Raw genomic sequence first — 56,981 nt, 5'->3', positions numbered from 1 at the left:
TTTTAAAATCTTTTGTAACCATTTTAACACCTCTCATTTTATTTAATTTTGAGCCACAAAGGTCAAAAAAACCTCGAATTGTGACTTCCTGATAGTATTATGCATCTATTGTGCCAAAATTATCCAAAACACCATTTAACGCTTATTTTTTGGATAGAATTAAAATTTTTATTATTATGCTTTGAAATGTTATAATAAAACCGGATATGAAAGCTGGAGGGAGAGAGAGTATAGGGATTTTAATTGTGTACTCAGGATGATTTTGTAATCAGGAAATATATTTTAGGGAATGTTATTCAAAATTTGTTATATAACGACAGCGACTGTCCCCCTCTGACAAAAAAAGTAATAATTGCATATTAATTTGACCAGGTAGACTTCTTTGATTAATTTATTATGGTTCAGTAAGGATTCTTTGTTCAGTTTATTGAAAAACAATATTTTACTATATCCAGTGGAGCATGAGGGATGAAAAAATCTAATTTATACTTATTTTTTACGGTATTGTTAACATTTTGTTTATTTTGTGCATGCAGCAAAGGTGGTAGTAATTCAAGCGATCTGCCACTTATTGTTACGAATGATCCCAGTACAACTAATCCTGAAAATACAAATATAGATGCAGGTAATCATGGAGATTCAGATTTGGATACAACTGAACCTGAAGATACTAACACTGAAGCTTTAAACCCTGATTCTATAGATTCTGATACAACAGCACCAGTTGCGGTTTTTTCACCGGGGAACGGCTTAACTATTGGCCCTGATCAGGAGATTATAATTTCATTTAATGAAACGATAGATATGGATTCTCTTGTATTAGATGGAACATTTGTTCCCGAGTGTGATGGAGGTGTATGGAGTAATTCAACCGTACCGAATGATACATTAACGATCTATCCTGACTTTGGATGGACAACAGGAACTGACAAAACTCTGACCATAGATTGCAAAGACACTTCGGGCAATAATCTGTCAACTCTGAGTTTAATTTATGATGTAGATGCGGATATTCCATCATTTGACGCACTACCAGTTAACAGCTCAACTATAAGCGATAATCAGGTTTTAGTGATTACATTCAGCGAATCAATGGATACAGCTACTCTAAGCTATGTTGGATCAATGGCTGTGGAGAGTAATGGAGGTGTTTGGTCTACATCAACATATGACAACGACACCCTAACAGTAAGACCAGCTTTGGCTTCAACTTGGACCGGAGGTGAACAAACATTAGAAATAGACTGTGATGATGTATATGGCAACAGCCTTCCAACAATAAATCTCAGTTACACAGTTGATATTACTCCTCCTACATATTCGGAAACTCCTGTAATCGGATCAACCATAGATGTTAACCAGATAATTGAGATAGTCTTCAATGAATCCATAGATAGGTCAAGTCTCGGTCTCGAAGGCGATCTCTCAGGTGAGAGTGATGGAGGTTACTGGTCAACCACAGCCGTTGAAGATGATACGCTCACAATAAGTCCCAATACTCTATGGACTGGCGGCGCAGCTAGAACCCTGACAATTGACTGTGATGATCTTTTCGGCAACAGCCTTTCTACTGTACCTCTTACATATGATGTGGATGCCAAAGGACCATCTGCGACGACCTTTCCAGCAAAGAAGGATCTTACTTTGACTGATCCTGTAATCTTTACCTTTGACGAAGCTATTGATATTTCTTCAGTTGTTCTGAGCGGACAAATGGCTGACGACTGCGATGGCGGAGTATGGTCAACAACTACTTTTACATATGATACACTAACTCTCTATCCCATAACAGAGTGGGATACAACAGCCCCATTGAGGATGAATATAGATTGTACGGACATGTATGGCAATACCGCTGTTCCACAGATCAAGGGCATGTGGCAGATTAAATAATGTTATACTCATTCTAAATAGGTTTGCGGAAATTTTATCCAAAATTAGCCAACTTTTCACCATAACTCCTCAAAATCAGAAGACTGACAGAAATTTAATAATTTCGCAAACTCAAGTCAACTGAGTATAAATTTGTTTTTCAAAACAGTATCTTTTCTGTTACTTTCATTAACCTTGCTTTACTGTTAGATTTTTCCAGCATCTTGCCTGCAATATAAAAGATATCATTTGCTTTTCAAAATTAAAATGCATCTTGATGCTATAGTATCACCTGAATGTTTTATAAATACTTTATGTCTAAAAATAAATGATTGCAATTGAGAAAGTATTTTTTTAGTTTTGAGCATGCTGTAAAATTCCTTGAATTGCTGGATAATGAATATATGTGGATTTCACAAAACCAATTGATTCATCCATGAGATTGATAGCTTTTATACTCGGATAATAATTTTCAAAGACAATAATGTTCAACCATATAATTGATAAGGGGCAATAATAGATGAGGTTATCAAAATACATACTTCCGACTCTTAAGGAAGACCCCTCCGATGCGGTCGTAATAAGTCACAGGCTTATGATAAGGGCTGGTTTAATACGGAAGGAATCTGCCGGGATGTATATATATCTCCCACTTGGGCTACGCGTGTTACATAAAATAATTCAAATAATAAGAGAGGAGATGAACAGGTCCGGAGCTTTAGAGTTCTTGATGCCGGAATTAACGAACGCAGACTTATGGAAAGAGTCTGGCCGATGGAGTGTCATGGGCCCTGAGATGATAAGGATTAAAGACAGAAACGAGATGGAGTATGCCATGGCACCAACTCATGAAGAGGCTTTTACTAGCGTTGTTCGTTCCTTGATTTCATCATACCGTGATCTTCCATTAACTGTGTATCAAATAAATACAAAATTCCGAGATGAAATAAGGCCTAGATTCGGAGTGATGAGGAGTAAAGAATTTATCATGAAGGATGCTTATTCCTTTGATATGACTGAAAACAGGCTTGAGGCGTCCTATCAGGCGATGAGGAAAACCTATCGAAATATATTTAAAAGATGCGGTCTCTCAACCATCCCAGTTGAGGCGGATACAGGCTCAATGGGTGGCAGCGATTCCGAAGAATTTATGGTCGCATCGGATATAGGGGAGGAGGTGATCATCATATGTAATTCCTGTGGATATCAGGCCAATCAAGAGAGGGCGGAATACATGAGGGCTGACAATAATACAGGGGATATAAATCCTGAGGAATTACAGATTGTAGACACACCTAATGTGAAGACGATCGATCAACTGGTTTCTTTCTTCAGTTGTTCCCCTGATAGATTTCTAAAGAGCATTATATATGTTGCAGATGATGAGCCAGTAATGGCGGTTGTACCAGGCAGTAGGGAAGTGAATGAGCTTAAGCTTAAAAATTATATTGGCGCAACTGAACTCAGCATTGCGCCGGACCCTATAGTAGAAGCAGTAACATCCGCGCCTGTTGGCTTTGCCGGTCCTGTTAATGATTTTAATCTGAGAACTATCTTTGATATATCCATTAAGAATATAGGAAATGCTATCACTGGCGCGAATCAAAGGGATAAGCATTATATAGGAGTAAATCATGGCAGAGATTTTGAGATAAAGGATGAGGGGGATATCACTATTGCTGATGAGGGAGATAAATGCCCTAAATGCAAGAAGCCTATGATATCTAAAAAGGGCATAGAGGTTGGGCATATCTTTAAGCTTGGATATAAATATACTGAATCTATGAATGTTACAGTGCTAGATGAAGAGGGGAGGGCTTTACACCCAATAATGGGTTGTTATGGCATTGGAGTCAACAGGACAATGGCAGCAATAATTGATCAACATCACGATGATAAGGGTATTATGTGGCCAATATCAGTGGCACCCTTTCACCTTCATCTTATAGGAATCTTCAAGAATGACGAAGAGAAACAAATGGTTGATGAAATTTATTCTAATATTGATGATTTAGGTATTGATGTATTATATGATGACAGAAAGGTATCTCCTGGTTATAAATTTGCTGACGCGGACCTCGTAGGCATTCCTGTCAGAGTGACAATTGGAAAAGGCTACTTCAAAAATGGTGAAATTGAAGTGAAAGCGAGGAACTCCAATGATGTAAAAAGGCTTGTAAAGAATGAATTCATAGGCTTTTTGGAAGACCTCAAGAAGATTATTGAAGATGGGGATGTATCTATGCAAGAAATGCTTGAAAAGATGCTATAAACAATATATGATTCATAATATATAAGCACATCAAAATCTCAATAAACGACATGAATGTAAAAAGCTGGATGATTTATGACAGAATGAGAGCAACCTCCATTCCGCTCCCTTGAAGAAGAATTCAACTAGACGAAATCAATGGAAAGGTTAAACCCTATTTTATGTAAAATATCATTCTTATGTTCTTGCAGTCAAATTTTAATTGACGTCACGTAGTCGATTTAATATCTATAGTGATAAATACGGGGCGTGGCTCAGCCCGGTTAGAGCGCGTGGTTTGGGACCATGAGGTCGGAGGTTCAAATCCTCTCGCCCCGATTTTTGCGCCAGTAGCTCAATTGGATAGAGCAACGGCCTTCTAAGCCGTAGGTCAGAGGTTCGAGTCCTCTCTGGCGTGTATTCTAAATATATGATTGAGTAAAGGAGATATTTGACTAATTCACTATCTCCTTTTTTCATTAATCATATATTAAGGCCCTTAGCATAGATTCAAATTATATTGAATGCTTAAATATGCTTTTTGTGTTACGTCATTCGACAACAGAATAAGTAGAATAAAATTATGTTGACATGGGAATAAATTTGCCTTTTAATGACATCCATAAAATGATGGATCTTATGCTTATGATTCATTAAATTTATATATGGTGGGAGTAGCTCAATGGCAGAGCCCTGGATTGTGGTTCCAGTGGTTGCGGGTTCGAGCCCCGTCTTCCACCTATGCGCCTGTAGCTCAGTTGGATAGAGCGTCGGACTTCGAATCCGTGCGTCGCAGGTTCGAATCCTGCCGGGCGTGAATAATAGCATAAGCAACTATAGTCTCATATAGGTTTCCCAAATTAAAAGTATAAATCTTATACATAAGCAGCAAAACCCTGCTCTCTGATACCCCAATAAATTAATAATGATTTAAACTATATAATCTGCGTTAATACATTATTGCTTGCATGAAGTAAAATTCTGCACTACTCAGCATAATCCCTTTCTAGGAATATTTTCTCAGGATTATTCAGATGGCTATGCTTATAAATAGTAATAAAAAACAATATGGCACCTTATATCTTGGTTAGGAATGAAATCAAATGCCTATATAATAGCAACAAGGCAACCCCAAAGGATGATGAATATTGTATTATTCTTGAATTATTTCTATTTTTTCAAATTATTACATGCTTTTGTGTTGTAACCAAAAAATAATTATAATTTCAGGATAATGGCTTGACTTTTAGGGATGAATATTTATCGATATTCACAATAAAAATCCGATAAGTGACTATTATTTTAATATTATCAAACAAACGCTAATGTCGTTGGTGAGAATACACCCGATCCTCACTAACTGTAGAAATAAATAATTTGAAGGAGAATAAAAATGGGACCACTAGATGGAATTAAAATAATCGAGGTTGCTGGCATTGGGCCTGGACCATTCTGCGGTATGATGTTGGCAGATATGGGAGCAGAAATTATTCGTATCGATCGTATTAGTGGGGGATTGGGCAGCGGTATACCCAATGATGTACTTAATCGTAACAGACGCTCTATAGCTACTAACCTAAAATCTCCAGAAGGCATAGATATCGTGCTAAAGCTTTGTGAAAAGGCTGATGCCCTTTTTGAGGGTTTTCGACCTGGTGTTGCTGAATCACTTGGTATTGGCCCTGATGATTGTATGAAGCGTAATCCTAAATTGGTTTATGGTCGCATGACTGGATGGGGACAGGATGGTCCAATGGCTAAAGCTGCAGGACATGATATTAACTATATATCTTTAACAGGCGCATTGCATGCTATCGGACGCAAAGGCGAGCCCCCGGTTCCACCTTTAAATTTAGTTGGCGATTTTGGTGGCGGCGGCATGTTACTTGCATTTGGAATAGTATGCGCCCTATTGGAAGCGAACAAATCAGGGAAAGGGCAGGTGGTAGATGCCGCGATGGTTGATGGCGCAGCAGCTCTCATGGCAATGTTCTTTACATTCAAGAATATGGGCATTTTCGTTGAAGAGCGGGGGAGCAATATGCTCGATGGCGGTGCCCATTTTTATGATACATATGAGACAAAGGATGGCAAATACATCTCCATTGGTTCAATAGAACCGCAGTTCTATCAACTCTTAATCGAAAAGGCCAATCTGGACCCAGAAAAATTTGCTCCCCAAATGGATACAACAAAATGGCCAGAACTTAAAGCAGAACTAATTAGAGTCTTCAAGAACAAAACCCGGGATGAGTGGTGTGAATTAATGGAGGGCACAGATGTCTGCTTTGCACCAGTGCTCTCTCTTTCTGAGGCATTAAACCATCCTCATAACAAAGCCCGAAAGACACATGTTGAGGTAGACGGTATTATGCAGCAGGCACCAGCTCCTCGATTTAGTCGCACGGTTCCTGAAATCCGTTGTAATTCCCGTAATGTGGGTCAGGATACAATAGAAATATTAACTGAATGCGGATATACACAAAACGAAATTACAGAACTAAAGGAGAAAGGCACAGTATCAACGTAACTAACAAGATAAATGCCTTAACCCTAACTTCTTAATTGCACATTAGAAGGGATGTTTGTCATCCTGCCTAAAGAGTCTCCCATGGGAATAGCGTTACAATATTCAGAATCCCAAATCATGTAAAATGAGTGACTCCTATTTACATGACATATTTTTTCATGGTGTCTCGAAAAACATCGACCTGTTGTGCGCCAATGATTCGCTCTCTCTCTTCAATTATAAATGTTGGAATAGAGGTAACACCATTTTCAATAGCCTCTTGTCTTACCTCATCAATTCTTGCTCTATATTTCCTCTCACTCAATGCGTCTATGAGGCTATCCACGTTTAATCCCGCATCATGAGCTATCTCTTTAATCACTTCAATATGGCCAATATCCCTTCCATTAGTAAAAAATGAACGAAAAACCAACTCATGGAATTCATCAAACCGATTGTTCTCACGGGCAAATTCGCTTGCTATCAAAACCATTTTCGAATTTGGAAGAATGCTCATCTCGGTAAATGATAAACCAAAGGGCGCGCCTCTTAAACGAAGATTTTGAAGCATTTCTACTAATCTACTCCTAGGGAAAAGGCTAGAAATTAGCACACCACCTCTGGGTGTTTCCGGGTGAATCTCATAACCAAGCCATTCAACTTTGACATCGAATTCCTTCGTTAGCTCATCGACAAGCCCCTTGCCTATATAGCAGAAGGGTCAAATGTAATCAAAGAATACTCGAATGCTTATGCTCATCTATTCCTCCCTTCAGGTCATTGATTTATATTGCCTAATATATAGTTACGCACCAATAATGATTTCTATACTGAATTATAGACAAATCGTTTTTTTGTCAACCGTTAACCGAAAACAAAAAGACATGAAGTGATTGGATAAGCGGGATTATTTTCTAAAATACAATGTGGAGTTATCGAGTAACGTTGCTAACGTCTCAAAGGTTTCAGAATCTGCCGAGAGGTCTTGAGCCTTATTGGCATATTCCTGACTTAATTCACTTATTAAAGACATGGAATTCACAATCTCATCTGATGCAGTCTTCTGTTCCTCTGTTGCATACATGATCTCGTCCGATTTATCCTTAACATTATTCATCTCTTCATTCACAGCGTTGTTGGTATCAACCTGCTTTTCAATATATTCGGATATATTGTTCATCATTAGGCTAATGGAATTAAATCCTTCGATAATTTCGCTAATAACGTCAACGGTCCCTTTAATGCTCGACATCCCCTTTTGTATCTCTTCACTATTTATTATGATTAGTGAATCAATCTCTTTTAAACTCGAGGCGGTCTGATCTGCAAGCTTCGATATCTCATCAGCAACAACAGCAAATCCTCTTCCAGCCTCACCAGCTCGAGCCGCTTCAATATTCGCATTTAGCGAGAGTAGATTGATCTGTTCAGATATTTCATCAATTATTTCAATTACATTCATCATCCTTTTGGAACTGCCTTCAATCTTGATCATGCTCTGATTCATAATATTGAGGGATTCTTTGCCATTTATCGCTTTTGAAGAAAAATTATTGGTTCTCTTTTTTATTTCATCTATCTGCTCTCCTGACTCATTGATAATCAGAGACAATTCATCCACCCTGGTAATCATCGTCTCAAGGCTTTTATGCTGATCCAATGTTCCTTTAGCAATATTATCGAATCCGGCAGTTAACTCCTCTATCGCGGCCATAACCTCCTCTACTGTGGAGGCTTGATTATTTGCATTTGCCAGAAAGGTCGAAGTAGTTTTGGACAGATCGCTGGAAGAAGAGAACAACATAGTTGTCATATTCGTGATCATGCCTATTACTTTATTGGTCTTTGTCATAAGCATATTAAATAATGCTCCCGCATCATCCATCTCACTTTTAATAATAGATTTATATATTTTACACATTCTACAGGAGGCATAAGTTCCCTCTTTAATAAATCTGCATATCCCTTCCTGTTCTTTCTCTTCACTGAGTGTGCCAATCTCAAAGAAACATAAACCCTCTCTATTGTCATATTCAACATACTCTTCACTTTTAGAATGACGTGTCTTATTATAAACCTCGATCTTATTATGCGGAGATGATAGGGAATACCTGGTTGTTAAATCTCCTGAGGCGCCCTTTTTAAAGGTATTAATAAATTCTATAAAGGTACGCTTAATGCTATCGGATAAGAAATATGCTATGACAAGTGTCGATAAAATAAGTATTACAGACAGAATTGAATAAAGTATAATAGTATTATAAACCGTGCTAAATGCCTCTCCTGTTTCTATCTCGAGCAACAACATCCATTTAAAATAACTGAACCACTTCCATACGCCTATTACCTCCTCTCCCTTATGATTTATGTATATATCATAACCGGCCCTAACTGTTCTGAAGCATTCCCGGACACTATCCACAAGCTGACCACTTTGAGGATTAATTATTCTATAGCCCTCTGATGTAGATTTATTAGCTAAATAATAATCGGAAAAATCTCCTCTGTTGTATCCAAATTCATATTCTCCGGATGAACATAATATCCTCCCTCCGGAATCTATAAGATAAGCCTCGCCTCCTTCCCCTACATCAATTCTGGAAAAGGAATCATCAAGTATATTCATATTTATATGCGCTATAATATAACCTACAATTTGACTCTTCTCATCACCCCCCTTATATATTGGATAACTTATTGGTTGAGACATCATTGCTCCCTTCTCATCCCTTATCACAATTGCATCATAGATATGCACATCATTAGTCCCCTTGATCTCGGTCAATATGCTATCACTGATTGGCTTATTCTTATCTGAATAGTAAAATATATCCCAATTGCTATCTACTAGCTCAATCGTCTCGAGTTCCTGTCGTTCATTCATTATAGACTTCAGGAAATATTTCATCTCATCAAAACTATCCTGTTCAATCTCATTATTATAAGAATCATGAGTAACCTTTATTATTCTTTTGTTTCGAGCTATTCTTTCAATGGCTTCAATGTTGTTTTCAGTTAAATATTCAATATATTCAAATTCCTTTGTTATTATCTCCTTAAAGTGATTTATTATAAATTCATAAATATTATTTCTGGTATAGAAAAAATTAATGCACAAATATACAGTTAAAATTAACAGGGAAAGACCAATAAGAGTAGAAGTAACCCGTTTCCTTATACTCATCTCATTAAAAAATGAGAATAGCTTTTTCATAGATCATCTCCTTATGATTGCATAGAATAGTCTGAGAATAAGGCTATTCATTCTTTATATGACACCTTCCACAGGCCTTTGGGCCTGATGTTTCTCTGTGGCAATCATGACATTGTTGATGAAACGCGTCCTTGAGGTTCACTATCTCTCGCTGATCCTTCTTTAAATGACAGGTTGCGCATTTCTTATTAGTCGCCTTATGGTGACAATCAACACATTCAGTATTGTACTTCTCAATATGTTCAAGGTGATTGAACATGATCTCCGATTTTCTATGCCCTGTTTTCGGGAGTATGATAATTTTCATATCCTTAAGTTTTTTTTTCGGTTTTGAGGAATCATTCTGATCCGCAAAAGAAATGGTCATTGTTATGTAAATGAGCAAATATAATAAATATATAATTGTCCTTAAAAGCATTTTCTATACTCCTTAATATTTTGGAGTCTATTTCTTTAAGTTAACATATCAATGCCGGATATAATCAAATTCAGCATACCTTGAAGCGTTTGAGGGCGCGATCTCCTTCAATAACATGGATTGCGCATGCCAAGCAGGGATCAAAGGATCTAACAACTCTAGCCGCCTCAATAGGATTGTGTTTATCAGATATTTTAGTTCCGGATAGAGCCTGTTCCACAACCCCCAAGTTGCCATCATCATCCCTTGGACCGATATTCCACGTTGTTGGCACCACACACTGATAGTTATCTATTTTATAATCTTTGATAACCATCCAATGTCCCAAAGCGCCTCTAGGCGCTTCAGTAAGCCCCATGCCTTCGCCCTTATCGGGAATCCTGTATTGCGTTCTGGATGGAGAGCCGATCTTAACCTCTTCAATCCAGTTCCTTGCCTGTTGACATAGAATTTTGCATTCCAATACCCGCGCGGCGTGACGGCCTATAACAGAGAACAGCGATGTTATGTCCGCGCTAAAAATTCTTAAAAGTGAATCCACCTCTCCCTTAACAACACTACTGCCCGAAAGATAGCTGACAACGATCCTGGCAAGCGGTCCCACCTCATAGGGCATTCCATTATATCGAGGCGCCTTTACCCATGAATATGCGTCTTCCTTATCTCTATGCGCGACTGTTTCACCCCTTGACGGATGAAGTCCACTCATAGATTTGTAACGAGAATGCTGTACATATTCTTTAATCTTAGCAGGATCAAACCTTCTTAGCCTCGTCTTCTGAGCCACACCCCTATGAAACAGGAACTCTTCATTCAGGTCATCACCAAAAACACCAAATGAAAGGAATGAATAATATCTTCCCATGGAAAAATATTCAGGAAATGCCTTTGCCACCTCAAGAATATCATTAAGATATATTTTGTTTACAAAGACTTCTATTTCTTCCAATAAACTTTTATACTCTTTCAATTTATCCTTTGTGACCTTTTGTGACACCCCGCCAGGAAGCAGACTTGCGGCATGGGGTATCTTGCCTCCAAAGATTGCGGCTAGCTTATGCGCCTTCATCCTAATATCCAAAGCCATTACATAGTGTGAGATTAGGTCAATATTCAAGCCTGTATCCTTAATATAGAAATCCTCTCCTTCATACCTGGGAAGAAATGGCGCAAGGGCTGTAATTTCATTGGGAGTTCCGCTCTTCTTTTGGAGTTCTATGTTAGCCCATGATTTTAGATTATTGAGAGCCTTGTTTTCTCCACTATATTTAAGAAGCGCTTTAATATCTACATAATCCAGCGCTGCAAGATGATAAAAATGAATTATATGCGATTGCAAATAATTTGCCGCAAGTATTAGGTTTCTCAATATCATTCCATTCCTGGAGGGTTTAATATTAAAAGCCGATTCCAAGCATTTACTCGATGCCACAGCATGAGATATGGGGCAAACCCCGCATATCCTTTGGGTTATCATATTTGCATCCACAGGGTTTCTTCCCTTTAAGAGCATTTCGAAACCACGAAACATATCACCCTTGCATTTAGCGTTATTCACCGTCCCATTGGACACATCAATTTCTATTGATAGATGTCCTTCAATCCTGCTTAATGGATCAATTAGTACCTTAGACATTATTTATTCCTCTCTCTATTCGATGGGTTGAATACTCAAATGGATTACCCGCTTCTTCGCTGTCAATCACCTCACCCTCCTTACACTCAGCCATCCTATGCATATATAGTCCTCTATTGCCTGTGTCTGGGAACACCTTCTCCGTACATCCAATACAGCCCGAACCGCAATCTGTACATGAACTCACGCCATCCATCCATTTTCTCTTGGGTATGTCACAGTTTGAGTCTATGCCAAGGCATCCAAGCAGATATAGACAACCCTCATCACCCCAAAACTGAGCAAACTCTCCCTTTTTATATTTGGGAAGATGTTCACACATGTCATGCACCGTTTTAGCGAAAAAATACTTAGGCCTGTTGAATTCATCGAGTTCAGGCTTGCCATATAGGAGATAATGCACAATCGTTCCTGTAATCCAATCCGGATGTGGCGGACAACCGGGAACATTGATGATCGATCTTTTAGGAAGAATATCGATAACCGATTTCGCGCCAGTAACATTGCCCCTTGCTGCAGGTATACCGCCAAATGCAGCGCACGTTCCAACAGCGATCACAGCTTTTGCATTATTACCGAGTTCTGAAACCCACTTTTCAATATCCACATGATCATCCTTGACAATACCGAGTGTGCAGTATTCGTTTCCTTTTGTAGGTATGGAGCCCTCAACAACTAGAATAAAATCTTTTCGCTTCTTCTTAAGAGCATCCTCTATTACATCAATCAACACATGCCCTGTACCAGCGCTTATGGTCTGATGAAAGTTCAGGCTGATATATTTTGTAATCAGTGTTGCTGCATCAGGCTTTGTTGTGTTTAATAGCGAAACAGAACATCCTGAACAGGACTGACCCTGCAGCCATATGACAGGGGTTGCCTCTATCGCCTTTTGTATCTCCTTTTTGCAGCCTTCAAGCACAGCTGAGGGAATACTCAATGCAGCAACTGTGCCTCCGAATAACTTAAGAAAATCCCTTCTATTTAGATTAAATGAATTATTATCCGATTTCATCGTATTCCTCAATAAATGCAATAATGAATAATTTCACAGCCAAATCAAAAACTCTTTAATTCTTTGAAATTGCAAAATAGCAAGTATTCAATCTCAGTTAATACCTTAACAGGAATTATACATGAAGGATCATTTTCACACTCCATGTAGAATTATCATTTAACCAAAACAGGTCTATTTCTGAGATATCATGTTATCTTTTCTTTTATGACATCCATCACAATCGATAGGACCATTTTTTTTGCTTAGGATAGGGCCCTTATCTTTTCTCTTATGACATTCCTTACAGAAGACATGCATTATGCGCATTCTTGATTCACCTGTATGACAATTTGAACATTTTTTCTCCTGCTTCATGTCCACACTATCAGTAACACTACTATTATGGTGACATACAATACATTGTACTCCCGCTTTTTCATGAAGAAGGCGAATGTTTTTGTTATATACACCATTAGAGCTATATTCTTTTTTCGTTTCTTCATTTAGATACTTTCTATTTCCTTCAACATGGCATTCAACGCAGGATATAGGGCCATTGTTTTTCTCTTTATGGCACTTTATACAGAATTTATGAAGATGTGTTGCACCCTGTAGCCCCTTATGACAATAAACGCATTTCTTGATTCTTGAATCATTCTTCTCCTTTCGATGACAGGTAATACAAGGGACTCCGGTCTCCTCATGAACCTGATGAGAGAGGTTAACCTGAGTCATTCGGGAGGTTGTCTTCTTAATGCCTTTTTTAATATCAGAGATGGTTACAAAAGCATTAACACTGGATATTGAAACAATATCTGTTCCGCTTTTCTCTTCTGAACAAGATATTGATAGCAATGCTATTGTGCATAATAAAAAGTATATATTCCATCTTTCAGATAAATTCATTCTTATGTTCTCTGCTTTTCATCTTAATATTCAACATATTGAAAGTGTATCCAATACTGATCTTGCTAAGATTATATTTTATTTTTTTAAGAAAGTCAAAATTTATTTTATTCCATGAGAATAGAATTTTTTCATAATATGATCAGATCATATAATAGCTTATCAGCTTCAACACCATAGTGGATATATAGAGGGTAGTAGCAGTGTAATGTATTTAGTGATAATAGCTTTTGATAATGGGATTTTTTTACGGATGGTGGGATGGATTGGTATATTCCCAATGCTGTATGCAAAGATTTAGTTGGGGTATATTACATATTATATATCTCTTCTCCTAATGTATGAACCCAATTCTCTTTTAATACTCTATCCGTCTCTTCTATCTTATCAACACCGAGTATTATTATGGCCTGTTCGCTAATCCGGCCGAGAAATGGATAAAGGTAGTGAACATTAATATTAGCTGCCTTGAGTGGCTGTAGGACTGCGTTGAGACCCCCTGGATGATCAGGTGTTTCAACTGCCAGCACATCGGTTTCTTTTACGTTATAATTATTTGATTTAAGGATATTTATCGCCTTTGGAGGATCATCAACCACAAAACGGACTGTGCTGATATCCGAGGTATCCGCAACGGAGATGGCTCGTATATTAACCCCCTCCTTCCCCATAATGTCGCTAATATCGCTCAATTTCCCTGGTATATTTTCCAAACTAACTGAAAGCTGTTTTATTACCATTCTCCCACTCCTTAAGATAATTATATCCGAGGAGCATGGCCTCTCTGTTTTCCTTTAACAGCTTGGCTTTCTTAGCTCCAAGAATTTCAGGAAGATTTTTTATTATACTATCAATAGAGATTATGTTGCTAATTCGAATATAGGCTCCGAGTATTACCATGTTTGCCACCTTCCTGCTACCCAGTTCTTGCACAATTTCAAACAAAGGTATTCCTAGTATTTCAATATCCCCTCTCACAGAATTTGGATTAATCAATGATGAATTATACAATAAAAAACCACCAGACTGGAGCAGGCTTTGAAACCTGACAAAAGAGGGCTGATTCATTGCAATTATAAACTCCGGTTCTGACGCAATGGGTGATGCAATCTCTTCATCGGATATGGTAACTGTGCAGTTTGCGGTTCCTCCCCTTACCTCTGTGCCATATGAAGGGAGGTAGGTAACATACTTGCCTTCTAACATAGCGGCCTTTGCCAATATTTGTCCCATAGATAGAATTCCCTGACCGCCGAATCCGGAAAATATAGTTTTTATTAACATTTTACTTCTTTCATTATACCAAGTGTAAATTCTTTTGTCATGACTTCATCTATCCATTTGCATGACTGTAAAGGATCCATCTTCCAGTTTGTTGGGCATGGTGATAATATTTCAACAAGGGAAAAACCCGTTTTATTCAATTGATGCTGGAAGGCCTTTTGTATTGATTTTTTAGCTTTTTTAATATTTGCCGGACTGTTAACTGCAGTACGTTCAATATAGGAGACGCCATCAAAAGCGGATAAGAGTTCACTCATTTTAATCGGTTGTCCCTCATTTTGGGGATTGCGGCCGTAAGGCGATGTAGTTGTCTTCTGTCCTATAAGTGTTGTAGGCGCCATCTGTCCACCGGTCATTGCATAGACTGCATTATTGACAAAAATAGCTGTAATAAACTCACCCCGATTCGCTGCATGTATTGTCTCAGCCGTTCCAATGGCAGCAAGATCACCATCGCCCTGATAGGAGAAGACGAGGCAGTTAGGCTGCACTCGCTTAATGCCAGTGGCAACCGCTGCGCCGCGCCCATGAGGCGCCTCAACCATATCAATGTTCAGATAATTATAAGCCAATACTGAACATCCAGGTGGTGGTGTGCATATCGCTCTGCCCTGAAGATCCATTTCATCAAGGAGTTCAGCTATTAGACGATGAATGATGCTATGTCCGCATCCAGGACAATAGTGCATCGGGATTCTTTTTAATGAATTTGGTCTCGAATAGAACTTCCTCATCCCTTCCTTGTCCTTTGTGATTGGTGATAATGACGTGCCATTATTCGGGCAAGTTCAGATGGTGTTGGAACAACAGCCCCAGGCCTTCCATAAAAATGGATATGTCCTCTGCCATCGAGCGAAAGCTTAACATCATCTATCATCTGTCCTGTGCTAAGCTCAAAGACAAAAAAATCATTGATGATCCGAGATGTATCCTTGATCACTTTTGTCGGGAAGGGCCAGAGTGTCTTAGGCCTTATCATCCCTATTTTAATATTTTCATCCTCCTTTCGGAGTCTCTTAATTGCTCCCTTAGCAATTCTCGCAGCTGTGCCATACGCTAAAACAGCCATATTTGCGTCATCAAGAAGGTAGGTATCATAGAGCACCTCAGTCTGTTCAATCTTTCTGTATTTTCTAAACAACTTCCAGTTGTGATCTTCCAGGTCTTTGCCTTCCACAAAAAACGACTTGATTACTCGTGGCCCCCTCCCCTTGGCGCCATTAACAATGTAATCCTTCTTTACAGGTGTCTTCTTCTTAGCATTAGGGATTATCACCGGTTCCATAATCTGACCGAGCATGCCATCTCCCAATACAATTACAGGCATTCTATAGTTGTCAGCCAAATCAAATGCATTATAGGTCATGTCAGCCATCTCCTGAACTGAGTCTGGCGCAAGGACAATGGTTCTGTAATCACCATGACCACCACCACGCGTTGACTGAAAATAGTCGGCTTGAGAGAATGATATATTGCCAAGGCCAGGTCCTCCCCTCACAATATTCACAATTACAGCAGGGAGTTCCTGGGCAGCGAGGTATGAGATGCTCTCCTGTTTAAGGCTGATGCCAGGACTGCTTGAAGAGGTCATTACCCTGGCTCCGGCAGCGCTAGCGCCAAGAACCATATTTATTGCAGAAAGCTCGCTCTCCGCTTGAATAAACACACCACCAGGAACCTCAGGAAGCCTCTGCGACATGTACTCAGGCAATTCATTCTGCGGGGTTATTGGATATCCGAAATAATAGGTGCATCCGGCCTGAATTGCCGACTCACCAATTGCGCTGGTCCCATTCATCAGCACTCTATTCACGATACACCTCCACAGCAGCCTCAGGGCACATAATAGCGCAAATAGCACATCCTGAGCACTCCATTCCATCACTGAATTCTGCGTAATAGTACCCCTTAGTATTAAAATCATCTGATAAATGGATAGTGCCTTTGGGGCAAAACTCGATGCAAAATTTACAACCTTTGCAGAATTCCTTATCTATGATTATTCGTCCCTTCATATTTATATCAAACTACTCTGTATATTAGTCTCGGGTTCAAGGATAGAAATCATGCTAATCACTATTCATCCTTTCCCCTTAAGCCAATATGAAATATTACACTCACCGTAAGGATAAAATCTCTGCTAAACATCACTTTAAACCCTAATATAGTGTTTTTGGGAATATATTATCTATTAAAAAGCATTACAAACAATCTAACTTCAAATTCGAGTACTCATTTATCACCTTTGCTAAGGGATAGCATATGAGAGGATTGAATCTTTTTAGGTTCATAATTTACTTTTTGGCCTTTAAACTACATAACTATTTTATAAGTCAATTCGTTTTTTATTTAATGCCATTTTTTATGTTAATCCACAATACATAACGCTCACACTTTAGCATATTCATCATTCATTTATGGTTATTTTTCTTTTTTCCGAAGCCTAAGCAATTGTAACAATTTATTATTTTTTGGGGTTCTTGAATTTTTTAATGGAGATATTCTTTCACTTATAAATTTGACATCCTCTACAGAATAAAATGCTTTTGGATTAAAACTTTTAATGATACCAACAACATCTTCAAGGTTATGACGATCAATTATTGTATAAATGACGTTTACTTTGCCACATGCTCCTTCAGCATCTATCACTGTAACCCCGTAACCATCAGCCTTAAGATATTCTATAAGTTGAGAAGCATCCCTTTTAGTAATAATTCGTATTAGCAATATACCCACGGCTAATCTCTCTTCAATGAATATTCCCACAAAATTTCCAGCAGCAAACCCGCCTGCATATGCGATAAAGCAGCCGAAGTTATTTAAATTCTGCATAATCTGACCAATTGCACAAAGCCAAATTAGTATTTCAAAGAAGCCTAGCAATGGAGAGAGCACCTTATTCCCCTTAGATACAAATATAATGCGTATTGTGCCAATCGAAACGTCACAGACGCGTGCAATGAAAATAAGAAGAGGAAGGATAACATAAGAAAAAATATCAAAACTAATAATTGATGTAATATTCACCTTGTTGCCTCACTGATATAACTATAACCTGCTACATTTAATTCTCTTACACTGAAAAATGAGCTCGCACCACTAACTATTTTATTAATTTTAAAAAATATTATATAATTATCCTCTCTTAATAAATTTTGCAAAATATTAAAGGAGGAAATTCTAAATATTTGTGGCTTTGCTCTAAACAAAGCATATAAATATGCTAAATCACATTTCATCTTCATTTATTCCAACATTTAAGATCGATTTTTAGAAGTAGAATAAATATTTTTACAATTATAATTATCAACTGTTTTTTATGTTTAAAAAATAATTTAGAAAAACAATATTGACTTGACAAAATTCAACATTGGACCCATATTACCATATGAGCATATGGTAATATGGAGGACATAAAAAAAGCAAGGAAAATATTGAAATCACTCGGCGAGGACACGAGACTTCGAATAATAAATCTTCTGCATATACGTTACATGAATGTTTCTGAATTAAGCCAGGTTCTCGATGCCACACAACCCAGCATCTCAAAGCACCTAACACGATTAAGGCTTACAGGCATCGTGAACGAGGAGCGTGAAGGACAGTTTACTAATTATCATTTAATAAAGTCAGATGATAAATTTCAGAGAGACCTAATAAATACTATAATAAAAAAATTATCAGATTCAAAAACGGCAAAAGAGGATATAGAAAAGCTCAAAAAGCTCGATTCTTAAAGATATTCATGAAGGACTATTTATAAGTCATCTACATATTATCGCTAGGAGGAAGTAGAAGCATGAAGAAGTTACAATTAGCTCTGGTGGTTTTGTTGGTGATTATTTACTCAATTGAGTGTAAATCAATTCAAAAATCTGATCCTTTATGCCCTGCAGGAGACGTGACGTCAGGGGCTATCACAGATGATCAAGATGATAGTAAATCTTCTGAAGAGGGTGAATCTTTAGATACTACATCTGAAAATGAAGAAGAAAATGAGCAGGATGATGAATACCAAGAATATGAAGATCAAGGAGAGTATGAAGAGAGTTATTAAAACACTAACGATTACAATCAATCTTGAATTATTAAATCAGCACAATATTACGTCTAATTATAGTAAAGACAGGTAGTGAAATTCATAAGAAGAAGATGGAGGCTGGCAAATACTAATTATTGTTCACAAAAAAGTTATATTTTCCTAAAAGCAGGAATCTAATAACTTATTTATAAAAATCTGAAAATAAATAATTATATGGAGCAAGATAATGATTAATAGCTTATTAAAAATTATACTTTTATGTGTTGTTTCGCTATCTATTTGTTTTTCTCTTACAGAATGTTCAAAAGATAAACAAAATAATCCTACAGAATCAGTTGAACAGGAAGAGCCACTTGATGATGAATATGAAGAATAATATTTTACTATAAATGACGATTTGGATTAACAAGGAAATGTGATAATATTTAGGAGAAGAAAAGTTGTGTATACTACAAAATGAGATGTATTCCTAATTACATGAACTTGATAAATGCATAAATTATAAAATATGATGATTGCTTTTTTCATAAGCTATTAAAATATTTAATAAGCAAGCTTTTATACAGAGTAAATTTTGAACAAAAAGGAGAGGGTGTTATGACTGTATTAAATTTTATAATTGCCATAATTGCTTTAATTCTCTCAATCTATGCACTGCGTAAAACAGGTGGACTTGGGGAATTACGAAAAAGCACATCAACTATCCTTGAGAAGATGCAAAAAGCTGTAAGCGAAGATAAAGAAACTGGCGATAAAAATGACTGACAAAAGAATAGCAATACCTGAAGGCACTGTTGAAAAATCAAAGGGTACAGTTTTATCAAGAGTTAAATTGGTTACAGCCATTTTGTTAGGGGTACTGATAATAATATTTGGCATTCAGAACAACAAAACAATAGCACTGAAATTTGCAGCATGGGAGTTTGAGACAAATATCATCTTACTGATATTTTTAGTTTTGGCTATAGGTGGGGCTATTGTTGCCATTGTTACTTTAACATCGCTTGCAAAAAAACACAAAGAGACAAAGAGGTTGAATAAGGAAATAAAAGAGTTAAAAGATAGAATCATAAAAAACGACAGAACAAGCTCATAACAATGACAGCAATTGTTTGATGCTATGTTAAGGTGATACCTCATATTCAGTTTATAAAACATACTTTAATTAATTATCCACAACTATAAAAAGATAGGATCAAGAGTATTATAGGATAGGGACTGCCAATTATGGTTAAGGGGATGCACTTGTCCTACTATTTAGTAAGAGATCCTTTTTTGAAAGCAGGCCAAAATGGTTAATATCAAAATGTGACAGAGGGCATGTGCCCGAATCATATCATAATTATATTTTCAAGAATACTATTCGATCAAATATCCCGCTGAATAGTCAATAGTCTCCTTTCTTGCGCCATTTGTTTGAGCATATGTATTGATCTTTCGCCAATATCACCTAAAGAAAGCGTATACTCATTCACATATAGATTGATATGTTCATCTATAACATGATCTTCCAGCTCCTGTGCATATGATTTAATGAAATCCCGTGACGCGTTTCTATTTTGCTCCGCAAATTGAATAGATTTTACAAGAATTGATTCAATATCCCTTTTATATTGAAGTGTGGTTTGATCCCTTCTAATTGCAATACATCCCAGAGGGATAGGCATCCCTGTCTCCTCTTCCCACCATTCACCGAGGTCTATAATCTTCACACAATTGTAATCCTGATAAACGAATCGGCCTTCATGTATGATAAGGCCAGCATCAAATCTCCCAGACTGCACACCTGGAAGTATCTCATCGAATCGGGCTACCTGAATATTAGAAACATCTGGATAGACGATTTTCAAGAGAAGATACGCTGTGGTGTATCTTCCAGGAATGGCTATCGTAGCTTTGGAAATTGGAATGTTTGACGACCTTGCGACCAACAAGGGTCCACACCCATAACCCAACGCTGCCCCTGAATCGAGGAGTTCGTATTTCTCACTCAATTGAAGATAGGCATAGAATGAAAGCTTTGTAATACGAAAATCACACGAAAAGGCCTTCATATTCAAATCCTCAACATCATGAACGTATGGGGTGAAATGAAATGGTTCAGTATTGATCAAGCCATGAAGCATTGCATGAAACACAAAGGTGTCATTGGGACATGGAGAGAAAGCGATATCCAGCGTGGTCATGACTGATCCTTTTGGCAGACAATAATGATAGCAATACCGAAGGTTTGAAAATAATGACAGATTTCGACAAAACCGTGTTTTTCCAGCATGAACTTTAGATTTTCAGGGGACATAAAGGTGGCAATGCTCCTTGATAGATATCGGTAGGCCATTGGTTTAAAGGACATTAGCCCTCCTACAAATGGCAACATTATATTAAGGTATAGCGAATACAAAAATCTAATAACGATATTTTCAGGTCGAACAAGCTCCAATAATATAAGCTTTCCGCCTTTGGTTAATATTCGCCTGACTTCAATCATAAAAATATCCAGATCAGGGATATTGCGAACACCAAATGCGATTGTTGCTAAATTGAAGCTATTATCCTTTAATGGCAACGAGCTAACATCAGCTACAATTGAACGATCCCTAAGCGCCCTTCTCTTTACACCCTTACGTATCATATCGATGCTGAAATCAATGGGAAAGACCTCTATACCCCTTTTATGAAAAAGCTTAGTGACATCCCCCGTTCCGCAGCATAGATCAACAGCCCGAATGTTATGCAAAATATTGATGTAGCTCAGCATTTCTCTGCGCCACCGCATATCAATTCCAAAAGATAACACCCTATTAGCGATATCGTAGGTGGATACTATTGATTTGAACAAACCCCTAATAAACCTTTTTTTGTCTTCGGGATTGTCATTATTGATCTCATAACCGAGTCTGCTCTTCATTAAAAGCTCCTGATAGCATTATATTCAGAATCTCTTTGAACAGGAACCCTGCCAGCATTTTTGATTATATTTATGAGTTCAGGGATGTTTGTCTTTGTTTTAATGCCTGTCGCTTTTACAACCACCTCTTCCATGAGCACCCCGCCCATATCATTAGCCCCCATTGCTAGAGCGATCTGGGCGAGTTTTAATCCCTCTGTGAGCCAACCTGCCTGTATATATTTAATGTTATCAAGAAATATTCTTGAAATAGAAACCATTTGGAGATACTCAATCCCAGTCGCTGGCAGGATATTGTCAAGGCATGTATTGACAGGAGAAAACGACCATGGGATGAAGGCTCGAATGATGCCTGTTTCATCCTGAATATCCCGTATCACCTTCAGATGCTCAATCCTCTCCTCAATACACTCTCCCATCCCATAGGTCATTGTTGCTGACGACTTAATCCCATGACGACAAAGAGCGCGCATAACCTCGCACCATTCATCCTTTGTTAATTTCTTGGGACTAACCCTTTTCCTAATTCTATCTACTAAAAGATCAGATGCGCCGGGCACAGAATCAAGGCCTGCGTTTTTTAATGCGCTTATAACCTCATCCAGCGTAATAGCTTCCTTTTGGGAGATATGCATCAGTTCTGCCGGAGAAAAAGAGTGGAGGTAGATATCAGGGAAACTGCTTTTTATGGTTCTCACCATAGCAAGATAGGTGTCCAATGTATAATTAGGATGGAGTCCCCCCTGGAGCATAACCTGTGTTCCCCTTAATATTTGAAGCCCCTCAACCTTTTTGCATATATTGTCTATTGTAAGTTCATAAGCGCTAATGCTCTTAGCGCCAGCGTGAAAGGCACAAAATTCACATCCAGCCTCGCATATATTAGTAAAATTGATAATTCGATCAACAATAAATCCCACCTCTGCCTTTGGAGATGCCAATCTTCTTCTCATATCCCCAGCTGTGCCCAGCTCGACAAAACCCCATTCGAATAACGCTCTGGCTTCCTGGGTGGATATTCGTTCTCCCCTATATATCCTGTCAACAAGACTATTGCTTTCCCTATCTTCAAACATTTAAACTTTCCACCTCTTGACCGGCATTAATCAATTGTTAGATATTTTAATGACGCAACCTTTTTAATCAATCCCAACTCCCCGGCTATGGAATGATAAAAATCTAATGCCCTTTTTAAATCCTTAGTGAACTCGAATTGTAGATTACTATAATACTCATCAATGTTATAAAAGACATTGGGATACTTTTCTCTTGCCTTGAGAATAACGTTTTCTTTTTCCTTTTCAAGACAGAGCAGGGAATTGTGATAGGATTGTATAACAGACCTTATGTCTGAAGCATACCTTTCAATAATTCTTTCTCGAATGGAAAATACTGCAAAGACTATTGGGAAGCCGGTCTGTTGAAACCAGAGCTCACCCAGATCATATACATAGGGAACGGGTTCATTATGGGGGATCATAGCCTCATTGCCAATAATCAATGCGGCATCCATATGCTTTAGGTCAGGAAAAGGATCGGTTGTAAAATATAACGGATTAACCCTATAATAATTTTGCAACAAAGCTTTCAACATCACACATGATGTATGTGATGCGCTGGTGATTCCGATTCTCTTGTTATTCAGCTTTTCAATGGGTATCTTGCTTGCAAGTATTACTGAACCGACGTATCCTGCTGAACTTAGGCAGAACTGCGGAAGCAGCATAATCTCATCTGCAATGTCCGCGCAGGTTGCCGCGGAAATAGGACTCATATCGAGTTCATGAGAATGCATCATCCGATTGAGTTCGTTAGGATACCCCGGTATAACACATACCCCCTTTAAATTCTCCTTCTCAAACATATAGTGATAGAAGGGATAACAATTCAGATAATCAATATAACCGAGTTTCATTCTGTTCCTCCCTTCAATTGATTGTATAATTTGCTGTAGACCTTATAGGATTGAATCGCGCCTCTTCGATAAGCCTTCGCAGGAATGACTCTGAGCCATAATCCGGTGTCTGTGCCCCGGCAGAATGCACGATCTTTTCATTATTATATGTTGCGCCCATCTCATCAACACCAAATTTCAGAAGCACTTGAGCCATTTTATCTCCAACATACATCCACAGCGACTTTAGATGAGTCACATTATGCAGATAAATTCTGCTAGTTGCATAAATCCGAATATCATCAAATCCTGTGATTGTGGATCGATTGGATTTCATTCTGGCATTGCGATCGTGATACAGAAGTGGGACAAAGGTTTTGAAGCCACCTGTCTCCTCCTGCAGGGATCTTATCCGCGAGAGATGATCAACAATATCCTCAACACTTTCAATATGATTGTACAGCATAGTTGCATTTGTTTTAATGCCCATTTTATGGGCTGTACGCATAACATCTATCCACTCTTCTCCTGTTATCTTTTTTGGCGTGATTACGTTTCTCACTCTAGGCGAAAAGATTTCTGCGCCACCCCCAGGCAATGCCCCCACACCAGCATCAATAAGCCTTTTGAACACCTCCTCCAATGACATACTGTTCAATCTTGCAAAATGATCATACTCAACCGCTGTAAAGGCCACTACAAAAATACTCGGTTTTATGCTCTTTATGCGTCTTATCATTGATTCGTAGTAATCAATAGTGAGTGTAGGATGGAGACCCCCCACAATATGAACCTCATCTATGCCAAGGGGGAGAGCCTTTCGAATCCTTTCCTCGATCTGCCCAAGTGTCATACAATAAGCATCCTCGTCATCTTCATCCCTGGAGAATGCGCAGATGGGACAGCGCAGTTGACAGATGTTGGTGTAGTTCAAATTGATGTTAACGCCATAATAGGTATTATTACCATGCAATTTTGATCTTAGGAAGTTAGCGATGCTACCGAGATCAAGGATATCATTTGTAGTGAGCATATACTCTGCGTCTGAATCGCTTACAGGGACTCCCTGGCATACCTTTTCTGCTATGCTTCGAAGCTCTCTATTTTTTATTTTATTTTGTAGTTCCACTGTTGATTATACTCAAATTATTATATCAGGAGAGACCAACGTTTCCCCAACTCTTGAACAATGCGTGTTCCTTGCCCAATAGATTTAGAATTCTGCCGATAACAAAGTCTATTACATCATCAATTGACCTAGGGTGTGTATAAAATCCTGGCACTGGCGGCACAACGTCCACGCCTGCAAGACCTGCTTTATACATATTCTCTAAATGAATAATACTCATGGGAGTCTCCCTTGGAACGATTATGCATCTTCGCTTCTCCTTTATAGCCACATCGCAGGCCCTGCTTATTAGTGAGTCAGCATAACCATGTGATATAGAAGCCAGGGTTTTCATGGAGCATGGGATGACTACCATAGCCTCAAAGGATGTTGAGCCGCTGGCTACAGGTGAAAATAAATCCTTATTATCATACTCATGAAAGTGATCCAATCCTTGCGCTACACCGCGATACATCAATAATTCCTTTAAGGATGTGTAATTCTCTTTATTATGGCTTACCTCGCAACCTATGATTCGCCAAGCAGTTTCTGACACAATCGCCACGACCCTCTCTCCTGAGTTGAGGAGTTCCTCAATAAGCCTAATTCCCAATATGGATCCGCTAGCACCTGTAATTGCTGTTACTATCATTACATTCCATCCTTTAAAAGAGTGATTCAATTAGAACCCCCACAAAAAGCAATGGGGAGATATACCTGTTAACCGCTAATATCCTTTCAATAGCGGAAGAAATTTCATCGTGCCGAGCAAGTCTCTGTTGATAGATTAATATTCCCCCAATACCTACTGCTGCAATCCAAAATGAAAAATTTCTGTGCGTGAACCATCCTATGAATATTAGAGCGATAAAGGATAATATATAGCTGAACGCTGAAATGAACAAAGCCCGCCTCACCCCAAGGATAGCTGGTATTGAATAGAGCCTCTCAGTAATATCAAACTCCATATCCTGAATTGCATAAAGGATATCAAGCCCAGCGATCCAGCATAGGATAATAAATCCAAGAATCAAGGGGATCAAGTCAAATTCACCCTTTACAGCAAGATATCCGCCAATAGGAGCCGCAGCCTCAATGAACCCAAGATAAAAATGTGAAGATGATGTAAAACGTTTGAAATAGGAATATGTATAGAGCATTGTAACAGCGACAAAGGACAGATAAAAACATAGGGGATTGAACATGTATGATGCGCCAACAAATACAATCGATGCTGTTATGCCTAACATCCAAACCTGTATAGGCTTAACCTCTCCCTTTGGTATATGACGATCTTTAGTTCTGGGATTTATGGCATCAATCCTGGCATCAATTACCCTATTAAATGACATTCCTGCGGTCCTTGCGGCAACAAGGGCTACCGTGACTAGAATCCAGATCACCAGCGATCCCCCACCTGCGAATAACACACCTATATAGGCAAAGGGAAGAGCATAGAGAGTCTGGTCTATAAGAATAAGTTTAGAGAACCTACTAAAATCCATATTCCTTCCATCGTCTATTCACTATCTCTTTTATTATATCATCCATTACAATCTCATCCGGCCATTCCCGACCCATTCCTTCCTCACGGGTCTTTCTTGTTGCGTCTATGCCCATCTTCCCTCCAAAATTGGGATACGAGGCTGAATGATCAAGGGCGTCTAAGGGTCCTTCAGATATGAGGATGTCCCTCTTGGGATCAACATTATTCAAGAGTTTCCACACAACAGTGCTGTAATCCCTAAGTTCAATGTCCTTATCAAACACCGTAATATACTTTGTTGATGACATCTGTCCTAATCCCCATAAAACATTGATAACCTTCTTTGCTTGGCCTGAGTACCTTTTGTCAATCGATACCAAGGCGCAATTGTGAAAGACACCCTCCAGGGGAAGCTCCATATCAACTATCTCTGGCACAATCATCTTTATTAATGGAAGGAATATCCTCTCAGTAGCCTTTGCCATGTAACAATCCTCCATGGGAGGTTTACCCACAACAGTCGCAGGATAGATTGCATCCCTTCTACATGTCATACTGGTAACATGAAACACTGGGTAGTTATCCGCAAGTGAATAGAATCCTGTATGATCCCCAAAGGGGCCCTCAATCCTCTCTTCAACAGGATCAACAAATCCCTCGAGGATAAAATCAGATTCAGCAGGCACATATAGATCAAGGGTCTTGGCTTTTACTATATTAACAGGATGTGAGTTAATAAAGCCAGCAAACAAGAATTCATCTATATCAGGCGGCAGCGGCGCAGTTGAGGCATAGGTCACTGCAGGGGATCCACCAAGAGCCACAGCGACCTCCATTCGGATACCCCTCCTCTTATATTTCTCATAATGCCGCGCACCATCCTTATTGTATTGCCAATGCATTCCAGTTGAGGTGTTGTCATATTTATGCATGCGATACATTCCGGCATTCTGAATCCCGTTATCTGGATCCTTTGTAATCACTATGGGTAGAGTAATAAAGGGGCCACCATCCTGAGGCCAACATTTGAGAATGGGAAGCATATCAAGTAGTGGAACATCACTGTTGTAGACAATCTCCTGACATGGCGCTCGCTTTACTCTTTTTGGAATAAAATTTGCCATTTTCTTAAGTGTAAAGAGTGTTCTTATCTTTTCTTTTATATCCTTTGGCGGCTGCATCTTTATATAGGATTCCAATCGAGCCCCAATCTCGTCAAAGGAACTGCATCCCAGGGCCAACTGCATCCTATTATATCCACTAAAGGCATTGATAAGAAGAGGGAAGTGCGATCCCTTCACATTCTCAAAGAGAAGGGCAGGCCCGTTCATTTTACACACTCGATCAGAGATCTCAGTAATCTCCAAAACCGGATCCACTAAAGCGGAGATTCTATGCAACTCCCCGATTGATTCAATCTTCTCGATGAATTGTTGTATGTTTTCATATGCCATCTTATTCGCTTACAATTTTTAATTTTATAAAGTTATCCCCCCAGCATATTTGCGCTACATTTTACAAATAATAACAGAATGTCAACTATGAACTTTTTATTATGAAAAGATAATCCAGAATTAGAACAAATTAGGCCTAGGGCTTTGCCACCCCTTAATACTTATGACTATCACATCCCAAGGGTTTGAGTCTCATGTATTCAAAGGAAATAAGGGATATCCTCCCAGAAAGACTAATCATTGCCTGCACTATCACAGATTTATTAGGAGTAATGATGTAATTTGTCTATTCTCATTTTTTGGAACATTATAAGCAACCGATAAATAGGATATGATGAGAGAAAAATCTAAAAATTTATTATGCATCCCCTTATATTATGCTAAACTAGTAAAGGAGTGGATATAAGACTATAATTGGAGTCCAAACGATGAAGATGTCAACATATATAATTCAGAGATCTAAAATAGAACAGGTATTCAATATGAACGATTACCTCACTACAGTTGAAAGAGCATTTATCCTGTACGGCGAGGGCAAGATGCAGATGCCACCCAAGGAATATCTCTATTTTGATAAAGGGGATATGAGATGTATGCCCGTGCATATCCCTTCCATGAAAATAGCCGGGGTGAAAAATGTGACTGTTCACCCTAATAATAAGGATATGCCTGTTGTGATGGCAACCATAACATTGATAGACCCTGACACTGGTTATCCCCTGGCTATAATGGATGGCACCCATATAACCAAGATGAGAACCGGGGCCGCTGGAGGAATCGCCGCGAAATATCTATCGAGAGAGGATTCTGAAATCGCGACTTTTATAGGTACAGGTGATCAGGCAAGAACACAGTTAAAGGCCCTCCTGATTGCTAGACCCAGGATATCCAAAATAATAGCATATGACGTCTCTAAGGATAGCATGAAAGACTTTGCTCAAATGGTTAACAATGAATACGGGCTAGATGCAGAATATACATTATCAGTTGATGAAGCAGCCGGCAAAGCGGATATAATTACCACCACAACACCAGTTAGAACACCCATAGTAAAAGCTGAACACATTCGAAAGGGTGTCCACATAAACGCAATCGGTGCCGACGCACGAGGCAAGCAGGAATTAGATTTTGAAGTTCTTACTCAATCGAGAATCATAATAGACAACTGGGAACAGTCCTCACATAGTGGAGAGATAAATGTAGCGGTATCAAAAGAGGTTATTACACAGAAGGATATCTATGGTGATATTGGAGAGATTGTGACCGGGCAAAAACCCGGAAGGGAATCTTCAGATCAAAAGACCATCTTCGACTCAACTGGCCTCGCAATTCAAGATATTACTGCTGCATTTGAAATCTATAGAAGGATAATAATCGATAAGAGAGATTTATCAAAATTGGTAAAGATTGATCTTATATAATAATGGATATAGCTAATGATTCACTATGCTAACATTATATTAGTTTGTCGATCAGTTTCAAATAAGGTTTCTATCTTTTGTAGACCTGTATTCTATTATTATCCCTATCAATTATAAATATCCGCTGCGATTGATCAATAAAGATATATGTAGGATAATAAAATCTACCCTCCTTCCAACCAATCTGAGAGTAGCCCTCAATATAATCCCCTTTTTGATTATAAACCAGAAGACGGTTCTTATGTCTATCAATCACATAGACCAGACCCCTTCGATCAACTGCCAAACTTACGGGAAAATCAAACTTTCCTTCCCCTTTATTCCTTTCACCAAATTTTCTAAGGAGTTTTCCCTCCTGATTAAAGATATAAACCCGACCCTTTAGGGTATCAATAGCATAAATATTGCCATCCTCGCCTACCTTAACATCGTTAAAACCACCAAGGCCCTCTTTGATTGTAATCCCTCGAATGTATTTGCCACTCTCATTGAATACAAGGATCCTTTTATTGGCTCGATCTACAACGTAAAGTTGATTTTTTTTATCAATAGCCAGATTTCCAGGCACAACCGGATCACCTGTAGGCACCTTTGAAAAATCCAGGGGATCGTATTTTTTATTCTTAATGTCTATTAGGGTTACCTGATTTTTTTTACTTTCAGTTACTATCAGTCTGCCTCTCCTATCCCTTACCAAACTCGTTGGCAATTCCAGCTTTCCCTCTGCGCTAAATTCAGATAAAAATGTAAATTGCGAATCATAGGACACCAAACGGTTATTCCTGGTATCTGCTATATAAATTCTCTTCCTTGACTCATCATAAAAAAAACCACATGGTTGGTTGAATGGTTTAGAAACCTCATCGCCATGTATTGTAGCGATAAACCTCAAGGTCTCCCCGGCATAGATCTCACCCTTAACAATAAAAGACATGTCTAGAAGTATTAAAAAAAAGAAAATCTTCAATTTACCTATAAAAAACCATATCCTTATCTTTTTCACATTCCTTTCCTCTTATAATTAAAATACTGATACTACTCCATTTTGATATGTAGAGATAGAATAATTATGCATGTATTCCAGAATATTTTACTAAATCAATCATGGCTTGCAAAACACTATCTATATCTATGGCACTGAATGCATAATTTCTTTTTACGGCCGAATCTAACGCAGTATTCATCCTCTGATCCCATGGGATTATGACATGTTACACAGTTAACATCCCTTTTCGATCGTGGGTCAATAACCTTAGCTCCTACAGGATGAGTAAACTTTCCCTGGGTCTCATGGCATACCTCACAGGAAGCATTCTCATCAGACTTCAAGAGCAGTCTGTAGTTGCTTCCATGAGGATTATGACAACTTGTACACCGTTCAATGTCAGGATGTTTATATTTATACATCGGATCATTTCCCTTCACACGCCTTTTAGTATCAGCATGACAGGAGTAGCATATCTTCTCATCCCTCGCCCTCTTTAAACCCTTATCATCAGAGGCGTGAGGATTATGACATTCCAGACAAGCATTATCTCTATATCCCTGAAGGTGACTATAGACCTTCTGAAATTTTTTCTCCATCTCCTCATGACAATCAAAGCAGAGGGCCTTCCCATTTTTATTCATCGTCATGGTTATCCTGTTTCCATTAGAGGTGTGACAGTCCTCACAATCATTGTCATCAAAGGGTTTATGAGAGAACTCTCTCCCCAGCGCATCGTGGTTGGAGGAATGAGGATTATGACAGCCCAGGCAGTTAGTATCATCAGATATTGAATCCCTATGGGCCTTACGCAAATCCTCGTCACCGGAGGAATGACAATCCTGACAAATCGCTCTGCTGTTTCTAACCAGCAGAAATTCTTCTTCTGAAGCATGCGGGTTATGGCATTCCAGGCAGTTGCCCTCATTTAGTGGTTCGTGAATATTCTTCCGGGAAAATATCTTCTCCTTTTTATGGCACTGGAAACAGATATCATTACTACCTGTACTTAAGAGCTTCTGATTCTTTGAAGCATGGGGATTATGGCATTTAACACATTCCCCTTTACTAACCGGAAGATGCATATAACTTGTATGAAACTCCTTCCTCTTTTCCTGGTGACACTGGAAGCATAAATTGCCGCCTTCCTCTAAAAGAAAATTATCATAATTTGATGTGTGTGGATTATGACATTTTACACAATCCCCCTTTTTTGCTGGGAGATGAGCGGATTGAGAAAATACGGCCTTTTTGACTTCAGGATGACATTGATAACATATCCGACCTTCATCCCTTCCTGCCTCAGAGTTGACGCCTCTGACAGAAAATGTAAAGACGGCAGTGGTAATAATCAATATCGATGTAAAATAGTATTTATATTTTTTCATGATCACTTTCCTGTCTTTTCCTTAGGTTTATGACATTTACTGCATAATTTTTCTCCAAAGGGTGAATGGATATTCTTATGAAAAAGATTTTTATGCTGAGAACCATGGGCTTCGTGACAGTCAGCGCAGTTGCTACTTGTTAATGATATCCTGTGATGTTTATCAATTAAATTCACGTCTTTTATGTCATGACAATCCCCGCAAAGAACCGCGCCGATCTTTACCAGCAAACCATTGAGCTCAGCGAAATGTGGGAGATGACATGTTAAACACTTGCCCTCTTGTGCAACCGGATGGACATATTCCTTTTCAAATTCCTTTTCAATTTCAATATGACAGGAAAGGCAAACCTGCTTCAATGGTCTTACAAGCTGTCCCTTAATTTTACTGCCATGAGGATTGTGACAGACTACACACTTCCCCTCTTTCAGGGGTGAATGGATATACTTGCCTTTATTCATTCCGTCTTTAACTTTAGGATGACAGCCAACACACAAACCCTTCTCTTCCTCACTCAATTGGAAGTCGTGGTTACTGGCATGAGGTTGGTGACAATGCATACATTTTTCAGTTTTAAAGGGAGGATGCATAATTCCTTCTTTCAACTCTTCCCTCATGGAATTATGACAATTCCAACAGATGGATTTTTTATCCTGAATCAACAGGTCTTTCTGTGAAGAGGCATGAGGATTGTGACAACCGGAACAATTCCCCTTTCTCACAGGTGTATGCGCATTTACCCTGTCAAAATCCTTCTTTTCATCCTTATGACAGCCATAACAGAGTTCTTTCTGCGATGATTTTAAAATAAATTTTAAGTTTGAGCCATGAGAATCATGACATTCTAAGCAATTCCCTGAAACAATCGGCTGATGAGTGAAGATTCCCTTAAAACTTTTCTTATCATGGCATTTATAACAGAGAGCCCCGCCCTTTGCCTTAAGTATTGATTTAAAAGACGAAGCGTGAGGATTATGACAACCCAGACAGTTCCCATCTTTTATAGGCGCGTGAGGATGTCTCTTCTTAAATTCATCTTCCTTGTCATCGTGACAGGAATAGCATAGCCTCTCATTCTCCAATACAGTCATGCCTGTATAATCGCTGGCATGGGGTTTATGACATGATAGGCACTCTCCATCATCAACAGGGCTGTGGATATGCGAATCCTTGAATTTTCCTTTATCATGACACGGATAGCAGATTCTACTTCCCGTTTCCTTCACCTTTAAGGGTTCTTGAGAATCCGCAGGATTATGACAAGAGTCACACTTTATGGATTTCATTGGGGAATGGGCAACCTCCCTCAAAAGATTATCATTGGAAGAGGAATGAGGGGTATGGCAGTCGGTGCAGGTCTTCCCCTTCACTGGATAGTCTGAATGAGCACGCGCAAATTCCCTTTTAACAATATCATGACATTTCAAACAAGCCTTATCCTCCGGATCAACAAGTTGATACCTATTAGGAGATGAGTGAGGCTTATGACATGTGATGCAGTTTTTGGCTGACGGTTCATGTACCTTTTTTCTACTGAACATTTCTTTATTATGGCATAAATGACAGAGCTTATTCCCCTCCTCTTTTAATAAAAATGAATGAGGTGAAGAATGTGGTTTATGACAATCAATACATTTACCCTTATTCAGAGCAGAATGCACATGTTTATCAATTATTGTTTCACGTTTATGACAATCAAAGCAGAGGGTATTTTCATCTTTCTTCAGGTAAGCCGCTCCAATAATGCCATGAGGCCTATGGCATTGTTCACACTCGTTCTTATCAACCGGTCTGTGTATATTTCCCTGTTTGAGTTTAGCCAATTTGTCTTGATGACAGTCGATACATGTTTTTGATGCGAATCGACTGGAGGGTGGTCCAGTAGTACAACTTACAATAAGGAAAAGAAATGAGAAGAGAATTCCTGATACTAAACGTTTATTTACGCTCATTTTTTACCTTCATTTCATAATTTTTGAGAACATCTTCATTTATCTTAATTGATGAGTTCTCTCTCATCATCTTAAGATATTTATTCAACAGGGATTGAAACTTTTCCCTTCCCAGCTTGGTCTTTATCATCCCCTTTACCTTAGGGTAATTTATAATTGCTCCCTTCTTAAGATCAACCAGTTTCACTATTTTGTAAAATGAACGGTCTTTAATTACCCTAGATATATCCCCCACCTTCATCCCTTCTACCACGCTTCTTATCGGATCAGACAAATTCCTATTATACCACCATGAAGTATTCGTGCTATTATCCCCTTGCATACTATCAGAGGCAGATCGTGCCAATCGATTGAAGTTTGCGCCCGCTTCCAACTCCTTATGAAGTTTATTGGCCTCTTTTTCATCTTTAAGGCTAATTATTTTCAACTTAAAGCGATCCGGCAACCTGTGCTTTTCCTTATTCTTCTTATAATATTCCTTTAAATCCTCCTCTGTAACCCTTATTTGAGGAGAAATAATCCTTGTATTAAATATAAAATTCATCAGCCGAATACGGTATTGGGCTATCATCTTTCCGAAGGGAGGATCTTCTTGGGGATAATTATGATTTAAGGCATCCTCTTTAATGAGAAGATATTCTATCAATCCATCCAATGCCTTCTTCCTTATCTTTTTCGCTTCCTCTTCCTTCTTGCCCTGGATTGACTTTCCATATTCCTTTTCCAAATCTGAAACCAAAACGGGCTTTCCATTAATAGAAGCGACTACTCTTTTCCCATCCTTCTTAGTATTCCCAAGAGAGGAAAGAACATCTGTATAAATCTCAATCTTGGCATTCTCCTTTAATTTATTTATATACTGCCTTTCCAGTTCCTTCTCCTTTGTTTTATAAATCTTCTTTTTTATCTTACCCTTCACCTTTACATAATTCGGGGGCGTTTTTCCTTCCTGCCCAGATTTTTTGTAATTCTCCTCATAAAATGCCTTGATCTCATCCTCCTCAACTTTAATGTTATCCTTTATCTCTTCCCTCCTGAGCCTGAGAATGGATTGAAACTCAAGATAAGCATTTGACCTTCTTATAAATTCCGGATCCTTGTCCAGCCCAGATCGATAGCCCTCCTGGTATAAGAGATAATCATCGATCATCTCCTCAAGGGCGACTCTCAAATCAATTTGAGCAGCCCTCCCTTTAGACCGTTGCATGGAACCCTGACGATGGAGTTCGCTCAAGCGTTTCTGAAAGTCTTCTATGTAAATAGTCTCCTGGTTTACCTTCGCCAAATAATCCTCTCCCCAAAACCAGCTAAAGGCTTTTCCACAAATAAAACACATTATTAAAATAATTAAAATAGATAAATATCTTTTCATTTTACTCTTTCCCATGTTTCCTTATTGTTGCGATCATTTCCTCAATCACCTTTTTGGCAAGTAAATTTACAGTCCTAACCTTACCCCAATCGAGGATAATTTTATAATCATCTCCTGTCCTCTGATGAGAACACTTCCAGAGTATCATCCCAGTCTTGGTGCTTAACATTCGAACACTCAAGCCCACCCTAGGGCTAATCCCTTCTTTACCACCAGCATCCTGGTAATATTCCTCTACTATTCCAAGGAAAACGGCATCAACATCAATCTGAGATCCCAACAAATTAGCGGTATCCAGATCAATCTCACCCTTCTCCCTTATCCTCTGCCTTATAAAGAAATCTCGGATGATCCCCATCTCCTCTATTTTATAGATTCTGCTATTGAACAACTCCTGTATAAAAATATTGGTTACCACCTTTCCCGCTCCCCTCTGGGTAGTGATATTTTTAAAGGGCAATACTGCAACCTTCATAATCAGAGGGAATTTTTTCCCATCCCTCAAAAAATAATGTGGATTGGAGGAACACGACAGGAATAGTATAACATGAATAACTAAAAGTTGTAGCCTCATTTTTCAACAATTCAGCCCAAAATTATTCTCATTTTGTGAAAATGCAACATGCCCTTCTCAACTTAATCGAGGTGAGGTCACGATTGATACACTCTTTAAGGATCAAGGATCATTGATTGCTCCCTTGATACAGGTAGCAATTAACTATCTTACTTGATATGCTAACATAGAATCACTATAAATTATAATAATTTAACTGGATTACATCCTTTATTCAATAAATCTTTTAAAAATCAGAATTCCACTCTTTTCTCTTTTCTTCCTTATTGGAAGGGGTTACTTCCTTTATCAAAAAATCTGCCTTTATAGGTCGAGCGGATTGAGCTAATCTGTTTCCTGCCAAATCCCTAGCCGTAAAGGAGTAACGCGATTCAATATGAGGGGATGTTGATGTCTTCCACCAGAGATTGGCAGGCACTCTTCCCTCACCTTCGAAGGATTGAACAATTCTCTGATCTTCATCAAATATATCCAACTGCCATCTATCTATACCATTAGCATCTTCACACTCTAAATAGAATTGGAAACCCTCCTCTTCCTTCAAATCAATTTTAATCTGAACCTTGGGAGGCGTTTTATCCAGGACTAATCTCTTTCTGGGAGTCTTGGATTTATTGCCCGCTCGATCAATCACTTTCAAGCTACAGTAGTATTCACCATCACCCGCTGACGAATAAGAGTCATCCTCCCCCCTCCATACCAAAGATGTAGCCAGGCGATCCCTCCCACTGGCCCTCCTTATTATCTCATCTTCACTATTCTGAACAATGAATTCCCAACTATCAATATTATCCGCTTCTCTAAGATAAGTAGAAAAGACAATCATATCCTTTATCCTATCTCCATTGGGGGAGAAGAGTTCATCCCGAGAATAGAGCGCTACACTTGGGGGAGTATTATCCACCCGAATAATAGCTACTGAATTGATGATAGAGACATTATTCCCTTCATCATAAACCTCAAGGTTTAACTGATACTTGCCTTCCTTACTTGGAGCCGTCATTGTCCCACTATATACCAATTCCTCTTCTGAAACGAGGGAACCCCTATTCTTATCCAGTATCGCATTAACCCTCTTTATCGTCTTTCCCATGGATACAAATTTGACACGAAGAATAATTTTTTCATGGGAATGAAGATACTTAGGATTTGCGGAAATTTCTGTAATCTCAAAGGAGTCAATATCCTCCTGCATAATTATTACATCTTTAGGAAATGTAGAAAGCAATCTTTCAACTGCCCTTGTTGTCAGAACCTCCAAGGAGGTAACTCGAATCAATCCAAACCAGGATGTATAATCTCTTCCGGCAAGTGATGCATGATTGTACCAGATCAGTGATCCATCTCGGCCATTAATCATTCGACATCCAATCCCTATCATAGGATTATCCTCTGCGGTTAAAAGGTTAACGCATGTAAGAATAATACCATCCACTTTAAGAGTATTACTTATTGTTCGAGAAGTGGCCCTGCTTAAAAGGCCAATACCTCTAATCCTTTCCTTCACCAAAAATTTTTTCACAATTTCCCGAGGAACAACCTCAATATTCATCTTACTGCTAAGATAATTCTCTATCATTGCAATCACATCAGGGGCAGCAACATCGCTTCCACTCAAATTCACCAGTGGTAGAACTGCTACCCTTCTAATACCCTTTTTTGAGATTTGGCTCATCTCCTTAGGGGGTTTAGTCTCCAGGCAAAAAGCATTTTTGTTAACAAACCATATTGTCATGCTTGAGATTAGAATAAAGATGACATATAAATTATTTTTTCTTTTCATGAATATTTTAATTAATCTTCAAAGAGTGTGTCCAATATCTCTTCTATCAAATCCCTTGATATCTCGCTGATGGTCTTCGATCCGATACCAAACAACCGACTCAGCGCGCCACCCCCCTCTTTGTCATAACTCGCCTGCCACAATATTTTGCTGGTGCCGGCATCTATCATTCTCATAGAGATCGCCACCTGTGAGAATGCTCGCCCTCCTCCTTGTGAGATCCCGTACTCCTCAACTGAACCCAAAATGAAGGACTGAATCCCTAGCCTCTTTCCGATCCTCTTACCAGCTTCCTGATCAATTGCTGTGGCGGAAGCCTTCCCCTCCTCTTTCAGCACCCTATGGACCTCGCCCTCCTCTATCACATCAAATATACCTCGACTCAATATATCAGTTGTTACTAAATCCCTTACCTTATCTCCAGCAAACTTATCACCGGTCAAATTATCGAAGGGTAAAACAGCCACCTTTTTAATATAGGTAAAGTCAGCATCGGGTTGAACATACATGCGAGGCCCTGCGCAATTAATTATGAGAAGCAAAATAAAGAGCCAGAGTATTCCTCCCCTGCTAAAACCTAGCAGAAAGACGCGTGTAAAACATCCGGGTTTCATCTCTTCTTTCCCCTTTAGTAATAGAATAATTTAATCCACTCTTAAAAATCATATAACGGCTAATGTTCCAGCTTGATTCAAGATTGTATGAGGTAGATCTATTATCGTTCACTTTATATTTACTGTTGAAGTTTATTTGGATTTTATCAGTCGGAAGCCAACTCATATTGAATCCATATGAAGAATCAGTCTCGGTTTCAGTTTTATTAAAATTGCTATCCGCGCTTAGGTAGAAGATGCTGGATGGGCTATACCTCAGTATAAAGTTAAGACCAGTACTCTCTGTCCTTTCAGCAGGCTGTTCTATACTCTCGCTCTTTTGCTCGTTGTAACTACATCCGGAATCCAGGGTAATATTATCGGTGAGTTTTGTTCTTAAGTCAAGATTAATTGTCTGCACAGTAGTTTCAGTACCAGTTGAATTTTCAGATTGAGTTATATTATAATTGCTAGAGAGATCAACGCCCTCCCACAAAACAGCCGTAATATAGAGAAGGTATGAGTTTGACTCGCTCTCAATTTTTTCTTCTTCCACATCATCTTCAATACTTTTTTCTTCAGATTCCGAATGATTAAAGGAGACAGACATGTTGAGCGTTGTAAGGGGGGATGAATTAAATTGAAGGGAGTAGCTGCTATTTTTATTGTTTCTTTCATCTGTAGCTGAGGTCTCTGAGTCAGATGTTCTTATCCAATAAGAAGCAGAAGAAGAAAGATATCTATGGAAATCATAGGTGATGTTTGCCCTATGACTTAATTCGGCTTTCTTCATTTTATCATAATTTGAACCAGGATCATTCTCAGTATAGTCACAGGAGAAATTGTATCCTAGGGTGAGTTTCTTCATCGGACGCAACGTAGCCGCACAATTTATTCCCCACCTCGAAGCGACCCTACTATCCTCTTCGTCCCTAATGCGGTTTTCACTGCCCAATATTTCAATCTCTGTAATATAGATGGAACCCACAAAGGATCTATCATCATAATCAGTATTCACAACCTTAAAATATCTGCCTTCATGAGGTGGAAAATCTATCTCAAAACGGTTGTTAAAGGTTTCGTAGGAAAAACTGGCATTATCAGTTATTAGGCTCCAGTTTATTCCATCATCGCTGTAATAGACTTCCCATATAAAACGTGAGTCAGAGATGGAAGGATCATAACCGGTTGTTGTATAGAGATAGATTGTGTCACATTCCTGAGAAAAATTCAGATCAACACCAATATTATGGTGGATGCCACCTGTGCTGCCAATATCGATTCCTGCGCTTATAGTATCATCACCATCGATTAAGCTATAAATCTCATTCATCTCATCCAAAAGAGGTGTAGTATCATAAAGATACAACCCCTCAACCCTATTTCGTTCTTCCGGCACAGTGATATCACTATTATACTTTAGATTACTGGTCTCGCGACTCCAATTTAAATCGCTGTTTAGCAAGAGTATATTCCCCCAAAAGGATTTGTGTAAATCCAATTTCCCTATGTAGGATTTACTTTCTAGGAGGGTGTTTTGCACAAAATCTTCAGATTCCCTCTGATTATAATTAAGCAATACATCAAAAAATTGATATTTGTATTGAATACCGCTGAATAGTTGTTTTCCAGCATTGTCCGTTTGATGTACATTAAGATGATCATAGGTTTTATCCTCACTGTAGAGAAGCCTAACCCTTGGGATATCCTCTGGAGTACTGTTAAGGCTAAGATTCCATGAATTCGTAGTGATACGCGAGCCAATTGATGGGTCCTTATCGGTTAACTGATAACCAAGATTCCCATTAAAAATATCATTCATTACATTAAACTGCCCAGTGTTAAACAAGGATGTTGTCTCCTGAGCATCCGTTTCATTTTTTGTTGCCCGAAAATCCAAAAAATAATTCATATGCTGATTGATTATATTTTTAAAACCCAAAAAATATCCCCTTGTAAAAGTCCAATCTGTCTCCTTTGGCTCATCTTCCCTCTCAGTTTGGGTGGTTTGATAAAAGGTATCAATGCTTCCGCTTATTTGCTGAGCATATGACTGTTGTATGGCTATAAGCATAGAGGAGATCAACAGCAATCCAAGGTAGGAGAATACATATCTCATCAATTACACCATATATTCTCATTCTACCAGCGCCAAACCATAAGGTCTTTTCCCTACTGGAATGCTAACAACCAATTTTGAGATGACAAGATCTATTACTGAGACAGTATCTGATCCTCCGTTAGCAACGTACAATTTTCTTCTTTTCTGATCTACTATCATCTTTTGAGGTTGATCCCCAACTGCGATATTTTGGATAATAATATTCGTAGAGGAGGGTATAATTGAGATATCATTACTTTTCATGTTGGATATATAAATATTTCCCATTAAACCCATGACCAATTTATGTGATCCATATGAGGCAATTGTCTCTTTTTCTATTCTAAGAGAAGTTACGCTGATCTGAAAGATATTACTCGATCCGGCATTAGCGACAAATAGTTTATTCTGGTCGATCATTAAATCCGTGGGATTTGAACCAACGCCAATGGTGTCAACAACCTCATTATAGTATGTATCTATTACTGAAAGATTATTTGAGACGCTGTTCGCTACATAGAGTCTATTGCCACTTGTATTGGCAGCTATGCCAAGTGGGGCATTCCCAACTGATAACTGTCCGACAATGCTTTTACTTACAGTGTCTACTATAGACACGTTGTTGGAGTGGAAATTACTCACGTAAAGCCTTGCGCCGTTAGGAGAAATGGCGATTTCACGAGGGCTAAGACCAAAATTAAGAGGTACTGTGTCTATCACCCTGTGGTGTGATGTATCAATCACGGATATGGTATTTGAACCTGAATTAGCTACATATATTAAATCTCCTGAGGGACTTGCGACAATTCCCATGGGAGCCTTATCAACACCAATAGTACCCACCACCCGGTCATTTTCTCGGTTTATCACTGTTATACTATTGGAATCAGTATTGGTAACATACAATATAATCCTTGTTATCTCCATCTTTTGTGGCAGCAGTGTAAATGAGGGCAAAAAAAGGTATTTATTTTCTATCGATTTTTCAGTATCCCAGTAAAGGAAAAGAGAAGTGCTCTCATTCTTGTAAATCTGAAGCCTTACAGGCAACACTACCATATTTTCAGATGGAAGCGCAAGGGATAGCTTTTTTCCACCACGCACCAAAGCCGCATCCGTCACCCTTACTCTCATCCTCTCATATTTTCCAGCTCCAAGATGTATCTCCGAGAGAAAGACCTGACAGTCCATCAGATTAATAGAGTTTATCCCCCTTTTGTCTTCAAATACTGTAACCCAGTCTTTACCCTCTCCCTCCACTTCAATCTTTTCTAGGGTAAATGTTATGTCAGAGGGAGATTTATTGGATGTGGAAAGATATAAACTTACATATCCCCCAGAAGCAGGAGGGTGTGTGATAGAAATAGATTGACAAGCCGCTATTATTAGCAAACTAAATAGCGAAATCACAAATAATATTTCAAATATATGTTTCATATTTAAATGGGTTTAAACCAATTTCTATTATGCATATGACAAACATAGCAGGGATCATTGCCCTTGGCACCTGAGTTATGGCCGCTAATCGGGTCATGACACCTGCGGCATAGTGAAAACCAATCATCCCTGCTTGACCAACTTGTAAAGCTTACAGTGCTGGCTCCATTTACCTCCTTTCTGATGAGCATCCCATTTGGGCTGCCATGAGGCTCATGGCAGTCAGTGCAGGAGAGAACGTAATTGATATTTGATGTATTATAGGGCGCCTTATTGATCATCATGGGCTGCATATTGCTGCTAACCTTTCCATGGGGCGACGTATTCTCCCAATCCGGATTGAAAAGTATTCCCTGCCAATTGCCTGTAAAACTATACTTTTGAGAACTGGATATCTGACCATCATTGCTCGGATTATGACAGTCAGTGCAAAATGTAACATAATCTGGCATATTTGATCCATCGGATGTTGAATCGCCATTTGGTTCAAATGTAAGAGTTGAATTATAATAATATGGAGCTTGATAATTTGAGGTATAACTACTCATTCTTTCTGTGATATCGTCTCCCCATAAGACCCAGTCATTGGCATGGGAGCTTGGTCGGGAAATTGGAGATGTTCCATCCACATTGATAGGATAAAAGGCTCTCTGTGCTCTGTGAGTATTATGACAACCTGAGCATGGATTGATAGAATTGCCTACAAAACCCCACTTGTTCCTAATGAAATTTTTAATCTGCGCAAGCTGATGTGAAGAACCGGTATTGCTTCCACAGTTGGGATTATGAGTTCCGTCATCATTAATAAATGTAAAGGAGTCTTTGATTGAATCAGGGCAGCTTAAGCTGTTATCCCCACCCCATTTATAACTATAACTATACTGCGGCGGCATACCCGTCTGTATAGATCCACTCTGATGGCATTGAAAACAAAACATATCTGCTTGACCACTATATACTGAGAGAAAGAGAAGCCGCTCACTGGCATTGCCACTGACTGGAACAGGCTCTGCCCCACCAATACTTGCATGCTGTTCGTGACAGTGAGCACAGTTGCCCCTTGAATAATTGAAAGAAGATATAAAAGAACGATTAACCCCATAGCTGCTGTTACCGTGAGCTGAATCCGCATAAGGGCCAGCATAAATATGGCTGATCCATATGATTATTATGAAAATACTCAAAATCGCCAAAGAGATATACATTGATCTATAGTTACGTGACAGTATTGATGCTGGTATTTTCAATATATTTCCTCCTTATTAACAGTACAATCCGACTCATTGTTTTTGAGTATGGCAGGTTCCGCAACCTGACCAATCATTACCACGATAATCCCAGCGCAAAAGCTTAAAATATGGAGAACCGTGCGCCCGGTGGCAGGAAAGGCACATTACCAGATCCCCCCCGGCGCCCAGAGATACCTCAACGCTTGCCCCGGTCCATCCGGTCAATTCAGGACGCGCCACTGGAATATCTGGATTATATGCACCTGTTCCTGATCCTTGAGCCCCAAAGGCATTAGCATATTCTCCCGAGTTGGGTATAATAGTATCAGAGGCATGACGTATCCAGTTAAATGAGTCACGCTCCTGATGAAAATTTCCATGACAGCCACAACAGAAAGCGCTCATTGTATTACCCAATTCATTAAACGCACCTACTGCATCATGCCCGCCATCATATCCAAGATACTCATTATGATCGCTCACACTTTTGGTCGCATGCCAGTCATTATCCTCAATTCCAGTCACTCCGTGACCCTCCCCAGTGAAATGTCCGGATAAAAAACGATACCAGCCCTCTCCATCAGGATTATTATCTATAACAGGGCCCTGATCATCGGCATGATGACTCGGATGAAGATGGCAGCCCTTGCAACCGCTCCCTAGCAGGGGTAAAGCAGTCTGTTCTACTGCCAAGGAATAATGGCAACTATTTGAACAGCTATTAGCATTTCCCGGCGCTTGGCTTAAATTCGCATCCATTCCAGATATACCCAGCACATTATGTCCTTTTGTATCGTCATCATGAGCCACCCAATAGAAATTTCCACCAGCTAATGTAGCACTAGGGGGAACAACAGTATTATATACAACAGGCACTGTGACAGTGACGCTGCCTGTGATCAGGGTAATGGTGGGCGATCCATCTGTATAATTGGTATGACACCCTATACAATCAGCAACCAAGAGATTCTCTATTGGAGCTGAGCTAGGCCCTCCCCAATTCATATCCCAGGGCCAAGGATTCTGACTTCGATGCATTGTATGACAGTTACTGCAATTCCCTTTAACCTCGCAATATGAATCACTTGTAAGCGGAATTAGGAATAATAGGGATATTACGAATATGTGTGCTATAATTTTCTTCATTGTATCCTACTAAACTCTTGAATTCTATTCCGAGTTAATAAAAACCAATCACTATTTCTATACAATTAGAAGCTGTTAAACCCTAATGTGCTTTAATTATATGGTTCTAATTATTGAAGGGATCATTGATGTTCAGATAATTTATCCAGAAAGGGATTATTTAATTTCCAGAACCTGCACACGATTATTAAAGGTATCTGCAATAAGCACATGACCCTTTCGATCAATACAGATATCACTAGGGAACTGGAACCACCCCTTTCCCCATCCCTTGCCACCAAATTCAAAGAGATAACTTCCGTTAGTATCGTAAACATTAGCAGTATGCCTCATATAGTCAATGACATAAACCCTGCCCCTACTAGCATCTACAGAAAAGCCTCGTGGACGGCTCAACTTGCCTGAACCCCCTCCCTTTTCTCCAAATTCTACAACCAATCCACCACTCTTATCATAAATATATACCTTTCCCCATTCCTCACTGAGAAGATAAATATTTCCCTTTTCATCTATTTCCACATCACAGATAGCTATTCTCTCAGGCATAAACGTATTCTGATAAGCGCCCCCTTTATCCAAAACAACAATCCCCAAATGATTGGTCCCTGCTAAATAAATATTGCCTTCATCATCAAGCGCGATATTTTTTGGAACAAATTTCTCTGCCCCTATAAATCCTCCAAAATATATATTCCTTTCCCACTTAAGGCAAGGATTAAAGACAGAAATTCGCGCCCTGGAATTTGTAGAGTCCCGGGACTGACCCACAAAGAGATAACCATCAGGATCAACGGTCATACAGGTTGGGGCAAAAATGCCATCATCCTTATCGATAGTATATAGATGAAAAAAATCAAAGGTATAGATAAGAATTCTACTATTCCCGGAATCAATCAGATATATTTCATTTTTTACTGTCTCAAAAAAAACAGATGATGGGAAGGTGAGTCTTTTGCCATCCTCATCCTCATGGATGATATAGACACATTTGGGTGGGATTGACTTTCCCTTAGTGATGGGTTTCCTAACCTCTTCCTCTTCCTGATTGTCGCGAATAGAAATAGATGAATTAGTTTTGTCCTCATCCGAGAGATTCCCGCCTCCCTCATCCTTCTCAATTATAGTTACAGATTTGGATGTATTGATCTCTTCACTTGCTGGTAGGAAGAAATAACCCCCTAGTAGAATTAAAACAGCAATTATCGATTTCATCAATATACGAAACATTCTTAATACCCTACTCCATGTACCCTATTGCCCATTTTTATCACTTATATCCGCTATTTCACTCAGTATTTATGAACATTTACTGGGCATAAATTATTACACTATATATTATAATATACGAATTAGACTATGCCATCGTCAAATTCAATCAAATAATTTCTTTGCATTTCTAAATCCTTCAGCAATATCAATAAATAGGGAGATGGCTAAAACATCTCCCTACCTTTACTCTAATTCCAGCTATTAATAACCTTATTAACGGCATATAATTAGCTGGCTTATATGCATATTGTTTTTTCACATTTAGTCTAATTATCCTTAGAAGTATAACAAATGAAACATCCGGTATCATTATCGCCAGCCCCGGTATCCATGGTAGCGTAATCCCATCTCAGCATATCAGGATAGGGAGAGCCATGTGCTCTAGACAGGATAGGCAGGATACCATATCCCCTCCGCTTCCAACTGTCACCGTGCTTGAAGGAGCAGAAAAAGCCATCAATATTTCGCCTGGAAACGGGAGCAATGGGATTATACTCGCCTGGAACCCCATCTGGCCCAGAACCATCAGTATTGTATTTGCTGCATTCACCTGATCCCGGGAGATAATCGCTTACAGGATGTCGAAGCCATACCCCATACCATCCGCTACCCGATCCACCAGGATCAAATCTGATAGAATGATAATCTGTATGACAGGCTACACAAAATCGGCTTATCCCTAAAGAACCATAACCTCCAAAGGTATAATTGTCATAATACTCATTATGATCATCCGCTGAAACTGTCTTCTGCCAATCGTCATCCTCAAGTCCTTAAACATTTCTAATATCAGTGTCCGGTCCAGGCACCGGGCTATGCTTTATTGCTAAAAAGCGAAACCAACCGTCCTCGTCATCAGCAATTGGTATAGCCTCGCCGCATTTATGATGAGCTGGAGTGTAACAAGCCACACATCCGACACCGATATAATCTCGGTGCTGTGAAGGGCAACCCCACCAACGCCATTCCCATTGAGTCAGTTTATAATGACAACTACCTGTGCAACTGATTGCGCCTGTACTATCACTGAGACCCGGGGCAATACTGAGTATGCCATCATTGCTGCTGATGGCATTATGACCATAAATATCTCCATCATGTTCCACCCAGTAAAAAATTCCCCCTGCAAGGCATTCATCATAGGACACACCGCCTATAGTATAAACCACCGGAACTTCACACCCGCATAGCTCATAGGTTACAGCATTAGAATGAGAATGACAACCGATGCAAGAATTATTTGTTAGTGAGTATAGAGATCCTTCCAGAATAACATTACTACCATTTTGACTATTATGCATAGTGTGACAATTAGAGCATTCACCAGAGACTCTGGCATAGGAGAATTGAGACATGAATCCGTGTGAAGAAATTAATAAAATTAAAAATAATAAAAATGTCTTAATTAATAAATTACAAAACATTTCTCTATCCTAAAAACAATTCAATTGGCTTCATCCCTGTATTAAGGGACTTTTATATCTATAAACATAATTAACAATAATTCTTTTGGCTAGACCTATGACATCACAATAAAAACTATAGGAATTTCATTGATATTGATAATATCAATATTCGAAATGATTTGTAAAGAGACCCCCCCAAAATATAATAACTCTCAGAGAGCCGCTGATAATAAATCAGCAATGGATATAACACGGCAATAAAGTCATATCCATTGCTTTCACATAGAGTGATCTTATCATAGGTAATCCACTCAGGGAATCATTTATCCTATGATAGCTTGGAGCTTTTCCTGTTATCTCAGTATATATTATTATCTATAGTCAATCTCGAAAGCACAATCATAACTCTGATTATTGATAACATTATTCAATTACTCCGTAGATCATATACATTTAACTAATCTTGGTTCCTAATTTAGATCACCCTTAGCTATCATCTTTAGTTGTATGACAGACAAAACAACCATTACCATCATCGCCACCGCCTCCAGCTATCATTCCAGTATAATCCCATCTCAAAAGATCAGGATAATCTGTGGCATGAGCGCCATGACAGGACAAACACGTGACAACATCCGTCCCGGGAGTAACAGTATCACTTGGCGTGTCTGGAACAGTGGTTCTCCCAACCGGCGCTATCACATTGTAATTTGTATAAGCTGCATATTCTCCGGTGCCCTTCAGGACAATGTCTGTTGGATGCCTTGTAAAGGGTGAAACAGAATCCCCGCCTATCCCTGATACAGCATGAAAATTTCCGTGACAAGACGCGCAGAATCCGCTTATGGTACTACTTGGTGGTCTAAGTTCTTCATTACCCATATCATGACAGGATGAGCATGGGTTTGGAAAATTACTCAAAGCGGGAGTGGTTTCGCCATAATATTCATTATGGCTTGTGCTATTAACATTCTCCCAATCATCAATCGGATTTTCCAATCCCTTGATATATTTGAGAAAGCGATAGCTGTTGTACACTTCATCAGCGATGTCGCATTTGCCATCAACATTTCGATGATGAGCGCCTTTGAGTGACGCTAGCCCACTTTCATCGTTACGGTATCCATGACAACCTCCATGACCGGCACAAGTGAAGATGTTGGGATTAGGCCCATGTCCCCCTGGGGGATCCTCGAGTATTGTTCCTTCAAGCCTGCCAGGGCCAAGATCAATTACATTATGCCCCTTGGCATCCGATGCGCCGCTTCCCTTTACACCAGTGATATAGGCAAAATTTCCTCCAGCAAGGTCTACAATATCTTGATGATAGACTTGAGGAATATCACTACCGTTTATGGTTTCAATTCTATTGCCAGTTCCCATACCATGACATCCCAAACAGTCACCGCGAGTAAGCAAGCTATAAGGACCTTCGCCGGTCCAGGGCTCACTAGGATCGCCATATGTAGCCATCGGAGATCTACCCTGGCTGTTGTGCATTGTGTGACAGTTGGAACATTCGCCGCTTATCGTAGCAAATGACACATCAGCCATGTACCCCACAAAAACAAACACAAAACCAGCTATACATGGAATTAAAAACATTCTTTTTTTATTCATTTTCACGATCATTACTCCTTCTCAATTTTCTATATCAATCACTTCAATCTCAATTATTCATTCTTTAGTGTGTGACAATAAAAACAGCCTTGATCATCTGTCAAACCTCCGCCACCAGCAACCTGTTCAGTATAATCCCACCTCAACATATCCGCATAAGGGCTTCCATGGGGCCTATGACAGCTAATGCACATAACCATATCTGCCCCTGGTGTAACAGTTGTATCAGGTGTGCTGTCTATAGAAGGTTTGCCAACAGGCGAAAGGGGATCATAGAGATGGCTGACTCCTCCAACATCCGCATATTCACCATCATCTGGAATAACGCTATCCGATGGGTGCCGTATCCAATTGCCATGGCTATTCTTCTGTCCCTGTATGTCATCAAATGCATATGCGCTGGAATAATATGCATGACAACCAGTACAGAAGCCAGAAATGTCACCCCTGTCAGAAGCGTGTATCCCATAATGAGAAGCAGGATCACCCCTATATTCATTGTGTGCGCTTGTGCCTGGCAAATGGTTTGGATGACCCGCCTCCCAATCACCATCTTCAAAGCCTTTTACACCAAAATCATCGGGTTGATGAGCTGATAAAAAACGATACCAGCCCATATCTCCACCATCAACTAAACCTGAAACGCCATTATCGTGATCATTTGCATGATGCCTTGGGTTTACATGACACCCCTGACAACCATATTTGCCATTAATATCACCATAAGAAAAACCTGGATCAGGGAAGGGTTGACTCAAATTTACATGACAACTATCAACACATCCTGTTGGGAAACCACCAGGAGCTTCAGATAAATTATCGTCATCTTCACCCAAGAATACATTATGCCCTTTAGTATCATCACCACCTAACCCCTCTTTTACCCAGTAAAAATTGCCTCCCGCAAGATATGTGGCAGGCTCACCCCCGGTAAAGAGCACTACCGGGACATTACATCCGCCCAGATCATAATAGGTGGTGAAGACGGCGGAGGAATGACAGCCCACACAGTCTGTTGTAAGCAAAGAAGAGTAAGGGCCGTCACCATCAACATCGTCTCCGCCTTGAGAATTGTGCATAGTATGACAATTAACGCACTCTCCAGATACCCTTGCCTGAACATAGCCAGGCATTATACAAATAATGGCTATCGATAGAGCAAAGATGAAAAAAACAGAAACCGAATGTTTAACGTCTTTTTTCATCTTAATAATCCTGTTATTTCAGAATTTAATCAACAACAGGAAAAGGGGACAGGGTTGAGCTTCCCACCCCCTTCCCTTGTTTCTCTTATCTACTTATCTCTGTGCATCATGACAGCCAAGACAGCCATATGCATTTCCACCAGCAGCAACCTGTGTGCCGTAATCCCATCTTAAAAGATCATTATTTGCTGTGCCGTGTGCTCTATGACAGGAAAGACATGTAGCACGACGCTCTCCAGTCTCAGTACCGCCTACAAAGCCAACTGGATTGTTCTTATAATCACTTCGGGTTAAGTCATTGGTTTCATCTCCGATTGCCCATGTTCCTGGAATATCAACATCTGTGGGGTGTCTAATCCATGGGCTGGCAGCTCCACAATCTTCTGTTGTTCCACTCTCATTATGGAAATCTCCATGACATTTGGCGCACAATTCACTGATGCTTGGGTCCAAAACACCAGCGCTATAGACATTGTGTGGATCAGTAACTACACCACCAGTTCCAATCAACGCCTCTTCGTAGTCACTCGCAGGTGTCCCAAGAACACCAGCAGTTCCAATGTAGAGCATGCGATAAGCCAGCGATGTATTATGATGACCTCCAGCAATTGCTGCCATATCATTCAGATCAGTCTGGTTTCCATGACAACCATTAGTTCCAGCACAACCCAGACCATCACCTGTATTGCCAGTATACCAAGGAGTTTCTGCTGAATTAAATCCGGCAGGATCAGCCGTTGCGCCGATATCATGTGTATTGTTGCCGTTATCGTCAAGGGGATTTGCAGTCGTGAAGAATCCGCCAGCTAAGCAGTTATCATCACTAGCCCCACTGAGCATTACAAAGGGAGTATTATTGACATCATCCAAAGGATCACTAGCCGCGCTAGTATGACATCCTATACAATCATTATTCAGCAAGACCTCGTTCGGCCCATCAGCATCCACAGGAACGCCACCCTGACTATTGTGCATGGTATGACAATTACTGCAAACACCACCAACACCAGCCATTGCCTGATTTGCAAAATACCCAACCATCGCAACAGCTATAAAGCCAATCATTGCTATTAAAGCAATCTTTTTCATTTTTCACCTCCAAAATAATTTTAATAATTTCTTTCATCATAGCATAAAATAACTCCACCATAAACCTACAATTGTTGCATTTCCCTTTTCTTCTCAATCACCTCCTTTCAATATATATGTTGATATATTTTAAACGCTTATACTTCTATTGTAGACCAATATAGCGTAGCTTGTTGCAAGTAGCATCTAATCGAGTAAACAAAAAGCATTTCATAATTTATAGTTTCATATGATCTCTAAATTTTGTCACAAATCGAAACTCGTTAACCACATGAACATTATTCACTACATAACTAATATAATAAATAAATCTAAAAAGTCAAAATAAAGTAGAATTTTTATATTTCATCATTAATTATAATTACTATAATAACTAACATGTCTTTAATTGTTTCCAGCTCTGTCCATACTAACTACACTACTAAAAAAGTAAAGTATTTTTTTAAATTTTATAATTATTTTAATAAATAAAATTATGGTTTGCATGCTAATTAAGCGTGGTTTTATTGACAAATTTGGAGTGGGAAGCGGCAGGTTAGCCATAATTTGCTGTATTATTTAACGAAATTTGTATAATATAACCCAAAAAACAGGATTCAGTGCGCAATTTGCTTGGGGTTACACAAGGCATTTGCTATAATCCTGCAACAACCTCAAGCAATGCACATAATGAGGCTACATGATCTCTTTCAAGCGCTAAAATATGTTATTCCTAGTATTCTGACCCTCTGGCTCTCGTGCCAACACCTACGTAGAAGGCAATATCATAAGCTGTCTTTGGCGAATATTTTATTGTGCTTGTCGTAGGTACGGAAGATGTCTGATAATAATCCTGCTCCTTCTCTTCAAATTGATTATTAGTCAAATTAAAGCCAAACCTTCCTTCTAAATCAAAGAATACTCCCTCACCTATGGGCAGATGGTAACCCAGGATGGCGTTTGCCCATAAGTCGATCGCTTTATCAAACTCATTTTCTGTATAGCCTAGGGTCGTAGGAAAAGGTTCAGTCCTGAATTTTTCGGTTGAAATAAGCCATTTGCCGGAAATGCCGGCACCGACATAGAGCCCTCCAGTAGCGGCTAGTTTAGCAGATACCATGGGTATCAGAAAATCATTATGAAATTCCTTGGTATCACCCTGGGAGGTTGTAATCCGATCAACACTTAATCTCTGATATTCTAAACCAAATCCAAACCAAAAATTTCCCCAGATGAGATTATATTCCCCCTGTATTGCATAACCCATTGATTCAATATCTCCGGTAATAGGTACTGAAGAGATTACACTGCCCACTTCTTCATCATCAAAGGTAACATTGCTCATAGGGATATATCCTATTTTCAACAAAACAAGATCCTTAGTCATATACTGGGCATCTACACTGATAGACAATAAACATATGAAAGCGACAAGAGCTGATAAAATTAATAATTTGACTCTCATAATAAACCTCCATGATTTAATTTAAATTTAAATTATTGAGTGAATAAATTATTTTTTCCAAAAAAAGCAAGCTTTTTAATCATTATCTACTATAAAAAAATTGTTAACCTTTCAATAAATTGAACGCGTCATTGCCGCGAATCGGAAGGACTATAATCAGGCAAGCAGAGTAAACATGGATCCCAGAGGTGATGAAATGATATTGCTGTTGTATGCCCTGCCTTGTGAAGTATATAGCATTTCACCTGACTCTTTCATCTTATGAATTTGGTTAGCATATTCCTCAGAAACTGCTTGAATATTAACTGGGCTACTTGTTCTTCCTCTAACAGCATGAACCTTCTCAACACCACCAGCATTGTAAACTGGCCACAGATAGAGTTTTCTGGATTCCACAGAATTGCCCCGCAAAGCAGGATAATTTATGACAGACATGCCTGTAGAGATGTTCATATATAATATTTCGGCATATTCATTCAAATACATTAGCAATTAAAGACCTAAACTGAAATTATTCATAATGTTATCAACTAGCATACGACAACAGTGATAAGGTTAATAATGTTGACAAAAAAGAATAAATAAGTATTTTTCTTATTATTTTTATGATGAATTTTGGAATCACCACAATTCAGAATCAATATTATGGGGAATCGAAATGGAAGCTTTGATTGAGATTATTGAACATACGATTATGATCAGCGCCTTTGTCTTTGTTATAATGCTTGTCATCGAATATATCAATGTATTAACAAGCGGATCTTGGCAAGAAAGGTTGATGAGTAATAGATGGGCACAGTACTTAATTGCAGCCCTACTTGGGGCAACTCCTGGATGCTTGGGGGCATTTATGGTAGTTGCGATGTATTCTCATAGACTTCTTTCACTTGGCGCTCTTGTTACAGCAATGATCGCAACCAGCGGGGATGAATCCTTTGTTATGCTGGCAATGATTCCGGAAGATGTTATTGTTGTAATAGGCGCGTTAGTTATAATTGGTGTAGTCTCTGGTATTATTACAGATTTATTCGTTAAAAACAAACATAATACATATTTTCAAAAATGTGACGGATTGATTGAAGATATTCCTGAGCATTGCAACTGCTATCCCAAAGGTGAGATCATTTCCCAATGGATGAATTGTTCATCATCAAGGGGCATTCTAGCGATAATGGTGTCAATTATCATCTTTCTATTCCTTTCGGGGGAAATAGGCCCTGAGGAGTGGAACTGGATAAGAATTACCATACTAATCACAATGGGCATCTCTTTCTTTATAATAGCAACAGTTCCCGATCACTTTCTTGAGGAACACCTATGGGAACATGTTGCAAAGAGACATCTGCCGCGCATATTCCTTTGGACACTGGGAGCTTTTATTGTATTACATCTCTCAGCTGAGCATTTTCATTTAGAAGGCCTGATACGGGAGAGTTCGTGGCTTACAATGCTATTCGCAGGTATTACAGGGCTTATCCCAGAGTCAGGACCTCATATGATATTCATTACGATGTATGCTAAAGGCATAATTCCATTGAGCATCTTAATCGTCAGCTCTATTGTTCAGGACGGACATGGGATGCTGCCGCTTCTTGCCCATTCAAGGAGGGATTTTTTTCTTGTTAAGATAATAAATCTTATTTTTGGTCTTATTGTAGGATCAATAGCCCTTTTTTTGGGATATTAATAATGAAATCTATAAAAAGCAGAGAATTAGCCGTGCAACCTCATCAGGCTTTTCGTGAAACACCATATGTGCTGCATTATCAATTATTTCAAGCTTTGAATTACCAATAAGATCATGGTATTCCTTACCCACGGATATTGGTGAAAGCTTATCATATTTACCCCAGATGAGGAGTGTAGGAATAGAGATATTCACAGCCTTACTATTAACAAAATCATTAAAGATCCCCTCTCCGCTCTTTTGGCATGCCATTCTGCTTTCATTATTGCTGTAATTGACAAGCACCATTTCGTCGATCAATTTATCATCAACAGGATTTTCATGATAAAAAAGGTACCGTTTATGAAAAAATTTAATGGTACCCTTACTTACGAAATAGGGTATCATCCTTTCAATGTGCATTGCCCATGCTCCCCTTAATGACAGGGGAAGGCGCTTCAACCCTTTCCTGAAACCAACTGCGCCGATTAATACAAGCTTTTTAATCTTTTCTGGTGAATTCATGGCGACTTTAGCAGCAGTGGCGCCACCTAAAGAGTGACCCATTATACAAACATTATTCAGGGATAGTTGCTCAATAAATTTTTCAACTATCTCTACCTGCTCATCTATTGTATATTTTATAAAATTGTTACAAGGCTTATCGGAAATACCATTTCCTAAAAGATCCAAGGCATAGACACGGTATCTCTTCGATAATAGAGGGATTATTCTATTCCAATAGGCACCCCAGCACAACCATCCATGAATTAGTATTATAGGTTCGCCCTCCCCAGCGGACACATAATGAATATTATAATTGTTAACATTAACAAATGAGGATTTTAGGCCATATTCAGTTATCCGTTGAAGAGCTTCTGATTTAATATCTCTTTCTATGTTAATATAATCTGATATCATGGATTATATCGATCCTCATGCTCCTTATGGAGAGTAAACTATAATCTATTGATTAAAACTCAGGCCCTTAAGTTGACCTTATATAATATGGAAATACACTATTCCTCCTTTCCCACTCTCTCATGTGCTACTGTTTCCCAGATGACTATCGGTTTATGATCAATTGAGATATCAACTATTCACTCATTTACAATCAACTTTGCCATTCATATAATCCATGAAGGGTACATTTTTTTTATAACATCCATCCCTAACATAGCCTAATATGGCTGAAAAAACTTTTGGTTCTTTAAAACCCGATATTTTCATGATGATCTCGCCATTCTTATCCATAAATAAAAAGCTTGGTAAACCCTGTATACCCAGAAATCTAGAAAATTGATTTGGCGACATCTTTCTATTCTTATAGTATATGGTCTCATTTGACTCCATATTTACCTTGACTGCTACATAGTCCCGGTTCATCTTCTCAATTACCTTCTCATCAGAAAAGGTTTTTTTATCCATTACTTTACACCAGGTACACCATTTAGCATAAAAATCAATAACAACAGGCCTAGCCAATTTCTTTGCCTTGACAAGGCCTGAATTGAAGCTGTGCCATTGAATGGAAGATTTTGAATAAGGGGAAGTCTCAGATAGAAAGAATATAATTATAGATAAAATAAAAACATACATAATATTATTCTTCATATTGCCTCACAAATATAATATTCATAATAATCCCTATGACAAGACAGGTGCCTTTGGCAGTAAAAGCTTCAAGTAAGGGTAAAGGATTCTTAACCCCTATCCTCTTCCACCCATTATCCATATGTAAAAAATCAAATCCTTAAATCCATGTAATGCAGACAAGACCGACATTCACAAAAATGCACATTTCAAAAACAATATTCCCTTGGGGATTTACATAGGGTTCAATGGAGTAATAATATCACAAAAGCGAGGAAAAGATACCTTTTTTGCTCTGTCAGTGAAATATCACTTCTTCCCGCCACTCGACAAACAACTGTAGATAACCACTATATGATTAAACGAAATCACACCAATGGCATTCATGTCAAGAATGATTTTTTAATCAGATGATGTAGTTGGCATATGAAGATGTCATTTCTGCGAATGCAGAAATATTATTATACATGTGTGACAGTATAGACAACTCTCTATACACACATTTTTTGAAAAAACACATTACAACCAAATGAAATCTTCAATTTTTTATTGATTTATTAAGGATGCCTTCTATTTTTATTCCAATGACTTGAACAAGTCATTGCTAATAATGTGTTCAGTGTTATGCTTAATAACTAATTGGAGGATTACAAATGCTCACAAAACTTACAACTATTCGGAATACCCTTTCTATCATTATAGGTTTTTTTATTATCATGGGCATGAATAATAGCATCAATGCGCAGGAGGGATTAAACCTTGAAGAAGAAGAAAAGGAATACGATCTTGGGATTTCAGCGGGATTATGGTTGTCCGGTGATATCAGCCTGAATGATTATAACATTGATATCGAGAAGTCCGCTAGCCTTTTACTGCGCGCAATTGGTGACATGTATGTCGCTCCCAAGTTTGCTGTAGGAGGATATATTAACATTTCAAGGGGAGATGTATCCTATGCTTCGGAAGAAGAGACTTTTACAATGTTTGAGTTCGGCATGTCTTTCAAACCGCGCTTTGAGATATCGCACAAGCAAGCCATAAAACCCGGACTAAATATAGGCTACAGAAAATTAGATATCCCTGATTATGATGATGCAGAGAGTGATGGCCTTGGCGTTAATTTAAGCGTTGAATGGCAATTCTTCCTGGAAAGTGGATATATATTCTATATTGATGGCGGTTTCCTATCTCAACCATCAGGAGGGAACGACGACACTGATGTTACATGGTCACCAATATTATACCTTCTCGGTGGAGTAGCTTTCTGAAAACGAAAAATTTGGTTGTAGCCTGAGACTATCATATCATAGATAAGCCCTGTGATTTCGATGGGCAATTCTTTCCATAATCGTAACTACTCAGGTGCTTTTTCAATATATGCTATTGGATAAAATAGTATTAAGGAATTGAGTTGGGGCTGTGTATAAGTATGTCATTCCGGCTGTAGCGTAGCTGAATGCCGGAATCTAAAGCATTTTTTATAAAATTTTGTATACATTTGAGATTCCTGCATTCGCAGGAATGACTTCTTGGACACCCCCAGACAAACAAATATATTCGCAAATAATAAACAGCGCCGATCCTGCAGGTCAGAGTAAGTTTTAGTAAGAGCCTATTCCAGTAGGCCAGTTGCTCTCCATGTAATGATTCCGCATGCGATGTGCAACATTGCAAGAAAAGTATCAGCTCTTTTTTCCCATCGAACAAGAATCCTCCGGAATCGATT

Annotated in this window: 51 protein-coding genes and 4 tRNA genes; 14 read left to right on the top strand and 41 right to left on the bottom strand. The window is 38.9% G+C overall.

Features of this window, described 5'->3' with window-relative positions; genetic code table 11:
* The first annotated feature begins 468 nt into the window (after positions 1–468).
* The 7 genes from SVZ03_07365 to SVZ03_07335 all read left to right on the top strand — a co-directional run bounded on the left by SVZ03_07365 (position 469) and on the right by SVZ03_07335 (position 6,653).
* Complete coding sequence (locus SVZ03_07365; protein MDY6934024.1) at positions 469–1,893, top strand: Ig-like domain-containing protein; 1,425 nt, start codon at positions 469–471, stop codon at positions 1,891–1,893.
* Between the two features lie 499 nt (positions 1,894–2,392).
* On the top strand, positions 2,393–4,144 hold the full coding sequence (locus SVZ03_07360) for a proline--tRNA ligase (GenBank protein MDY6934023.1): 1,752 nt from the start codon (positions 2,393–2,395) through the stop codon (positions 4,142–4,144).
* Positions 4,145–4,387: 243 nt separating this feature from the next.
* A tRNA-Pro gene (locus tag SVZ03_07355) sits at positions 4,388–4,462 on the top strand.
* A 5-nt stretch (positions 4,463–4,467) separates the two neighbouring features.
* Positions 4,468–4,541 (top strand) — tRNA-Arg (locus SVZ03_07350).
* A 250-nt stretch (positions 4,542–4,791) separates the two neighbouring features.
* Positions 4,792–4,863, top strand: a tRNA-His gene (locus SVZ03_07345).
* 3 nt (positions 4,864–4,866) lie between these two features.
* Positions 4,867–4,940: transfer RNA gene (locus tag SVZ03_07340), tRNA-Arg, on the top strand.
* 576 nt (positions 4,941–5,516) lie between these two features.
* Complete coding sequence (locus SVZ03_07335; GenBank protein MDY6934022.1) at positions 5,517–6,653, top strand: CaiB/BaiF CoA-transferase family protein; 1,137 nt, start codon at positions 5,517–5,519, stop codon at positions 6,651–6,653.
* Positions 6,654–6,792: 139 nt separating this feature from the next.
* Here the strand turns inward: SVZ03_07335 and SVZ03_07330 are convergent, their stop codons facing one another.
* The 12 genes from SVZ03_07330 to SVZ03_07275 form a co-directional block, all read right to left on the bottom strand.
* Positions 6,793–7,341, bottom strand: coding sequence for a DsbA family protein (locus SVZ03_07330; GenBank protein MDY6934021.1), 549 nt, complete (start codon positions 7,339–7,341; stop codon positions 6,793–6,795).
* 198 nt (positions 7,342–7,539) lie between these two features.
* A complete protein-coding gene (locus tag SVZ03_07325; protein MDY6934020.1) occupies positions 7,540–9,846 on the bottom strand; it encodes a methyl-accepting chemotaxis protein in 2,307 nt (768 codons plus the stop codon).
* Between the two features lie 43 nt (positions 9,847–9,889).
* Positions 9,890–10,264, bottom strand: a complete 375-nt coding sequence (locus tag SVZ03_07320) for a cytochrome c3 family protein (protein ID MDY6934019.1) — start codon at positions 10,262–10,264, stop codon at positions 9,890–9,892.
* 70 nt (positions 10,265–10,334) lie between these two features.
* Positions 10,335–11,900 carry a nickel-dependent hydrogenase large subunit gene (locus SVZ03_07315; GenBank protein ID MDY6934018.1) on the bottom strand — a complete coding sequence of 522 codons (1,566 nt, stop codon included), beginning with the start codon at positions 11,898–11,900 and terminating at the stop codon, positions 10,335–10,337.
* Positions 11,893–12,915, bottom strand: a complete 1,023-nt coding sequence (locus SVZ03_07310; protein ID MDY6934017.1) for a hydrogenase small subunit — start codon at positions 12,913–12,915, stop codon at positions 11,893–11,895. The genes SVZ03_07315 and SVZ03_07310 overlap by 8 nt, the downstream gene beginning before the upstream one ends.
* Before the next feature lie 174 nt (positions 12,916–13,089).
* Positions 13,090–13,803 (bottom strand): cytochrome c3 family protein, encoded by a 714-nt coding sequence (locus SVZ03_07305; GenBank protein ID MDY6934016.1) that lies wholly within the window; start codon positions 13,801–13,803, stop codon positions 13,090–13,092.
* A 311-nt stretch (positions 13,804–14,114) separates the two neighbouring features.
* Positions 14,115–14,543, bottom strand: coding sequence for an ACT domain-containing protein (locus SVZ03_07300; GenBank protein ID MDY6934015.1), 429 nt, complete (start codon positions 14,541–14,543; stop codon positions 14,115–14,117).
* On the bottom strand, positions 14,518–15,087 hold the full coding sequence (locus tag SVZ03_07295) for a 2-oxoacid:acceptor oxidoreductase family protein (protein ID MDY6934014.1): 570 nt from the start codon (positions 15,085–15,087) through the stop codon (positions 14,518–14,520). The genes SVZ03_07300 and SVZ03_07295 overlap by 26 nt, the downstream gene beginning before the upstream one ends.
* Positions 15,081–15,821, bottom strand: coding sequence for a thiamine pyrophosphate-dependent enzyme (locus SVZ03_07290; GenBank protein MDY6934013.1), 741 nt, complete (start codon positions 15,819–15,821; stop codon positions 15,081–15,083). Before SVZ03_07290 ends, SVZ03_07295 begins: the two co-directional genes overlap by 7 nt.
* Positions 15,818–16,900, bottom strand: a complete 1,083-nt coding sequence (locus tag SVZ03_07285; protein MDY6934012.1) for a 3-methyl-2-oxobutanoate dehydrogenase subunit VorB — start codon at positions 16,898–16,900, stop codon at positions 15,818–15,820. The genes SVZ03_07290 and SVZ03_07285 overlap by 4 nt, the downstream gene beginning before the upstream one ends.
* On the bottom strand, positions 16,893–17,102 hold the full coding sequence (locus SVZ03_07280; protein MDY6934011.1) for a ferredoxin family protein: 210 nt from the start codon (positions 17,100–17,102) through the stop codon (positions 16,893–16,895). Before SVZ03_07280 ends, SVZ03_07285 begins: the two co-directional genes overlap by 8 nt.
* 406 nt (positions 17,103–17,508) lie before the next feature.
* A complete protein-coding gene (locus tag SVZ03_07275) occupies positions 17,509–18,117 on the bottom strand; it encodes a DUF2179 domain-containing protein (protein ID MDY6934010.1) in 609 nt (202 codons plus the stop codon).
* A gap of 377 nt (positions 18,118–18,494) precedes the next feature.
* On the opposite strand from SVZ03_07275, the gene SVZ03_07270 reads away from it, so the two are divergent.
* From SVZ03_07270 to SVZ03_07255, 4 genes are all read left to right on the top strand, one after another.
* Positions 18,495–18,827, top strand: coding sequence for a metalloregulator ArsR/SmtB family transcription factor (locus tag SVZ03_07270; protein ID MDY6934009.1), 333 nt, complete (start codon positions 18,495–18,497; stop codon positions 18,825–18,827).
* A gap of 62 nt (positions 18,828–18,889) precedes the next feature.
* Positions 18,890–19,147, top strand: a complete 258-nt coding sequence (locus SVZ03_07265) for a hypothetical protein (GenBank protein MDY6934008.1) — start codon at positions 18,890–18,892, stop codon at positions 19,145–19,147.
* Between the two features lie 582 nt (positions 19,148–19,729).
* A complete protein-coding gene (locus tag SVZ03_07260; protein MDY6934007.1) occupies positions 19,730–19,897 on the top strand; it encodes a hypothetical protein in 168 nt (55 codons plus the stop codon).
* Positions 19,890–20,228: a LapA family protein gene (locus SVZ03_07255; GenBank protein ID MDY6934006.1), complete on the top strand. Its 339-nt coding sequence runs from the start codon at positions 19,890–19,892 to the stop codon at positions 20,226–20,228. Before SVZ03_07260 ends, SVZ03_07255 begins: the two co-directional genes overlap by 8 nt.
* A gap of 271 nt (positions 20,229–20,499) precedes the next feature.
* Here the strand turns inward: SVZ03_07255 and SVZ03_07250 are convergent, their stop codons facing one another.
* From SVZ03_07250 to SVZ03_07215, 8 genes are read right to left on the bottom strand one after another with little or no spacing between them, the layout of a single operon-like run.
* A complete protein-coding gene (locus SVZ03_07250; protein ID MDY6934005.1) occupies positions 20,500–21,318 on the bottom strand; it encodes a 1,4-dihydroxy-6-naphthoate synthase in 819 nt (272 codons plus the stop codon).
* A complete protein-coding gene (locus SVZ03_07245) occupies positions 21,315–22,040 on the bottom strand; it encodes a ubiquinone/menaquinone biosynthesis methyltransferase (protein MDY6934004.1) in 726 nt (241 codons plus the stop codon). Before SVZ03_07245 ends, SVZ03_07250 begins: the two co-directional genes overlap by 4 nt.
* Positions 22,040–23,116, bottom strand: a complete 1,077-nt coding sequence (locus SVZ03_07240) for a CofH family radical SAM protein (GenBank protein ID MDY6934003.1) — start codon at positions 23,114–23,116, stop codon at positions 22,040–22,042. Before SVZ03_07240 ends, SVZ03_07245 begins: the two co-directional genes overlap by 1 nt.
* Before the next feature lie 26 nt (positions 23,117–23,142).
* Positions 23,143–23,955, bottom strand: a complete 813-nt coding sequence (locus SVZ03_07235; protein MDY6934002.1) for a menaquinone biosynthesis protein — start codon at positions 23,953–23,955, stop codon at positions 23,143–23,145.
* A gap of 13 nt (positions 23,956–23,968) precedes the next feature.
* On the bottom strand, positions 23,969–25,063 hold the full coding sequence (locus SVZ03_07230) for a CofH family radical SAM protein (GenBank protein ID MDY6934001.1): 1,095 nt from the start codon (positions 25,061–25,063) through the stop codon (positions 23,969–23,971).
* Between the two features lie 25 nt (positions 25,064–25,088).
* On the bottom strand, positions 25,089–25,694 hold the full coding sequence (locus SVZ03_07225; protein MDY6934000.1) for a UbiX family flavin prenyltransferase: 606 nt from the start codon (positions 25,692–25,694) through the stop codon (positions 25,089–25,091).
* 13 nt (positions 25,695–25,707) lie between these two features.
* Positions 25,708–26,547: a UbiA-like polyprenyltransferase gene (locus SVZ03_07220; protein ID MDY6933999.1), complete on the bottom strand. Its 840-nt coding sequence runs from the start codon at positions 26,545–26,547 to the stop codon at positions 25,708–25,710.
* Positions 26,537–27,982 carry a menaquinone biosynthesis decarboxylase gene (locus tag SVZ03_07215; protein ID MDY6933998.1) on the bottom strand — a complete coding sequence of 482 codons (1,446 nt, stop codon included), beginning with the start codon at positions 27,980–27,982 and terminating at the stop codon, positions 26,537–26,539. Before SVZ03_07215 ends, SVZ03_07220 begins: the two co-directional genes overlap by 11 nt.
* A gap of 428 nt (positions 27,983–28,410) precedes the next feature.
* Between SVZ03_07215 and SVZ03_07210 the strand changes: the two genes are divergently transcribed.
* Positions 28,411–29,403 carry an ornithine cyclodeaminase family protein gene (locus tag SVZ03_07210; protein ID MDY6933997.1) on the top strand — a complete coding sequence of 331 codons (993 nt, stop codon included), beginning with the start codon at positions 28,411–28,413 and terminating at the stop codon, positions 29,401–29,403.
* Positions 29,404–29,473: 70 nt separating this feature from the next.
* Here the strand turns inward: SVZ03_07210 and SVZ03_07205 are convergent, their stop codons facing one another.
* The 18 genes from SVZ03_07205 to SVZ03_07120 form a co-directional block, all read right to left on the bottom strand.
* Entirely contained in the window at positions 29,474–30,406 is a 933-nt protein-coding gene (locus tag SVZ03_07205) for an NHL repeat-containing protein (GenBank protein MDY6933996.1), read from the bottom strand.
* Between the two features lie 116 nt (positions 30,407–30,522).
* The gene (locus SVZ03_07200) at positions 30,523–31,776 is read right to left on the bottom strand and encodes a cytochrome c3 family protein (protein MDY6933995.1); all 1,254 of its coding nucleotides are present in this window, start codon (positions 31,774–31,776) and stop codon (positions 30,523–30,525) included.
* A 2-nt stretch (positions 31,777–31,778) separates the two neighbouring features.
* Complete coding sequence (locus SVZ03_07195) at positions 31,779–33,728, bottom strand: cytochrome c3 family protein (protein MDY6933994.1); 1,950 nt, start codon at positions 33,726–33,728, stop codon at positions 31,779–31,781.
* Complete coding sequence (locus SVZ03_07190) at positions 33,715–35,100, bottom strand: peptidyl-prolyl cis-trans isomerase (protein ID MDY6933993.1); 1,386 nt, start codon at positions 35,098–35,100, stop codon at positions 33,715–33,717. Before SVZ03_07190 ends, SVZ03_07195 begins: the two co-directional genes overlap by 14 nt.
* 1 nt (position 35,101) lies before the next feature.
* Entirely contained in the window at positions 35,102–35,674 is a 573-nt protein-coding gene (locus tag SVZ03_07185) for a hypothetical protein (GenBank protein ID MDY6933992.1), read from the bottom strand.
* A gap of 226 nt (positions 35,675–35,900) precedes the next feature.
* Positions 35,901–37,457, bottom strand: coding sequence for an Ig-like domain repeat protein (locus SVZ03_07180; protein ID MDY6933991.1), 1,557 nt, complete (start codon positions 37,455–37,457; stop codon positions 35,901–35,903).
* An 11-nt stretch (positions 37,458–37,468) separates the two neighbouring features.
* Positions 37,469–38,071, bottom strand: coding sequence for a CsgG/HfaB family protein (locus SVZ03_07175; protein MDY6933990.1), 603 nt, complete (start codon positions 38,069–38,071; stop codon positions 37,469–37,471).
* Complete coding sequence (locus SVZ03_07170; GenBank protein ID MDY6933989.1) at positions 38,028–40,169, bottom strand: discoidin domain-containing protein; 2,142 nt, start codon at positions 40,167–40,169, stop codon at positions 38,028–38,030. The genes SVZ03_07175 and SVZ03_07170 overlap by 44 nt, the downstream gene beginning before the upstream one ends.
* Before the next feature lie 18 nt (positions 40,170–40,187).
* Entirely contained in the window at positions 40,188–41,561 is a 1,374-nt protein-coding gene (locus tag SVZ03_07165) for a YncE family protein (GenBank protein MDY6933988.1), read from the bottom strand.
* Positions 41,562–41,590: 29 nt separating this feature from the next.
* Complete coding sequence (locus SVZ03_07160) at positions 41,591–42,835, bottom strand: cytochrome c3 family protein (GenBank protein MDY6933987.1); 1,245 nt, start codon at positions 42,833–42,835, stop codon at positions 41,591–41,593.
* A 33-nt stretch (positions 42,836–42,868) separates the two neighbouring features.
* Positions 42,869–43,963, bottom strand: a complete 1,095-nt coding sequence (locus SVZ03_07155; GenBank protein MDY6933986.1) for a cytochrome c3 family protein — start codon at positions 43,961–43,963, stop codon at positions 42,869–42,871.
* Positions 43,964–44,119: 156 nt separating this feature from the next.
* Positions 44,120–45,175: an NHL repeat-containing protein gene (locus SVZ03_07150; protein ID MDY6933985.1), complete on the bottom strand. Its 1,056-nt coding sequence runs from the start codon at positions 45,173–45,175 to the stop codon at positions 44,120–44,122.
* Positions 45,176–46,005: 830 nt separating this feature from the next.
* Positions 46,006–46,656 (bottom strand): cytochrome c3 family protein, encoded by a 651-nt coding sequence (locus SVZ03_07145; GenBank protein ID MDY6933984.1) that lies wholly within the window; start codon positions 46,654–46,656, stop codon positions 46,006–46,008.
* A gap of 468 nt (positions 46,657–47,124) precedes the next feature.
* A complete protein-coding gene (locus SVZ03_07140) occupies positions 47,125–48,258 on the bottom strand; it encodes a cytochrome c3 family protein (GenBank protein ID MDY6933983.1) in 1,134 nt (377 codons plus the stop codon).
* Between the two features lie 53 nt (positions 48,259–48,311).
* Positions 48,312–49,463 (bottom strand): cytochrome c3 family protein, encoded by a 1,152-nt coding sequence (locus SVZ03_07135; protein MDY6933982.1) that lies wholly within the window; start codon positions 49,461–49,463, stop codon positions 48,312–48,314.
* A gap of 93 nt (positions 49,464–49,556) precedes the next feature.
* Positions 49,557–50,552, bottom strand: coding sequence for a cytochrome c3 family protein (locus SVZ03_07130; GenBank protein ID MDY6933981.1), 996 nt, complete (start codon positions 50,550–50,552; stop codon positions 49,557–49,559).
* 712 nt (positions 50,553–51,264) lie between these two features.
* Positions 51,265–51,996: a hypothetical protein gene (locus SVZ03_07125; protein ID MDY6933980.1), complete on the bottom strand. Its 732-nt coding sequence runs from the start codon at positions 51,994–51,996 to the stop codon at positions 51,265–51,267.
* Between the two features lie 156 nt (positions 51,997–52,152).
* Complete coding sequence (locus tag SVZ03_07120) at positions 52,153–52,449, bottom strand: hypothetical protein (protein MDY6933979.1); 297 nt, start codon at positions 52,447–52,449, stop codon at positions 52,153–52,155.
* Positions 52,450–52,654: 205 nt separating this feature from the next.
* Here SVZ03_07120 and SVZ03_07115 point away from each other — a divergent pair, with 205 nt between their 5' ends.
* Positions 52,655–53,683 carry a putative manganese transporter gene (locus SVZ03_07115; GenBank protein ID MDY6933978.1) on the top strand — a complete coding sequence of 343 codons (1,029 nt, stop codon included), beginning with the start codon at positions 52,655–52,657 and terminating at the stop codon, positions 53,681–53,683.
* 9 nt (positions 53,684–53,692) lie between these two features.
* On the opposite strand, the gene SVZ03_07110 is transcribed toward SVZ03_07115, so the two are convergent.
* Together SVZ03_07110 and SVZ03_07105 are read right to left on the bottom strand one after the other, a co-directional pair.
* Entirely contained in the window at positions 53,693–54,583 is an 891-nt protein-coding gene (locus tag SVZ03_07110) for an alpha/beta hydrolase (GenBank protein ID MDY6933977.1), read from the bottom strand.
* A 183-nt stretch (positions 54,584–54,766) separates the two neighbouring features.
* Entirely contained in the window at positions 54,767–55,276 is a 510-nt protein-coding gene (locus tag SVZ03_07105) for a DUF255 domain-containing protein (protein ID MDY6933976.1), read from the bottom strand.
* Positions 55,277–55,908: 632 nt separating this feature from the next.
* Between SVZ03_07105 and SVZ03_07100 the strand changes: the two genes are divergently transcribed.
* Positions 55,909–56,523 (top strand): hypothetical protein, encoded by a 615-nt coding sequence (locus SVZ03_07100; protein MDY6933975.1) that lies wholly within the window; start codon positions 55,909–55,911, stop codon positions 56,521–56,523.
* A gap of 344 nt (positions 56,524–56,867) precedes the next feature.
* Here SVZ03_07100 and SVZ03_07095 read toward each other — a convergent pair.
* Positions 56,868–56,981 (bottom strand): IS5/IS1182 family transposase (locus SVZ03_07095; GenBank protein ID MDY6933974.1); only part of this gene is annotated, 114 nt, incomplete at its 5' end.

The sequence above is a fragment of the Spirochaetota bacterium genome, assembly GCA_034190085.1.
In the GTDB taxonomy this organism is placed as follows: Bacteria; Spirochaetota; UBA4802; order UBA4802; family JAFGDQ01; genus JAXHTS01.
This window is presented reverse-complemented; position numbering and strand designations above follow the sequence as displayed.

Bases quoted from the DNA above. Each gene is read 5' to 3' on its own strand.
- SVZ03_07365 (MDY6934024.1), top strand. From the start codon at position 469: ATGAAAAAATCTAATTTATACTTATTTTTTACGGTATTGTTAACATTT.
- SVZ03_07360 (MDY6934023.1), top strand. From the start codon at position 2,393: ATGAGGTTATCAAAATACATACTTCCGACTCTTAAGGAAGACCCCTCC.
- SVZ03_07335 (MDY6934022.1), top strand. From the start codon at position 5,517: ATGGGACCACTAGATGGAATTAAAATAATCGAGGTTGCTGGCATTGGG.
- SVZ03_07325 (MDY6934020.1), bottom strand. From the start codon at position 9,846: ATGAAAAAGCTATTCTCATTTTTTAATGAGATGAGTATAAGGAAACGG.
- SVZ03_07320 (MDY6934019.1), bottom strand. From the start codon at position 10,264: ATGCTTTTAAGGACAATTATATATTTATTATATTTGCTCATTTACATA.
- SVZ03_07315 (MDY6934018.1), bottom strand. From the start codon at position 11,900: ATGTCTAAGGTACTAATTGATCCATTAAGCAGGATTGAAGGACATCTA.
- SVZ03_07310 (MDY6934017.1), bottom strand. From the start codon at position 12,915: ATGAAATCGGATAATAATTCATTTAATCTAAATAGAAGGGATTTTCTT.
- SVZ03_07305 (MDY6934016.1), bottom strand. From the start codon at position 13,803: ATGAATTTATCTGAAAGATGGAATATATACTTTTTATTATGCACAATA.
- SVZ03_07300 (MDY6934015.1), bottom strand. From the start codon at position 14,543: ATGGTAATAAAACAGCTTTCAGTTAGTTTGGAAAATATACCAGGGAAA.
- SVZ03_07295 (MDY6934014.1), bottom strand. From the start codon at position 15,087: ATGTTAATAAAAACTATATTTTCCGGATTCGGCGGTCAGGGAATTCTA.
- SVZ03_07290 (MDY6934013.1), bottom strand. From the start codon at position 15,821: ATGAGGAAGTTCTATTCGAGACCAAATTCATTAAAAAGAATCCCGATG.
- SVZ03_07280 (MDY6934011.1), bottom strand. From the start codon at position 17,102: ATGAAGGGACGAATAATCATAGATAAGGAATTCTGCAAAGGTTGTAAA.
- SVZ03_07270 (MDY6934009.1), top strand. From the start codon at position 18,495: ATGGAGGACATAAAAAAAGCAAGGAAAATATTGAAATCACTCGGCGAG.
- SVZ03_07265 (MDY6934008.1), top strand. From the start codon at position 18,890: ATGAAGAAGTTACAATTAGCTCTGGTGGTTTTGTTGGTGATTATTTAC.
- SVZ03_07260 (MDY6934007.1), top strand. From the start codon at position 19,730: ATGACTGTATTAAATTTTATAATTGCCATAATTGCTTTAATTCTCTCA.
- SVZ03_07255 (MDY6934006.1), top strand. From the start codon at position 19,890: ATGACTGACAAAAGAATAGCAATACCTGAAGGCACTGTTGAAAAATCA.
- SVZ03_07250 (MDY6934005.1), bottom strand. From the start codon at position 21,318: ATGACCACGCTGGATATCGCTTTCTCTCCATGTCCCAATGACACCTTT.
- SVZ03_07245 (MDY6934004.1), bottom strand. From the start codon at position 22,040: ATGAAGAGCAGACTCGGTTATGAGATCAATAATGACAATCCCGAAGAC.
- SVZ03_07240 (MDY6934003.1), bottom strand. From the start codon at position 23,116: ATGTTTGAAGATAGGGAAAGCAATAGTCTTGTTGACAGGATATATAGG.
- SVZ03_07235 (MDY6934002.1), bottom strand. From the start codon at position 23,955: ATGAAACTCGGTTATATTGATTATCTGAATTGTTATCCCTTCTATCAC.
- SVZ03_07225 (MDY6934000.1), bottom strand. From the start codon at position 25,694: ATGATAGTAACAGCAATTACAGGTGCTAGCGGATCCATATTGGGAATT.
- SVZ03_07220 (MDY6933999.1), bottom strand. From the start codon at position 26,547: ATGGATTTTAGTAGGTTCTCTAAACTTATTCTTATAGACCAGACTCTC.
- SVZ03_07215 (MDY6933998.1), bottom strand. From the start codon at position 27,982: ATGGCATATGAAAACATACAACAATTCATCGAGAAGATTGAATCAATC.
- SVZ03_07210 (MDY6933997.1), top strand. From the start codon at position 28,411: ATGAAGATGTCAACATATATAATTCAGAGATCTAAAATAGAACAGGTA.
- SVZ03_07200 (MDY6933995.1), bottom strand. From the start codon at position 31,776: ATGAAAAAATATAAATACTATTTTACATCGATATTGATTATTACCACT.
- SVZ03_07195 (MDY6933994.1), bottom strand. From the start codon at position 33,728: ATGAGCGTAAATAAACGTTTAGTATCAGGAATTCTCTTCTCATTTCTT.
- SVZ03_07190 (MDY6933993.1), bottom strand. From the start codon at position 35,100: ATGAAAAGATATTTATCTATTTTAATTATTTTAATAATGTGTTTTATT.
- SVZ03_07185 (MDY6933992.1), bottom strand. From the start codon at position 35,674: ATGAGGCTACAACTTTTAGTTATTCATGTTATACTATTCCTGTCGTGT.
- SVZ03_07180 (MDY6933991.1), bottom strand. From the start codon at position 37,457: ATGAAAAGAAAAAATAATTTATATGTCATCTTTATTCTAATCTCAAGC.
- SVZ03_07175 (MDY6933990.1), bottom strand. From the start codon at position 38,071: ATGAAACCCGGATGTTTTACACGCGTCTTTCTGCTAGGTTTTAGCAGG.
- SVZ03_07170 (MDY6933989.1), bottom strand. From the start codon at position 40,169: ATGAGATATGTATTCTCCTACCTTGGATTGCTGTTGATCTCCTCTATG.
- SVZ03_07155 (MDY6933986.1), bottom strand. From the start codon at position 43,963: ATGAAGAAAATTATAGCACACATATTCGTAATATCCCTATTATTCCTA.
- SVZ03_07150 (MDY6933985.1), bottom strand. From the start codon at position 45,175: ATGAAATCGATAATTGCTGTTTTAATTCTACTAGGGGGTTATTTCTTC.
- SVZ03_07145 (MDY6933984.1), bottom strand. From the start codon at position 46,656: ATGTTTTGTAATTTATTAATTAAGACATTTTTATTATTTTTAATTTTA.
- SVZ03_07140 (MDY6933983.1), bottom strand. From the start codon at position 48,258: ATGAATAAAAAAAGAATGTTTTTAATTCCATGTATAGCTGGTTTTGTG.
- SVZ03_07135 (MDY6933982.1), bottom strand. From the start codon at position 49,463: ATGAAAAAAGACGTTAAACATTCGGTTTCTGTTTTTTTCATCTTTGCT.
- SVZ03_07130 (MDY6933981.1), bottom strand. From the start codon at position 50,552: ATGAAAAAGATTGCTTTAATAGCAATGATTGGCTTTATAGCTGTTGCG.
- SVZ03_07125 (MDY6933980.1), bottom strand. From the start codon at position 51,996: ATGAGAGTCAAATTATTAATTTTATCAGCTCTTGTCGCTTTCATATGT.
- SVZ03_07120 (MDY6933979.1), bottom strand. From the start codon at position 52,449: ATGAACATCTCTACAGGCATGTCTGTCATAAATTATCCTGCTTTGCGG.
- SVZ03_07115 (MDY6933978.1), top strand. From the start codon at position 52,655: ATGGAAGCTTTGATTGAGATTATTGAACATACGATTATGATCAGCGCC.
- SVZ03_07110 (MDY6933977.1), bottom strand. From the start codon at position 54,583: ATGATATCAGATTATATTAACATAGAAAGAGATATTAAATCAGAAGCT.
- SVZ03_07105 (MDY6933976.1), bottom strand. From the start codon at position 55,276: ATGAAGAATAATATTATGTATGTTTTTATTTTATCTATAATTATATTC.
- SVZ03_07100 (MDY6933975.1), top strand. From the start codon at position 55,909: ATGCTCACAAAACTTACAACTATTCGGAATACCCTTTCTATCATTATA.